Raw genomic sequence first — 57,671 nt, 5'->3', positions numbered from 1 at the left:
GTTGTCGATGAAATCAACGACCCATTCGCCAGCGACCTTGCGCGGCTCAATTCGCAAAACAGGACGCTTTGCATCGCAGTATTTGCCCGCGTTTGCGATGAGGTTGATAAAGACCTGCGTCAGACGATCCAGATCGGTGTAGAGCGGAATGGTCTCTTCGCCATCGCGCCGTTTCACCGTGATCGCCGTGGGGCTATGCGCCGTCGCCGAAACCGCACGATCAATGACTGTCTTAAGGTTGCCTTGCGCCATGTTCAGCGTCACCTGACCGTTTTCCAACACGCTGAGGTCCAACAAATCGTCGAGCAAGCGGGTCAACCGCATCGCCTCATCATGGATGATGCCCGAATATTTCGACAGTTCATCGTCTGACATTCCGCCTTCGCGCAGGATTTCAGAGAAGGATCGGATTGAGGTCATCGGCGTCCGCAGTTCGTGGCTGATCTGAGACAGGAAGGCGTCCTTCTGGATCGACAACTGGGTGAGTTTTTCGTTGGCATCGCGCAGCTGGCGGGCGGTGCGTTCTTGCTCTGCCGACTTTTGCTCCAATCGGTTGGAGTATTCCATGATCTGCGCGGCCTCGTCCGCCACGGCGATCAGGTCCTCAACGGAAACGGACGCACCTTGGATGAATTGACCAACCATCGCGTGGGCTGTTGCGGCCCCCACCGACCCTGCCAATTCCCGCTCTAGGTTTTGGACGAATTCTGGCGTCACCTCGGGCAGATAGCCCGCCTTCCCCTGCCGCTGCGCCTCTTGCTGGAACAGAACCTGCGCTTCGTTCGAACCAAGGATACGCTGCGCCATAATCAACAAATCTTCGGCCTCAGCAGTTGAGGTCGTCCACGCCCGCGCCCCTTCGGAGTGTTCAAAGATGTTGACGAATTGCGCACCCTGCAACCGTTCCAGCGGCTGCGGGAAGGTCAGGACAGAGCCAAAGAAAAACGCGACAGAATTGAGCAGCATCGACCACATCAGCGCATGGATCAACGGGTCGATTTCCGTGATCCCAAAGAGCGCCTGCGGACGGAGCGCCGCAATCCCGAACGGCCCGTGATCAATGACCGTTTGCGGCAGAATACCATCAGGCCCAAAGGACGGCAGGAACAGCGACCATGCCCAGATGACAAAGCCGACGGTGATGCCTGCCACAGCACCCCAACGGGTCGCACCACGCCAGAAAATCCCGCCGATCATCGCGGGGAGAACCTGCACGACGCCTGCGAATGAGATCAGACCGATGGCGGCGAGTGCTTCACCGCCACCCGAAAGGCGGAAGTAAATGTAACCGAGCAGCAGAACACCCGCGATGGACAGGCGGCGCGCGCCGATCACCAACTGACGGATATCGCCAGAGACCACCGCCCCCGGCCCTTTGGACGAAAGCCAGAGCGGCGTCACGATGTGGTTCGAAATCATGGTCGCCAGCGCAATCGTTGCCACGATCACCATTGAGGTCGCGGACGAGAACCCGCCAAGGAACGAGAAGATCGCCAACCCGTCTAACCCTTGGCTCAGCGGGATGGTCAGAACGAACAAGTCGGGGTTGGAGCCTTCGGGCAGGATTTTCAGACCCACCACCGCAATCGGCACGACGAAAAGGCTCATCGTCAGGAGGTAAAGCGGAAAGGCCCAGCTCGCGGTGACCAGGTTCTTTTCATCGGCGTTTTCGACGACTAGAACCTGAAACATACGCGGCAGGGTCAGAAATGCAGCGCCCGATAGGAACGTCAGCCCCACCCAGCGGCCGCTGGATTGCTGCCATTGCGCGATGTCAGATGTGTCGATCAGGTCAATCATCGGGCCAAAGCCGCCCGCGACGCCCCAGACCACAAAGACCCCAACCGCAACCAAGGCGCAGAGTTTCACCACCGCCTCAACCGCGATCGCCATAACGATCCCGTGGTGACGTTCGTTCGCATCAAGGTTTCGCGTGCCAAAGATGATTGTAAACACGGCAAGGCCCAAGGCGACCCATAGGGCGGAACGGGTCAGGTCTTCGCTCAACCAGCTGTCGCCTGCCGCATCGGCGAAGACCGCGAACGACAGCGTGACAGACTGGAGTTGCAGCGCGAGGTAGGGCGTGGCGGCCACCACCATCAACAGCGTCACCATCACGCCCAGCGCGGTCGATTTTCCGAACCGCGATGACACGAGGTCTGCGATCGATGTGATCCGCTGGCTGCGCCCGATCCGCACCAATTTTCGCAGAACCCACCACCAGCCGATCATCACAACCGTCGGACCGAGGTAGATCGTCAGATACTCTAGCCCCGACCGCGCCGCATAGCCCACCGCGCCGTAAAACGTCCAAGCCGTGCAATAGATCGACAGAGAGAGCGTGTAGATCCACGGTGACCGCAGCCACGCGCCCGACCCCTTTTCCGCGCTTCGTTCGGCAGCAAAAGCGATGACGAAAAGGAACGCGACATAGGCGAGCGCCACAGCCAGCAGGAGGTTAAACGACACCATCACCGATCATCGCTCCGATCAGTGGCCAGAAAACGAGCGATCCCTGCCGAAATGCCCAGAGCGCAGAACCAGACGGTAAAGAGATAGATCAGCGCATCCGCCGTGCCGAGTTCGCCATTTCGGTCCCACAATAGCGGAATACAGAAAAGAATCCCGATTAGAACAGGCAGCACACGCGCCACGTCACGCATACGGCGGCGGCGATATCCTGCGCGTTCGAGAAAGGTATTTTTGGTAGGCCGCGCCATCGCGCTTAGTCACGCACCAAGGCGCGCACGCTTTCCAGAACTTCAGCGTTCGAAAACGGTTTGGTCATGAATTGCGTCACACCGAGCCGTTCAGCCATCTCGCGGTCTCGGGTTTGGCCCCGCGCGGTCAGCATCAGAACGGGCAAGTCTGTGGTTTCGGGGGACTCGCGCAGGTCGCGCAGAATATCAAAGCCGCTTTTGCCAGGCAGCATAACGTCCAAAATGATCAGATCGGGCGGCGTCGCAGTGATCCGTTCGTTTGCGGTTTCACCATCAGAATGGGTATGCACGGTCCACCCGTCTCGCGACAGGATAAAGCTGATCGCTTCAATGATGTTCGGTTCATCTTCGATGACCAAAACCCGTTTTGCCATTCCTCAGCCCCTCCCAAGACGTCGGTTTCCGCCTGACTATCACCGTATTAGGCGCCACTGTCAAAGCTGTGATTGTTAAACCGCATCCTCGTTCAAGATCGACGGTTCGCGGCGGGCGCGGCAACCACTGCGGGGACAAATTCGGCAGGATGTGCCGACAGGATCGGCAGGACCGCCCGAGGGTGTCACCGACCGCACCAGCATTACGGCCTCCATCGTTGCGGGCGCGTCAAAGCTCGCGGCGCCTGCGGGGGACGCAATCGCATAGCAACGGAACCGCCCGCCGCCCTCAACCGGCAACTGCACATCACGGCGAATGGGCTGCATCGGTTGGCTGAAGGCACGGAACAGCGGCCAGAGCGGACAGGCTGCCGCTGCACGCGGCAAGCCGAAACCAGAGACCTGACGCTGCAATGTAATCGCCCCCGCCGCATCGCAGATCACGAGGCCAAAGGCGGGATGGCCGCTTTCGGACGGCAAAGTCGCGAGCCGTCGCATCGCCGCCGCCAAAGGCACGCCAAAACGACCCGCCAACAGCGCAGGATCATGACCGACCTCAATCGCTGCCGCCGAGAACTCTTTGAGGGGCATTGTTTCAGCATCGGCGAGGTAGCGCGTCCTATAATCCGCTAACAGGGCCGACGCCGCCTTGGACCGTAGCATCGGCGCACGTTGGGGCGCCCCATCGCCCTCAAGATACGGCAAGTGGAACCCCTGCGCATCCAGGTAGGTTTCTAATTCTTCTTGAGGGGACAGCGACGCGGTGCCCTCTTCGCTCGGCGCATCGAGGTAGGACACAAGCGCCCGCGAGGCTTCGGCCAAGCGCTGACTGTCCTCATATATATTACGGTGGAACCGACGTTCCCAATCGCGGTCGATGTCATCGTCACTAACAAGGATCGACGCCGCAGATCGGATCGAGGTCACCGACGAAATCACCTCGTGCAAGGATGTCGCCAGCTGAGGGTCGTGGGCCAGTCGGTCGGTCAACACTTTGACCCGCGCCTCTAGTTCATCGATCCGCTTATCCTGACGCACAACGAGCGAGGCCCAACCGATGAAACGGCCCGCGAAATCCTCTGTCCGCGACACCTCTGCCCCAGCAGCCCGATCCCGCGCAGCAGAAGCGCGCAACTGATCCAAGAGCGCCGTTTCCGCCCCTTCGGTCAGCGCAGATGGGTCTACTTGCATCGCCCGCGCGAGGTCATTCAGCAGTTTTCCCGCGATTCTGCGACGGTTATGTTCGATCAAATTCAGGTAGGAGGCCGATATTCCGACCGCATTAGCCAGATCAGTTTGTCGTATACCAAGGTCGACACGCCGTTCGCGAATTCTGGACCCTGTTAACTGGCGCTGCACCATCGTGATTCCTTCAACGTTTTCAGTCTGTTTCCGCACCTGCGAGAAAACGATTTTACAACGTATACCATGGCATTGTGATTTTCTTTACAAAAAAATCATTATATCCAAGTGACTTGTTGCCCGATTTTCGAAACTCCCTTGATAATGAACTTGCATGTAAAAATGCCTTTCGCATCGGGAAGGAGGAGCCCGGCGCGGATTTTCACAATAGGGAGGATAATAATGTCCAATAAATTCTCGCGTCGTGGCGTGCTGAAGTCTGGCGCTATCGCCGGCTCTGGCCTGCTTCTGCCGACTTACCTACGCGCTGAAAGCCACAGCGGCTTTACCAATGCCCCAACAGGCAGCGAAGTCGTGTTTGGTTTCAACGTTCCGCAAACTGGCCCCTACTCTGAGGAAGGTCTCGACGAACTGCGCGCATTCCAGCTTGCTGTTGAGCACCTGAACGGCGAAGGCGACGGCGGTATGCTGAACACCTTCTCGTCCAAAGCACTCGATGGCGCTGGCATCTTGGGTAAGAAAGTGACCTTCGTCACTGGTGACACCCAGACCAAATCTGACGTTGCACGTGCATCCGCACAGTCGATGATCCAGAAAGACGGCGCAGTGATGATCACTGGCGGTTCGTCCTCGGGCGTGGCTGTTGCTGTTCAGGGTCTGTGTCAAGAAGCTGGCGTGATCTTCATGGCCGCTCTGACCCACTCGAACGACACAACCGGTAAAGACCGCAAAGCAAACGGTTTCCGTCACTTCTTTAACGCCTACATGTCGGGTGCTGCTCTGGCACCGGTTCTGGGCAACGTCTATGGCACCGAGCGTCGCGCGTATCACCTGACCGCTGACTACACTTGGGGCTGGACACAGGAAGAGTCGATCGCGGCATCCACCGAAGCTCTCGGTTGGCAGACCGTTGAGAAGGTTCGCACACCAGTTGGCGCAGGCGACTTCTCGTCCTACATCGCACCAGTTCTGAACTCGGGCGCAGATGTTTTGATCCTGAACCACTACGGCGGGGACATGGTGAACTCGCTGTCGCAAGCAGTTCAGTTCGGTCTTCGTGATAAGATGGTGAACGGCAAGCAGTTCGAAATCGTTGTTCCGCTCTACTCGGAACTGATGGCGGCTGGTGCTGGTTCGAACATCCAAGGCGTATACGGTTCGATGAACTGGAACTGGCAGCTGCAAGACGCTGGCACCCAGGCCTTCGTAAAATCGTTCGGCGAAAAATATGGCCGTCCGCCTTCAAACGCTGCACACACCTCGTATGTTCAGACCCTGCTCTATGCAGATGCTGTAACCCGCGCAGGCACCTTCAACCCATGTGGCGTTGTCGAAGCTCTCGAAGATTTCGAATTCGACGGCATGGGCAACGGTCCGGTTCTGTACCGCGGTGCAGACCACCAGTGCTTCAAAGACGTTCTGGTTATGAAGGGCGCAGAGAACCCGACCAACGAATACGACACGCTGGAAATCGTTGAAACGACCCCGCGTGCTCAGGTCGAATACGCACCGGATCACCCGATGTTCGCCGGTGGCGACCTCGGTCAGTGTAACCCGGGCGCTTAATCACCACTCACATAGGCCGGTCGCGCACAATGCGCGGCCGGTTCGCCCCCGTCAACGCACGGGGGTTCAGCCACTCCCAAGACAGGGCGGGGACAATGGACGCTATTATCCTGCAGTTTTTCAATGGCCTTGAAAAAGGCTCGGCCTACGCGCTGATCGCGTTGGGCCTTACTCTCATCTTCGGCACATTGGGTGTTGTGAACTTTGCGCACGGTGCGCTGTTCATGATCGGCGCCTTCTGCGCTGTGACCTTGCGCAAGGTTTTCGAAATTTCGAAAGTCTCGCTCGATCCGACCAAGACCGACTTCTTGGGCAAACCTCTCGAGGTTAAGACACCCTATGTCGAGGCATGGTTCGGTGAAACCATCGGGTCTGCGATGATCAACTATTCCGTGCCGCTGGCCATCCTACTGACCATCCCCGTGATGCTCTTTGTCGGTTGGGCGATGGAGCGCGGACTGATCAAACACTTCTACAAACGCCCTCATGCGGACCAGATCCTTGTGACCTTTGGTCTGGCGATCGTGCTGCAAGAGATCGTGAAGTATTTCTTTGGCGCGAACCCAATCCAGATGATGGCACCGTCCGACTATTCGGGCACCGTGAACATCGGAGCGATGTTGGGCATGGATATTTTCTATCCTGTGTGGCGTTTGGTTTACTTCTTCTTCTCGGCTGTGATCATCGGCGGCGTCTTTGCCTTCCTTCAGTTCACCACCTTCGGGATGGTAGTTCGCGCAGGTATGGCTGACCGTGAAACGGTGGGCCTTCTGGGGATCGACATCGACAAACGCTTTACCCTGATGTTCGGCCTTGCTGCTGGCGTCGCGGGTCTGGCGGGCGTGATGTATACGCCGATCCTGTCGCCGAACTACCACATGGGTATGGACTTCCTCGTGCTGTCCTTTGTTGTGGTGGTCGTAGGTGGCATGGGTTCGCTTCCGGGCGCTGTGGCCGCGGGCTTCCTCTTGGGCATTCTGCAGTCCTTTGCATCGCTCAACGAAGTCAAAGCGATCATCCCCGGCATCGACCAGATTATCATCTACCTCGTCGCCATCGTCATTCTACTTACCCGTCCGCGTGGCCTCATGGGTCGCAAGGGCGTGATGGAGGACTAATCCATGTTCGGCTTGAACCAAAAAGACACCAAATTCCTGCTGATCGTGGTCGCGCTGACCTTGCTGACGCCGTTCCTTTTGAACCCTTTCCCCACGGATAGCGCGATGGCGCAGTTCAACGCGGGTTATCCTGCGCTGATGCAGCGCTTTGCGATCTACGGCCTGATGGCAATCGGATTTAACATCCTGTTCGGTCTGACAGGCTACCTGTCGTTCGGTCACGCAGCTTTTCTGGGCGTGGGGTCCTACTCTGCGGTCTGGATGTTCAAACTCCTGTCGATGAACATCCTGCCTGCAATCATCCTCGCGATGATCGTATCGGGCCTCTTTGCTCTAGCTATCGGTTACATCAGCTTGCGTCGCTCGGGCATCTACTTCTCGATCCTGACGCTTGCGTTTGCAGAGATGAGCTACCGTCTGGCCTATTCGGTTCTGACACCGATCACCAACGGCGAAACGGGCCTTCAGCTAAACCTGAACGACCCCCGAATCCTCGACGGTGCGGCGGATACGAGCTCTCTGCCTGTGCCAGGTCTGTTCGGCATGAAGATGAACAGCACCTACACGCTGGACATCGGCGCATGGAGCTTTGACTTCAACGTGGGCTTCTACGTCTGCGCGGTCATCGCGATCCTTGGCTTCTACATGTCGCTGCGGATTTTCCGTTCGCCGTTCGGCATGATGCTGCGTGCGGTCAAATCGAACCAGCAGCGTATGAACTACACGGGCCTGAACTCGCGTCCCTACACGCTGGCAGCTTTCGTGATCTCTGGCATCTATGCTGGTCTGGCTGGCGCATTGCTGGCTGCGATGGACCCGCTGGCTGGTGCAGAGCGTATGCAGTGGACTGCGTCCGGCGAGGTTGTTCTTATGACCATCCTCGGCGGTGCGGGCACCCTGATGGGTCCTGTGCTGGGCGCTGGCTTCATCAAATACTGCGAAAACATCTTCTCAAAGATCAACGAAACCATCCTGCACAGCTGGTTCAGCTTCTTGCCTGACAGCCTCGAGTCGGTCGTCGTTTGGTTCTTTGCCCGCTTTGTGGGTGAAGGCTGGCACCTGACCTTGGGCGTGCTGTTCATGCTGATCGTTATCTTCTTGCCGGGCGGCCTCGTTGAGGGTGGCCAGCGGATTGCCTCTTGGTGGAAAAACCGCGGCAAAGACGAAGATTCCTCTAACCAGCCTGCCGAATAAGGAGAGAAACCAATGGGTATTCTTGAAGTCAAAGGCGTCAACAAACGCTTCGGCGGGTTGCAGGCACTGGGTGATGTGAACCTGTCCGTTAAGGAAAACACGGTTCACGCCATCATCGGTCCGAACGGCGCTGGTAAATCGACCCTGCTCAACTGTCTGGTTGGCAAACTGATCCCCGACTCTGGTTCGGTCATGTTTGACGGCCAGTCGGTGCTGGGCCGCAAACCGCACGAGATCAACCAGATGGGCATTTCCCGCGTGTTCCAAACACCGGAAATCTTTAGCGACCTGTCGGTGATCGAAAACGTGATGATCCCCTGCTTTGCAAAGCGTGACGGGGCGTTCCGTATGCATGCCATCGAAACCGTCGAGTCCGAGAAGGACATCGTCGAGATGGCAGAGCAGATGCTCTTGGATGTGAACATGCAAGACAAACGCAACATGCATTCGGGCAGCCTATCGCGCGGTGACAAACGTCGTTTGGAAATGGCGATGTGTCTGGTGCAGAACCCGAAGCTCTTGCTGCTCGACGAACCGACCGCAGGGATGGCGCGTGCTGATACCAACAACACCATCGATCTTCTGAAAGAGATCAAGGCGAAGCGCGACATCACCATGGCGATCATCGAACATGACATGCACGTTGTGTTCTCGCTTGCGGAACGGATCACGGTTCTCGCTCAGGGCACGCCCCTGATCGAAGAAACGCCAGAAAACATCAAAGGCCACCCCAAAGTGCGTGAAGCGTACTTGGGCGAAGCACAGGTCTAAGGGGGCTGATCATGAACAAACCGTTCGACAAAAACGTCAACAACGCCGCCACCCATGCCAAATACCTCAGCGTATGGGACATTCAGGCCTACTACGGCGAAAGCTATATCGTGCAAGGCGTCAGCTTTGACATCCACGAGGGCGAAATCCTCGCGCTCTTGGGCCGTAACGGTGCGGGCAAAACATCGACCTTGCGGGCCATTGCACGCATGGACGATCCTGCGCTGAAACACGGTGAAATCTGGCTCGACCACCAGCCGCTGCACCTGATGAAATCGCATCAGGCTGCTGCTGCGGGTATCGGCCTCGTGCCCGAAGATCGTTGCATCATCCCCGGTCTGACGGTCGAAGAGAACCTGAAGCTCGCCCAGATCGCACCGCCAATCGGCTGGTCGCTGGAACGCATCTACGAACTGTTCCCGCGCCTCAAAGAGCGCCGCACCCAAGAGGGCATAACGCTTTCGGGCGGTGAACAGCAGATGCTCGCGATTGCGCGCGCCTTGGCCCGTGACATCAAAGTTCTGCTTCTCGACGAACCCTATGAGGGCCTCGCCCCTGTGATCGTCCAAGAGATCGCAAAGACGCTCAAAATCATCCGTGACCAAGGCATCACCACGATCATCGTGGAACAGAACGCTGTCGCCGCTCTGAAATTGGCGGATCGCGCGGTGATCCTCGATACGGGCACGGTGGTGTTTGATGGCTCGGCTCAAGAGGTCCTCGAAGACGAGGCCTTGCGGTCCAAGTATCTGGCGATCTGATACGTTATTGCGCAAACCTCAAAGGTTGCGACATTTTCTTGCAGGCCCGACCCGATGGTTGGGCCTGTTTGCCGTTTATTACCCCCGAAAGGCTACGCCTAACGCTTTCCAGCCTCTATTCATTGGCGTATAAGCCAGAACCAACCGCACTTTTTCAGGGCGGACGCAACGTAATGGCAAGGGCCGAGAAAAGATGAGCAAAGAACGCAGCCACGACGGCGATGTGGATTTTATCCGCGCATTGGCAGAACTCCTCCGCGAAAATGACCTCACCGAATTGGAAGTCGTCCGCGAATATGGCGACAACGACAGCCTGAACGTTCGGGTAAGCCGTCAGCAGCAAATCGTTCAGACGATGGCAATGCCTGCTGCGCCTGCTGCTGCCGCTGCACCTGCTGCTGCACCCGCCGCTGCTGCGCCTGTTGCTGCCGCCAATGACGATCCTGCATCGCACCCGGGCACTGTGACTTCGCCGATGGTTGGTACCGCTTACCTCGCTGCTGAACCTGGTGCTGCACCCTTCGTCACCGTCGGTCAGACCGTGAACGAAGGCGACACACTTCTGATCATCGAAGCGATGAAAACAATGAACCAGATCCCGTCGCCAAAATCCGGCAAGATCAAGACGATCATTGTTGCTGACGGTTCGCCGGTCGATTTCGGTGCTCCGCTCGTTATTATCGAATAAGGCTGCGCCCCATGTTCGATAAAATCCTCATTGCGAACCGTGGCGAGATTGCCCTTCGGGTCGTGCGCGCCTGCCGCGAGATGGGTATCAAGTCGGTTGCGGTCCACTCGACCGCTGACGCCGATGCGATGCACGTCCGTATGGCAGACGAGGCGATCTGTATTGGACCGCCCTCTTCCACCGCATCCTACCTGAACTTCCCCGCGATCATCTCCGCTTGTGAAATCTCGGGCGCTCAGGCGATCCACCCAGGCTATGGCTTCCTCTCGGAAAACGCGGCCTTTGTTCAGATCGTCGAAGATCACGGCCTGACCTTTATCGGTCCCTCGGCGGAACACATCCGCATGATGGGCGATAAGATCACCGCAAAAGAAACCGCTGAAAAGCTGGGCATCCCAGTTGTTCCGGGCTCTGCCGGTGGCGTGCCTGACATCGCTGCTGCGAAAAAAGCGGCGGCTGACATGGGCTACCCTGTCATCATCAAAGCGACCGCTGGTGGCGGTGGCCGCGGGATGAAAGTGGCAAAGGACGAGAAAGAGCTAGAAACCGCCTTCTCGACCGCACGTTCTGAAGCGAAAGCCGCATTTGGCAACGCCGAAGTCTACATGGAAAAATACCTCCAGAAGCCGCGCCACATTGAGGTGCAGGTCTTTGGCGACGGCATGGGCGGTGGCGTTCACCTTGGTGAGCGTGATTGTTCGCTCCAGCGTCGTCACCAGAAGGTCTTTGAAGAGGCCCCTGGCCCTTGCATCACCGCAGAAGAACGCGCCCGTATCGGTGGCATCTGTGCTGAGGCAATCGGCAAAATGGGCTATTCGGGCGCTGGCACGATTGAATTCCTCTATGAGGACGGAGAGTTCTATTTCATCGAAATGAACACCCGCCTTCAGGTGGAGCACCCCGTGACCGAAGGCATCTTTGGCGTCGACCTCGTGCGTGAACAGATCCGCGTTGCTGCAAAGCAAGGCCTGTCGTTCACCCAAGACGACCTCAAAATCAACGGCCACGCGATTGAGGTTCGGATCAACGCTGAAAAGCTTCCGAACTTTAGCCCCTGCCCCGGTAAGATCACGCAGTATCACGCACCGGGTGGTCTGGGCGTTCGGATGGATTCCGCGCTCTATGACGGCTATTCGATCCCGCCCTATTACGACAGCTTGATCGGCAAACTGATCGTGCATGGTCGCGACCGTCCCGAAGCCTTGGCCCGTCTGAACCGTGCCTTGGGCGAACTGATCGTTGATGGCGTCGATACCACCATCCCGCTGTTCCACGCACTCCTTGCGGAACCGGATGTGCAGTCAGGGAATTACAACATCCACTGGCTGGAAAAATGGCTCGAAGCCAACACCTGATTTAAAAGGGCGCGCTACCACAGCGCGCCCTTTTTCTATGCCGCAACTGTGCCTATGGTGCGCATTATGCGTGACGAAGCCCCTGCCCTGACACCCGAACTCTTGCTCAACGCCTATGCGTCGGGCGTGTTCCCCATGTCAGAGTCCCGCGATGATCCAGAGGTGTTCTGGGTCGATCCACGCTTTCGCGGCATCATCCCGATCGACGGTTTCCACATCTCGCGCAGCCTCGCCAAACGGATGCTGCGGGGCGGGTTCACGGTCAGCTTTGACACAGCGTTTGAACAGGTCGTAGAGGGCTGCGCCGACCGCGATGAGACATGGATCAGCGATACCATCTTTGCGCTCTACACCGCGCTCTATGAGGCTGGCTTTGCCCATTCGGTCGAGGTCTGGGAAGGTGACACCCTGATCGGTGGCAGCTACGGCGTGGCCTTGGGTGGCGCCTATTTCGGTGAGAGCATGTTTTCGCGCCGCACCGATGCATCCAAGATCGCGCTGGCATGGCTGATCGACCGACTGCGACTCGACGGGTTCACCCTGTTCGACACGCAATTCCTGACGCCGCATTTGGCATCCTTGGGCGGGATCGAAATCCCACGTGGTGAATACCGGAAACGGTTGAAAGCGGCACTGGCCGAGCCCGCAAAGTTCAATGCTGAAGCCCCGATAGAGCCTGCTTATTCAGTGATACAGCGCAGCACCCAAACGTCGTAGCGCGGGTGGTCCATCGCATTGAGCGCGGGGGCCGAGGCAATCATCCAGCCCGAAAAGACGGGCGTCGCGTTGTCGCGATACATCACGGTCACTTCGGCATAGGCGTCGCCCGACGGGTTGTCGGTGGGATAGCGACATTCGCCCAATGTTACTGTGAGGTGGCCCAAGGTTGTCGCTTCGCCAGAGGCCAGAACCAGATCGCTCACCACGCCTGTGATTTTGTCCAAGACGCGCAATTCGCCTTTCGGCGCAACGCTGACTTCTTGGGCCGCAACGGGCGCCGCACAGAGCGCGAGGGCAAACACCAGCGCGCGCATCAGTTCGTGCTTCCGCTATCGCCAGAGCCAGAAACGAACTTCAGCAAGAGGTTCATCAGGCTGACCGAGCCTTGGGTGTCGAGGATTTCTTCGCCCGGCTGGTAGTTGTCGAACGACGCACCCGGCAGAATCTCAACGAAGTTACCGCCAAGCAGACCCTCGGACGCAATCACAGCCGTGCTGTCATTCGGAACAGGCACGCCATCGCGCATCGACAGAACGGTCGTGGCGCGGAACAATTCGGTGTCGAGCTTGATATCGCTGACGGTGCCGACCTTCACGCCAACCATGCGCACATCTGTGCCAACGCTAACGCCCTCAATCGAACGGAAACTGGCGTTCAGCGCGTAATCCGATCCACCCGACGCGAAATCAGTGAACTTGGACGCATAGCCCAAAAAGCCGACCGCCACGGCAAGAACCGCGGCGCCGACAAGTGTTTCTGTGGTGTGATTAGCCATGAGGCGAGCTCCTTATTCGGGCTGCCATGCCTCGTAATCGGCACGCTCTGCCGGCTGTGCGCGGCGGATCGAACCAGCCGGAGCGTAGGCCATCGCGGTGCCTGTCAGGTTTTCCTGATGCGGCTTTTCCCACGGCTTGTGGTTCAACGGAACCTCGCTCGGCGGGGTGTCGAATGTGCGGTGTAGCCAGCCGTGCCAGTCAGGATCGATGCGCGAGGCTTCGATCTCTCCATTGAAGATCACCCAACGGCGGGAATCATCACGGGTCTTGTAGAAAATATTTCCCTGCGAATCTTCGCCAACTTTGACGCCTTTGCGCCAAGTAAACAGTTGGGTGCCAATGGTTTGTCCGTCCCACCAAGTCAGCAGGCGTTTGATGATGTTCAGAAGGCCCATGGACCGCTCCCTTAAATCGACACTTGGGTTATGTCGCAACGGGCACCAAAGGTCCAGTGCCCGCCGCGCCGCAAAGGGGATTTTAGCCTGCGAGTGCAGTCACTTCGATCTCGATCCGGTATTTCGGGTCGATCAGGTTGCATTCGACCATGGTCGCTGCGGGTGGGTTTGCGCCGAATACCTCGCGCAGGGTCGGCCAGCAGGGTTCGAACTCTGCCGCGTCGGGGAGGTAGTAGGTCACGCGAACGGTCTTGGTCAGATCGCTGCCAGCTTCTTTGAGAGCGTTCGAAATGGTGGTCAGCGCGGCCTTGCACTGTTCAACCACATCATCGCCCTGCCCAACGGTGCCAGCAACGTGGACAAACCCACCAGCCACAACAGCGCGGCAGTAGCCGATTTTTTCCTCAAACGGGCTACCCGTGAAAATGCGTTTCATCGTCATTTGGATGATCCTTTATTGGCGTTGCCGTTGCGTTAGAACCAAACGCAGGGCGTTTCAATATGGATTGTGAGCAACGAAAAAGGCCGCCCAATTTGGACGGCCTTATTTCAGAATATCGTTGCCTTAGCTAGCGCTGGCTTTTTCGCTCTTTGCGTCATCTTCAAAGATCATCAGCGGTTTGGCATCAGGGCCAACTGCCTCTTCGTTGACGACGACTTCGGTGACGTTTTCCATGCCCGGCAGGTCGAACATCGTGTCGAGCAGGATGTCTTCCATGATCGAACGCAGACCACGTGCGCCTGTCTTGCGATCGATGGCCTTTTTCGCGATGGCGCGCAGGGCATCATCGGTAAAGGTCAGGTCAACGCCCTCAATCTCGAACAGCTTCTGGTATTGTTTGACCAGAGCGTTCTTTGGTTGAGTCAGGATGATGATCAGCGCGTCCTCGTCCAGATCGGTGAGGGTTGCGATCACGGGCAGACGGCCCACGAATTCAGGGATCAGGCCGAATTTCAGCAGATCTTCGGGTTCGAGTTCTTTGAAGATCTCGCCAACGCCACGGTCGTCGTTCTCTTTGACAGCAGCACCAAAGCCGATGCCAGAACCCTTACCGCGCTGCGCGATAATCTTATCAAGGCCCGCGAAGGCACCACCACAGATGAACAGAATGTTCGTGGTGTCGACTTGCAGGAATTCCTGTTGCGGATGCTTACGGCCACCCTGCGGCGGAACTGACGCAACGGTGCCTTCCATGATCTTCAGCAGAGCCTGCTGCACGCCCTCGCCCGATACGTCACGGGTGATGGACGGGTTGTCAGACTTGCGGGTGATCTTATCGACCTCGTCGATATAAACGATGCCGCGCTGTGCCCGCTCAACGTTGTATTCCGACGCCTGAAGCAGTTTCAGGATGATGTTCTCAACGTCCTCACCCACATAACCCGCTTCGGTCAGGGTGGTGGCGTCCGCCATGGTGAACGGCACATCAAGGATACGCGCCAGCGTTTGGGCAAGCAGTGTTTTACCGCAACCCGTCGGGCCGATCAGCATGATGTTCGATTTCGCCAGTTCGATCTCACCAGCTTTGCCAGAGTGATGCAGGCGTTTGTAGTGGTTATGCACCGCAACCGAGAGCACGCGCTTTGCGTGTTCCTGACCGATCACATAGTCGTCCAGAACCTTGCAGATATCGCGCGGTGTGGGCACGCCTTCGGTGGTTTTGAGGCCCGACGACTTTGTCTCTTCGCGGATGATATCCATGCAGAGTTCGACGCATTCATCACAAATGAACACGGTCGGTCCTGCGATCAGCTTGCGCACCTCATGCTGACTCTTACCGCAGAAGCTGCAGTAGAGGGTGTTTTTGCTGTCGCTGCCTGTCGTATTCGCCATACTGGTTCCCCTGGGCGTCTGTCGTCGTTGTAAACGGTCCGGTGCCTTTGAAGTCCGAGACTATGGCAGGCCGGACCGGTCCACAACGCCAAAAAGTAATAACAAAGGGCGGATTATTCCGCCGCTTCGCCGCGGTTCTGCAGGATCTCGTCGATGTGACCCCAGTCTTTTGCTTCTTGCGGCGACATAAAGTTGTCGCGCTCCAGCGCCTTCTCAACAACCTCAAGCGGCTGTCCAGTGTGGTGGACGTAGAGTTGATACAGCTGGTTGCGGATTTTCTGGGTTTCTTGGGCGTGGATCATGATGTCCGTTGCCTGACCCTGATAACCGCCAGAAGGCTGGTGCACCATGATACGTGCGTTTGGCAGGGCAAAGCGCATACCTTTTTCGCCCGCCATCGACAGGACCGACCCCATCGACGCAGCCTGACCCACGACGAGGGTCGAAACCTTCGGACGGATGTACTGCATGGTGTCGTAGATCGACAGACCAGCGGTCACAACACCACCGGGGCTGTTGATATACATGCTGATTTCTTTTTTCGGGTTTTCCGATTCAAGGAACAGAAGCTGCGCAACGATCAGCTGCGCCATGCCGTCATGCACCGGACCGTTCACGAAAATGATGCGTTCCTTCAGGAGGCGCGAGAAAATATCGTAAGCGCGTTCGCCACGCGCGGTTTGTTCGACAACCATGGGCACAAGGTTGGCATAGGTCTCGATCGGGTCTCTCATCATCACTGCCTCGAATTGGGGACGCGCACGTCGATAACACGGGTTTTCCAAACAGAGTCTTAGTGGTCAGTTAGGGGGGCTTCAAGCCCAGCTGCCCGCTTTGCTCACTTTGGTCCTGCTTCCTATGGTGGGAAAAGATCAATGAAACACAAATACAGGGGCCAAAGGGCCCCTGCTGTTGTCAAAAAATGTCGTGATGGGTTTGCGGACCTAGCGTTCGCGCAGTGCCTCTGACCCGCGATAAAGCGGTTTCGTGAGATATTGTAGCACGGTTTTCCCACCAGTGTGCAATTCGACCGTCGCCTGCATGCCGGGACGAATCTCAATCTCGCGTTGGCGATCGGTCAAATCAGAGAGATCGACACGCAACGTCACCTTGTAGTGCGGCGGAATATCGGGACGACGGTCGTCCTTGAACGTGTCCGCCGAAATAAAATCGACCGTCGCGTTCAGGGTGCCGTAGATCGTGTAATCATAGGCCGAGAGTTTGATATTCGCATCTTGCCCTGTGCGGACGTTCGCAATGTCCTCGGGTTTGACATGGGCCTCAACGAACAACTCGTCGTCCAATGGGATGATCTGGAAAATCTCTTCCCCCGGACGGACAACGCCGCCAATGGTCGTGACGGCAAGGTTGTTCACCACACCACGCATCGGCGCGACGATGACCGTGCGGTTCAGCTGGTCCTGCGCCATGCGCAACTCTTGGGTCAGGGTGCCGATGATTTGCAGCACTTCTGAGTATTCATTCGCCCTTTCTAGCTCGGCTCCCGTCACAATGTCATTGTAGCGGTTCTGGGCATCCGAATGGGCTTTACGGGCGTTCGTCACTTCGAACAGCGCGACGATCTCGCGGCGATACATATCCTCCATCGAAGCCAATTCGCGCTCTGTCTCACGCAAGACCGCCTGCGCCCCGCTGATACGGCTCTGATAGTCCGCCTGACGCGCCTGCAGAAGCGCGCGTTCAGACGCAACGGTCGTCGGGCTGTGCTGTGCGAAAATCGGTGCCACCTCGAAATCGGTTTGGCCTGCCATCTCTGCCTCTAGGCGGGTACGGCGGATACTTGCGGCCACGAGTTGATCGGCAAGGTCATCCACAGCCGCCTGAAACTGCGTCCCTCGCAGCCGCGCGAGCACCTGACCCGGTTCAACAACGGAGCCTTCGCTGACCAAAAGCTCAGCGAGGATACCGCCTTCGAGGTTCTGAACGATCTGCGGACGGGCAGCGGAAATGATCTGACCATCGGCCCGAACGATTTCATCAACCCACGCAAACTTTGCCCAGATCAGGAACACCAGAACGGTCGCCACAACAAGCCAGATGATACGGCTAGAGGAACCGAGACCTTTTTCGAATTCTGCGTCTACCGTTGCCATTAGCCTGCTACCTTTTTGTTGCGCAGATGGGCCATGACTTCGTCACGCGGACCATCGACGGCCAAACGGCCATTTTGCAGAATAACGGTGCGCCCCGTCAGTTGCAGGATCGGCACGCGGTGCGTCGCGATGATCGCTGTGCGCTGACCCAGCCAATGGTCGAGACGAGACACCAGTGTCGCCTCAAGCGTTTGGTCGAGCGCTGCGGTCGGTTCATCCAGCAAACAGACCTTGGGATCCTGAAGCCACAACCGCGCCCAGCCAATCGACTGACGCTGACCAACGGACAAGCCCTGCCCCGCGTCCGAAATCGGCATATCGAGGCCTTTGGGATGCGAACGCACAAACGGACCAAGCCCCGCGAAATCGAGCGATTTCAGCAAACGTTCGTCATCGCGTTCGAGCATCGTCATATTGAGGTTGTCGCGCAGGGTGCCTGCGAACAGACGCACCTCTTGACCGAGGTAGCCAACATTCCGACGCAGGTCGCGCGGCATGATCTGGCCCATATCAACACCGTCGAGCATCACGCGACCACCCGTTGGCGGATAGAGACCCGACAGGATTTTGAGCAGCGTGGATTTCCCCGACCCGTTCGCACCGAGGATCGCAACCCGTTGTCCTGCTTCGATTTTAAGCGACGAAATATCAACCACGCGGTCGCTGTCTTCGTCGTATTTGAACATCAGATCGCGCAGTTCGAACGCACCATCGACGGTATCGCGGCGCAGGTAGCTGCGGGTTTCATCCATGTCTTGCGGTGCGTCAGCGACCTTGTCCAAGGCATCCAGTGCGGCCTTCACATTCGACCAGCGTGCCATTGTCGCCGCCAATTGCGTCAACGGGCCGAGCGTGCGGGAGGTCAGAATACCCACGGCGATAATCGTGCCGACGGTATATTCGCCCGAGAACACCATGAACGTGCCCGTCACAACTGCCGCAACATAGGTCGCCTGCTGGACGCCTTGGCTCCAGAAGGTGAGGGTCGAGGCCAGTTTGCGCTGTTCTGATGTGGCCAGAGAGTTCAGCGCCGACAATTCCGTCCACTGACGGCGGAACCGATCCTCGCCACGGGTGGCTTTGATCGTGTCGGATTCATAGACGATTTCGTGCAGAAGGCGGTTTGCCTTTGTGCTCGCCCCTTGGGTCTGGCGGGTCAGCGCGATCATCTTGCGCTGCAAGACAAAGCTCGGCGCGACCATGAGGACACCGCCCGCAAAGAGCACCCAAACCACGTTACCGCCGATCGACGCCACAAGCGCGAGGAACAGCACGATAAACGGCAAATCGGTCAGCGTGCCGATGGTCGAGGCGGTAAAGAATTCACGGATCGACCCAAATTCACGCACAGCGGAAAACGTCTGCGATGGGGAATTCGCGGCACCCGCTTTCATGCCCAGCACCTTATCAACGAGGAGCTGTTGCACTTTCATTTCGATCTGACGCCCTGCCCCGTCCATCAGACGGGCACGCGCGATACGTAAGAACGCTTCCAAGATCATCGCGAGGCCAGCGCCAATCGCCAGAACCCAAAGGGTCGCGGTGGATTGGTGCGGGATCACGCGGTCATAGACCTGCAAGGAAAACAGCGCGATCGCCACGGCCAAGAGGTTCGCAACGAACGACCCTACGGCCACTTCGGCCACGTGCCGGCGGAAGCGTTTCAATTCGCCCCAGAACCAGTGGGCCTTTTTGTCTTTCTCCGCATGGCGACGGGTCAGTTCACTCACCGCAACATCGGCACGCACAATCGTGCCTGTGAAAACGGGCATGAAATCAGACAGAGGCACCTCTGCGCGGTTTCCGTCGCAGGTGGTGTCATAGATAAAGAACGTGTTGCCCTGCTGTTCGAGCACGAGAACCATCTGGCCCGAGGTCATCTCGGCCAGCGCGGGCCAGAGCGTATTAACGGGCGTTGCGATCTTTTTGACCTTCGCCACCAGACCAGAATCCGACAGCGCACCTGCGATCCCAGCCGAAGTGATCGCATCGCCATCAGCGGAGACGATTTTTTCCAGAAGGTCCGCGCGGATCACATCGACGCCCAAAAGCCCCGCGTAGGTCGCGGCCAGATCGGCGCGAGCGCGAGCTTTGGGGGTAAAGCGGTCTTCGTAATGGGGTTCAGGCGCGGCAGCGGGTTGCTCTGCCTGCGTTTTGTCGGCCGTGGTTAGGCGGGTCACCTTACCGCCACGGGTGGCATTGATATCAAAGGCCAATACTGGGCCGGTCATATCCGTTCTCCGTCAACAAGAGTGCCGTGGATCGCTGCAATTCGAAGTTCCACTTTGGCAATGTCATATTGAATGACCACGGCGGCACGTTCTGTGCGCACCTTGGTCTCGAAGACGCCCACCACGTCATTCACGGTTCGCTGCCCTTCGCGAAGTTGGGCGGCGAAAATGTCATAGTTTGCAGCCGCTTGGGCCGCGAGAGTTTGTGCCTGCGCCATTTGACGTTGCAGGCTGCCCAGCTCGGCTTCCAATGCGCGCAGATCGCGGTTGGTATCCTCGCGGGTTTGACCGACACGCGCACGCGCGGCGGCTTCTTGGGCTTCGACGGCACGCATTGCTGCGCCATTGCCGAAGCCAAGGCCATTGGGAATGCCCACCCCAATGCCGAAATCTGATCCGTTGCTATTCACGGTGCCCGTTGCCGTCACACCCGGCAGGAACCCTGCGCGTTCAGCGCGTGCTGCGGCGATGCCGCGCTGCGCCTCTGCCTCGGCCTTGAGCACGCTCAAGGGCAACGCATTCGCGGCAGACGATTGGATCGCGGTCAGGCCATGCACGGTGTCCAGCGGACGGGCCGCCATCGCGTTCAACTCTGCCATCGCGGCCAAGGATGCCTCTTGGTCAGACAAGAGGTCCGACCTCATCTGTGCGAGCTTTTGTTCCACGATCTGCAGGTCTGCGCGGTTCGACACGCCACCCCGCACTCGTTCGCTCATCACATAGGCGAAATGGTTCATCCGCTCCAAAGCGGCAGCGTTCACGCCCGCGCGGGCCTGCATCGCCTCTGCGGTGATGTAGAGTTCGAGGGCATCCAGAACGCGACGGTTGGTATCTTGGGCCAAGGCAACGGCGGCCACCTCAACATCGGCGGCAGCGTAGTCGCGTTCCGCCTTACGGCGCCCGTTGTCAAAAAGGGTCTGTTCCACGACGAGGCTCGCCACCACGGACCCCAGCGAGGTCAGGCTCACATTCGGGCCGAGTGACGGGAGCCAATTCGACGATGCGGCCTCTGCCCGCAGACGTGCGGCCCGCAGATCGGCCTCAGCCGCGCGAGAGTTTGCGTCGAGGACAGCACTCGCCACTTCGGCGTAAGGACCATCTGGCAAAATGGAACGGCGGTTCAGGAGGCCTGCGATAATCTCGGATTCCGTGCCGTTTTCCATTTGCGGGCTCAGCACGGATTGCGGTTGGGTATCTTCGGCTGGCGAGAGGAAATTAAACGCATTGCGTGTAACGCCAATACCGCCCTCACCCGACCCCATGCATCCCGACAGGGCAGAGCCGAGCGCGAGCGCACCCAAAGCTTTGCCTATCGACCGCATGTTACCCACAACTACCTCAATTCTTCTGTCTTAACCTCATGGATCGGGCCACCCGTGGGGCAGCCCGTATCGGGATTAGATGATGACGTTGACGCCATCCTCGATGTAGAGCGTGTGGTTGCCGCCCAGCGTGTAGACGTGGAAGTCCGTGCCATCGACCGTCTCAACACCGCCTGCAACCGCGCCATTGATTGTGACCGTGTCGTCGGAACCGCCATGAATGGTCAATTCGTTCGAGCCTTTGGTCAGGTCTTCAATGTCGGATGCGGTCAGGGTCAGATCGCCATCTTCTGCAAAGCTGAGGTCAATCGCGCCAAAGTCGAAGTTATCGAGCAGCGGGTTCGCGATATCGACAACACCGCTGGATGCCTCATCGAGAACAACCAAGGTCGATGTTTCGTTACCAGCGTCATCCGTTGCAGACACAACGAGGTTCGTTTCATCCGCAATCGGCGTATCGAAATCGAGCCAGCCCGACATCGTCTGCGACGGCGTGAAGGTCAGCGGAGCCGCATGTTGACCGTCGGTCACATCGTAAAGTTCGATGTTCGCTGCATCGTCCGACACGATGATCGCCTCGATGCCTTGGCCGCTGACGATCTTGTGGTTCACGGTCGCGGCATCTGGACCGATGGTGTCGATTTCAACCACTTGAGTGGTTTCGCGGACGTTGCCAACCGCGTCGGTCGCCTTGATCGTGACATCCGCCGCATAGTCGCCCGAGCGGATTTCGTCTGCGTCAAAGGTCACTTCCCACGAACCGTCACGGCCTACGTTGGCCACACGGGTCATGCCGTCAAAGGTGACAAGAACCGTCGAACCCACCTCAACCGTGCCCGTCAGGGTGATCCCATCCTGAAGCTCGTAAGCGTTGGCAACGTTGTCGGTTTCGGTCGCATCGGCGGTCAGCGTATTCACAATGGTATCAACGCGCACGGTGTCCGAGATGGTGCTGACGTTGCCCGCAGGGTCGGTCGCACGGGCCACGATTGGCGCGGTGTATTCGCCGCTCGGAATTTCGCCAGCGGTGAACTCGACGTTCCACTGACCGTCAGACCCCGCATAAACGGTTTTCGTCACAGCGCTGCTGCCCGATCCAAAGGTCACGACGACCTTGGATAGAGGCTCTACCGTGCCGTTGACGTTGAACCCGTCAGAGGCTTCGTCGCCGCTGATCATGTCGTCGCCTTCGAACTGGATCGCAGCGAAGGCGTGGTTCACGACCTGAGTGTCGATATGGACAGTGTCCGATACGGTTTTGGAGTTGCCAGCCGCATCAGTGATCGACGCAGTGATATCGGCGTCATAGGTGCCTGTCGGGATTTCGGACGCAAGGAACTTGGACGACCATGTGCCTGCCGAATTGGCGACAACAGTGTGCGTTGCGCTGCCAAAGGTGACAGTGACCGGCAGTCCAGGTGTCGCGGTACCTGTGATGACAACACCGTCAGCCACTTCGACCGCATTCACAACGTCGTCGATTTCAATCGGCGCCGAGGACAGCGTCAGATCGCCAGCCACGGTATCAACGCGAACGCTTTGCGAGATTTGGCTGGTGTTGCCCGCCGCGTCAGTCGCAGTGATCACGAGTGCGGTATTGTATTCGCCTACAGCCAGCGTTCCCGCAGGATAGGTCACAGTCCAGCTGCCGTTTGCCGCAACGGTCGCAGGCAGAGTCACACCACCGAGGCTCACCGAAACGGTAGAGCCCGCTTCGACCATGCCGCTCGCGGTGATCGCTTGGCCTTGTTCAGAGAGGTTAACCACACCGTCGCCGCCCACTTGACCGTTCGTATGGGTCAATGTGTTGACGAAGGGGTCGAACGTCACGGAACCCGTGGTGGTTTCCACGTTGCCCGACCCATCCGTTGCAACGGCTTTCACCGTGAGGGTCGTCTCGATAGTCGGAAGCTCGGTGGCGATCCACGATGCGGACCATGATCCGTCGTTGCCCGCAGTCACGGTGCGGGTAAAGCCATTGAGCGTTACGGCGACAGAGGACCCAGCCTCTGCCGTACCAGTGAGCGTGATGCCGTCTGAGGCTTCTGCTCCGTTTGCAATCCCGTCGCCCTCAACTGCGCCAGAATTGATCGCGAGTCCCATCTCTGTATCGACATGGAACGAACCTGTGGTGGTTGCGGTGTTGCCCGCAAGATCGGTCGCAACAGCGGTAACCGTTGCGTCATAGGTGCCCTCGGGCAGATCGGTGGACGAGAACGTCGCCGACCACGAACCATCTTCGCCAGCCACGACCGTGTGGGTGACAGTGCCGATGGTTACGGCCACGCTTGCGTTGGCCTGTGCCATGCCAGTGACGGACACACCCGCCGCATGTTCGGATGCGTTCACCGTTCCATCGCCGCCGATGAGCGAGGTCGACATAGAGACTGACGTCTCAGTGTCGATCGCGACAGAGCCGCTGATGTCAGAAGTGTTGCCATAGGCGTCGGTCACCGAAACGGTCACGTCGAGGTTATATTCGCCCGTCTCAACCGCACCATCAGGCAATGTCAGGGACCATGTGCCGCCCGTTACAGTCGCCTCGTAGGCCATTCCGCCCACGGTCACCATGACGGTCGAACCCGTTTCAACAGTGCCCGAAAGCGTCACGCCGCCAGCGAGTTCTTGAGCGTTGATCAACAGATCGCCGCCGTTCGCACCTTCGTTCAAGGTTACTGTCGCGACGGTATCAACGACGATTTCAGCTGTGGTGGTCGATGTTTCTCCGCCGCTGGTGATCGTGACGGTCGCAGTTTCGGTATATTCGCCGCCTGGCAGATCACCAGGTTGGAACACAACTTCCCATGTGCCGTCTTCGCCAACGGTGGTGGTTTCGGTCACGCCACCTACGGTCACGGTCACTTCACCACCTGGGGTGCCTGTGCCGCCCAGTTCGATGCCGTTGTCATAATCGTTGCTGTTCACGACGGTATCTTCGGCTGCAGCGCCCGTTTGCGCAGTCACATAGACACCCGAGCCACCGCCCGAACCGCCGCCCGTCAGACCCGTGACAATCGCCGCGCCACCGATAGCCGCAGCGCCGACACCCGCGCCCGCACCAATACCACCAATCCCAGCCAAAAGCGGGGCAGCGAGCATGCCAACCTGATCGTCCTCAACAGGATAGACTTCGTTATATCCAGCGAGCTGAACCTCGGAGCCACGGAGGAAATAGAGATCGTCGTCAGGGCTCCATTTTCCAAAGGCTTCCGCCTCGGAGTAGTTCGCGTAGTAGAAACCATCGCTCACTTCGGCCAGTTCGACCTGTGCCAGAACACCGCCAGATGACAGGTAGAGGTCGTTTTCGGGGATACCTTCGGGGGTAAAGAACCCTTCGATCATGATCACACGACCATCGATCAAAACAACCTGAAGCGCCTGCCCCTGCCGAGAATACGACTGAACCTGCGCCCTCGAAAGGTTAAGGGAAATATCTTCATCTACGGAAACGATGATCGAAGCGGCTGCGCCATCACCTGCAACATTTCCGTGCTCAATTTGGCCCGCGGAATCGCGGACTACGAACTCAATCGCCGACATAAAATACTACTCCGCCTCGGATTTCCGGCTCACGTTAGATGGAGTCCGGTTATTCTTTTGATATGAAGCTATCCGAATGGATCATCAATTACTAGTGAAAAAATTTCACTATTCCCCAATTTCTACCATACGCCCCTAGTCTTAGGGGTAGGTTCGGGCGATGGCGACGTTCAACGCGCCGCCCAGCAGGACCAAATAAGCCGATAAATAAAACCACATCAGGAGCGCTACGACCGCACCGAGCGACCCATAGACCTGATTATAATTTCCGAAATTTGCGATGTAGGCCGAAAAGGCTATCGACACCAAATACCACAGGCAAACCGCGACAAAGGCCCCCACGGTCACCCAGCGGGATCGCGGAGAGGCATGAGGTCCGTAGCGATACAAAATCCCCAAAGCCGCTAAGAGGACAAAGAGCGCCACAGCCCAGCGGATCAATTCGATCAATCCGCTCCATTCATTGGCGAGCGGGACAAAGGCAATCGCGATGGGGGCCGCAACAACGACGATCAGCGCGATCAGCGCCACACCAATCATCGCCACCGTCATCACAAATGCGGTCACAGCGTGCCGAACCCCTGACCGCGTTTGCCCCGAATAGATCGCGTTCAATCCCCGCAGCATCGCGCCAACACCCGCCCGCGCCGACCAGAGCGCGATGGCAAGTGACACAAACGACGCCCACCCCAGCGTCGTAGCCCCTGCCCCAAGCAACCGATCAATCTGTGCCTCAAACAAGGTGAACACATCCGCAGGGATCACGTCCCGCAACAGGTCGAGCTGTTCGGCGATCACGACAGGGTCCGCTACGATGCCAAACATTGCGATCGACGCCGCAAAGGCAGGAAAGATCGAAAACATCCCATAAAACGCCACGCCCGCAGAGATCAGGTCGAGGTCGTTTTTCCCCAGCACATCGTGGAAGGATCGCCAGATCAGAACAATGCGCGAGAGGGACAGGTCAGCCATAGGGCTAAAATGGGCCGCGGGTTGGGGCTTTGCAACCGATTAGCTGCTCTGCGACAACCCGCCCAAGGTGTTCAGCAGAAACTGGTTGAAGACAGGCGAACAGGCCGCCCCCATAGCGCGTGCGTTGCGGCCCACGGTGCCTTCGGCAATCACAGGCGGGAACAAACCGCGCTGGTCGAGGTCGACGATATTTTCGCGGACGCGGTTGATCAGTCGTGTCCGCACTTCGGCGGGGAACGCCCCGTCGATCACCACGGCCTCAAAGTCGATCACTGCGCAAACGGTCAGTGCCGCCCGCGCAAGGTGCCGCGCGGTGTAGTCGATCCAGTTATCGAGAACTTCGGGGAAATCATGCCAGTCCTGAGGCGAGGCCCAGATCCGTGCGGGTTCAATCCCCTTACGCGCCAAATCCGCCTCAAGACGGTAGAGCGACGCCACATCGATCAACTGCTTATCTTCGCCCGTGGACAAACGGATCGGCAGCGACCCGAAGGCCCCCGCATTGCCGCGTGCGCCCTCAAACACCGCATGGTTCAGAACCACGCCACCGCCGATAAACGACCCAACAAAGAAGTAAGCAAAGTCACGATAAGTCCGACCGAGGCCGTAAACATGTTCCGCCCGACAAGCCGCAGTGGCGTCGTTTTCGATGAACACAGGCAGATTGGTGAACTGAGCAATCTCAGCCGCGAAATCCAGATCACGCCACGCGGCAATGTCGTTTGGCGGCGCACCGATGGTTTCGGACCAATTCCAAATCTCGAACGGCATTGCGATGCCGATACCCGAAATGCGATCTGCCGCCTGATCGCCCAGCGCCTCGCGGAACGAGGCCAGCCCTGATTTCAGGAAACCAACAATCGCGTCGGGCATGGGGTAACGATAGGTCGTCTGAAGCAACTGCCGTGTGTTGCCGAGAAAGTCGGTCAAAACGAGGTCAGCACTACGGCGGCCGATCTTCATACCGATCGAATAGAGACCGTCGGGGTTCAGCCCCATCGGAATGGACGGCTTGCCCACGCGGCCACGCTGCGGCGCACCCCGTTCGAGGAGGCCGTCAGATTCAAGGCTGCGCAGGATCACCGACACCGTTTGCGGCGACAGCCCTGCGCGGCGGGCAATCTCTACCCCCGGCATGGCGCCGCTGCGCTGGATCATAGAAAGAACGAGACGCTCGTTATAGTCGCGCAGCCCAGACTGATTGGACCCGCGGAACACCTGCGGATCACCAGTGGATTGGTCCTGACTTTCGTCTTGGCTGCGGTCGTCGAGTTTCATGTGCTCTTTCAAAGTGGATTAGGGTTCGATGACCCCTTTTCGTAGGATCACATTCGCATAAAGCGCGGGCTCGCTCGTGGCAACAATTGTATGTGCCTGTCGAATACGCGGATATAGATCGTCGCCAGACATCGCACGCACGGCTACATCGGGGACCATAGAGGCAATCACGGCGTCAATCTCATGGTGGATCGGCGCGAATTGGGCGGGATCATTGAACTGAGCCGAACGGAAAATCGCATCGGGGACAGCGCGGTCAATCGGCATCACTGCCAGAATCGCCTTGAGCACGGGGACCAATTCCAGCCCATCCGCACGCACGACACGGCGACCATGTTCCAGCGCAGGATAGTTTCCATCCACAATCGCGATTTCGTCACCATGACCCATGGATCGCAACGTATAAAGCAAGTCCGGCCCTAATAGCGCAGGGATACCGATAAGCATTTTAATGTCCTTTTAGACCTCTTCCTGACTCCTGAAAGTGCCGATCACATTTGGAACTGTCAATAAGTAAATAAGATTGATTTATTTATTGACGAACGCCGACGAATCGAGTTGTCTATGGGCAATCCCAGAGCGGAGGTGCGATGGGATAGAGCGGATCAAACACGGTCCGTATCTGGAATTCTTGGGAGGAAACCATGAAAAAACTTCTCGCCGGTTCGGCACTTGCTCTTGTTGCTATGTCTGGTGCGGCTATGGCCGAAAGCCATTCCGCAGGCACCCTGTGCCTCATCACGAAAAACAACACCAACCCGTTCTTCGTGAAAATGCGCGAAGGCGCTGAAGCACGCGCTAACGAGCTGGGCATGAACCTGATGGCGTTCGCTGGTGTAACCGATGGCGACGCTGCTCCGCAGATCTCCGCAATCGAAAACTGTGTTGCTGCTGGCGCAAAAGGCATCCTGATCACCGCATCGAACGACTCGGTTACTCCGGCTCTGATCGACGCACGCGCTGCTGGCGTTCTGGTTATCGCACTCGATACCCCGCTCGCTGATCCGGAAGCACAGGACATGACCTTTGCAACCGACAACTTCGAAGCTGGCATCTTGATCGGTAAATGGGCTGCTGCAACCCTCGGTGACGACGCTGCGAACGCAAAAATCGCAATGCTCGACATCAACAAAGACAACATCTCTGTTGACGTTGCACGTGACACCGGCTTCCTCGTTGGCTTCGGCATCGAAGTTCCTGACCTGACTGTCATGGGTTCGGAAACCGACCCGCGCGTTATCGGTCACGAAACTTCGAACGCTTCGGTTGAAGGCGGCGTAACCGCGATGGAAAACCTCCTCGCTCGTGACCCCGACATCAACGTTGTCTACACCATCAACGAACCTGCTGCTGAAGGCGCATACCAGGCACTGGTTAACGCTGGCAAAGAAGAAGGCGTTCTGATCGTTTCCGTTGACGGCGGCTGCCCAGGCGTTGAAAACGTGAAATCTGGCGTCATCGGCGCAACCTCGCAGCAGTACCCGCTGCTGATGGCATCCAAAGGCGTTGAAGCTGTTGCAGCATACATCGCTGACGGTTCGAAGCCGTCCGCGTCCGAAGGTCTGACCTTCTTCAATACAGGCGTAAACCTGATCACCGACAAGCCGGCAGAGGGCGTACCGTCCCTGACCAGCGCTGAAGGCCTTGAAATCTGCTGGGGCTAAGTTCCACAGTATGACTACACTGGTAAAGGGCGGCAGCGCGCCGCCCTTTATCTATCCACCGTCACGCGTTTCGTACGCAAGGGAGGGCACCGGACGAAATGAGCACCCAAACAGAATCCAAAAAACCAATTAACGAATTCGAAGTAGGCCTAGACAAAGCCGATAAGGCCGTCGCCTCCTTCGCGCAGGACGATAAGACACTTACGCACGTCCTCCGCAAATTCCTGCGGGATTACCCCACCACTATTCCGGCACTTGTCCTGATCGTCAGCATTTTGTTCTTTGGCGCATTCGCCAATAACTTCATGACGCCGGGCACACTGTCGTTGGTTCTCAAGCAGGTGACTGTGACGGGTATCGTTGCCGTTGCTCAAACGCTGATCATTCTGACCGCAGGTATCGACCTCTCGGTTGGTGCGATCCTCGTGCTCTCGTCTATCATCATGGGCAAACTGTCCGTTGACTTCGGCCTGCCGCCATTCCTCGCCATTTCGATTGGCCTGTTCTTTGGCGGTCTGATGGGGTGGTTCAACGGTATCCTCGTGACCGTGATCAAACTGCCGCCGTTCATCGTGACGCTCGGCACGCTGTCGATCTTTACCGCGCTCAAGCTCTGGTATTCGGCATCGCAGTCAATCCGCGGCTCTGACATCCGCGAAACTGCGCCGTCACTCCTATTCTTTGGCGAACGGATATCCTTTGCCGGGTTCCAAATCACCTATGGCGTTGTCGCGCTCTTGGTACTGGCTGGCCTCGTTTATTACATGCTCAACCACACCGCTTGGGGCCGTCACGTGATGGCAATCGGCGATGACCCAGATGCTGCGATGCTCTCTGGTATCCGCATCAACCGCACCTTGGTTTCGGTCTACGCCTTTGCTGGTCTGATCTGCGCCTTTGGTGGCTGGGCTGCTGCGGGCCGCGTTGGGTCGATCTCTCCCATCGGCTTTGACGACGTGAACCTGCAATCCATCACCGCGGTTGTGATCGGCGGCACCTCTCTGTTCGGTGGTCGCGGTTCGGTGATCGGCTCGGTTCTGGGTGCGATTATCGTGGGCGTCTTTACCACTGGCCTCTCGCTGGGTGGCGTGGACGACTACTGGCAACAATTTGCAGCGGGCTGCCTTGTTCTTGTGGCGGTCGCTCTTGACCAATGGCTGCGGAGGGCCACGAAATGACGAACGTGCAACCTATCCTATCCGCACGCGGGCTGATGAAACGCTATGGTCAGGTTGTGGCCATGAACGGCGCAGACTTCGACCTGTATCCCGGCGAAATCACTGCTGTGATCGGCGACAACGGCGCGGGCAAATCCACCTTGATCAAAGCTTTGTCGGGGGCAGTTGTTCCCGACCACGGCCAGATCTTCTTGGAAGGCAAAGAGGTCCACTTCAAACGGCCAGACGATGCGCGCAATGCGGGGATCGAAACCGTTTACCAGAACCTCGCGCTGTCCCCTGCTCTGTCGATCGCCGACAACATGTTCTTGGGCCGTGAGTGGCGCAAACCGGGCCTGTTGGGCAAAGTGTTCCGCAAAATGGACCACGCTCGTATGCAGGACTTCGCGCGCGATAAGCTGAACGATCTGGGCCTGATGACCATTCAGAACATCAACCAAGCGGTTGAGACCCTCTCTGGTGGTCAGCGTCAGGGTGTTGCTGTAGCACGCGCTGCGGCGTTCGGATCCAAGGTGATCATCCTCGACGAACCGACAGCTGCGCTTGGCGTAAAAGAAAGCCGTCGCGTTCTCGAACTGATCCAAGACGTGCGCTCGCGTGGTATTCCGATCATCCTGATCAGCCACAACATGCCCCACGTGTTCGAGCTTGCTGATCGCATCCACGTTCACCGCCTTGGTCAACGTTTGTGCGTGATCGACCCGAAAAAACACACCATGTCGGACGCCGTTGCCTATATGACTGGCGCAAAAGAACCGGATACGGAATTGGAACTGGCGTAAATGGCCAACTTCACCGACCTGACGAACAAAGTAAATGTGGTCCTCGATGCTATCGAGGGCCATATTGCCTCAAAGCCCCGCCTGATCGTCGCCATCACAGGCGCCCCTGCCAGCGGGAAATCCACCCTCTCCGAAGAGCTCTTGCGTCGTCTGAAGATCAAAAAGATCGATGCACAGATCGTTCCGATGGACGGGTTCCACCTCGACAACCGTATCTTGGACGAGATGAACATGCGGCCCCGCAAGGGTGCGCCCGAAACGTTTGACGCTCACGGGTTTATCCAGCTTATCCGCACCATCCGCGAGGGTCGCCCCGCCTATTACCCTGTCTTCGACCGTCCTCGTGACATCGCCATCGCAGGCGCTGGTCTGGTCAGCCCAGAGTGCCAAGTCATCATCGTCGAAGGCAACTACCTGATGTTTGATGAGGACCCGTGGCGCGAACTTGCCCCGATGTGGGATCTCACCATCCGTTGGGATGTGCCTCTGCCTGAACTGCGGGCGCGTTTGATCCAACGTTGGCTGTCGCTCAACCATTCGCGCACCAATGCCGTGCGCCGCGCCGAAGGGAACGACATCCCGAACGCCGAACGCGTGCTCGCCCATGCGTTACCCTGCGACATCACCCTGCCTGCATTAGGCGCGCTGTAGCGTTTCGGGTTGCTCCTGCCTACCAGCAGAATATTCTGTGTCCCATAGTCGCCCACCTACGCGGGGGGCCACATTTGTTTCCGAAGGACACTGTTATAATGACCAAGATCACCGTCCCGACCCAGCCAATTGAGGGCCAAAAACCGGGGACGAGCGGGCTTCGCAAGAAAACGCGCACCTTTATGGAGCCGCATTTTCTTGAAAACTACGTGCAGGCGATTTTTGATGGGATCGGCGGCGTTGCGGGGAAAACCCTGCTCGCTGGTGGGGACGGTCGCTATTTCAATGACCGCGCGATCCAAGTCATCCTGCGTATGGCCGCCGCCAATGGCGCTTCGAAGTGCGTCGTTGGGCAAAACGGGATTTGTTCGACCCCTGCCGCGTCGAACCTCATTCGCAAATACCAGATGGACGGCGGGTTGATCCTCTCGGCCTCGCATAACCCTGGTGGCGTGGATTATGACTTCGGGCTGAAGTTCAACGGCGCAAACGGTGGCCCTGCGTCAGAGGCCGTCACCGACCGCATCTATGCCATTACGCAAACCATCCGCGAATACCACATCCTAGAGGCCCAAGACGTGGACCTCAGCCGCATCGGCACCTCCACCCTCGGCGATATGCAGGTTGAGGTGATCGACCCTGTGGCTGATTATGCTGACCTGATGCAGAGCCTCTTTGACTTCAATGCGATCCGCGCGATGTTCCAGTCGGGCTTCACCATGCGGTTCGACGCGATGCACGCGGTCACAGGCCCCTACGCAAAGGCGTTGATCGAAGGACAACTGGGTGCTGCCGCAGGAACGGTCGTGAACGGCACCCCCCTGCCCGACTTTGGCGGCGGACACCCCGACCCGAACCCGATCTGGGCGCACGAGCTGATGGCGCTCATGACGAGTCCCGATGCCCCCGATTTCGGCGCGGCCTCTGACGGCGACGGCGACCGCAATATGATCGTGGGCAAGGGTCTGTTTGTCTCGCCCTCCGATAGCCTCGCTATTCTCGCGGCAAACGCGCACCTCGCCCCGGCCTATAAGGACGGAATCGCAGGGATTGCCCGTTCGATGCCAACGTCTGCCGCTGCGGATCGGGTCGCAGAACGGCTAGGCATTGAGAGTTTCGAGACACCGACAGGCTGGAAGTTCTTTGGCAACCTTCTGGACGCGGGCCGCGTCACCATTTGCGGTGAGGAAAGCGCAGGCACGGGATCGGACCACGTGCGTGAAAAGGACGGCCTCTGGGCGGTGCTCTTGTGGCTCAATATCATGGCGGTCACGGGCAAACCCGCGACGCAAATCCTACGCGATCACTGGGCCGATTATGGCCGCAACTACTACAGCCGTCATGACTATGAAGATGTCGATGTCGACAGCGCCAATGCGGTGATGGACGGACTGCGGGCAAAGTTCGCCACCCTCATCGGCCAGCAATTCGGCCCGCTGACGGTGAGCAGCGCGGATGAGTTCGCCTATGACGATCCCGTTGACGGCAGCCGCAGCGAACAGCAGGGCATACGCATCGGCTTTTCGTCTGGTGGGCGCGTTGTGTTCCGTTTGTCGGGCACGGGCACAGTGGGCGCGACCCTGCGGGTCTACCTCGAAGAGCTAGAGACCGACCCGACGAAATTGGACCAAGACCCCCAAGAGGCATTGGCCCATATCATCGCAGCCGCAGAGGCGATGGCAGGCATCACCACCCATACGGGCCGTGATACCCCGAATGTAATTACTTAACCAAACGCAGCGCGGGCTGTTCGATCACCTCGCGCGACACAACTTCACCTTTGAACGCGAGCACGGGATGACGCTGCGCATCCCCGATCGCGCTCACGTTCACCAAGGCTTGGCTAAACGGCTTTTTGCCTGTGTTCGGACGAAAATCGTAGTTCATCACACGGATCGACGGGCGCGGTGTGCGACCGATCTTTAATTGGAAGAAATGAAACCCAACCTTACCCAGTGATACCTTTAATGACTTTTTGCGCATGACACGCTCCAATAGGTAGCAGACATGCCAAAGGTATTAAATTTTATTCGAACGTATATTCTTATTGTCTGATCAGCCCTGAAATACCCGCATTTGTGACTTTTGGAACAACAGATTTCGCGGAAAAGTCGGGGCCGATAATCCATCCGAAACCCATAGGTTGCATCAGAACCGCCCCTTGGCGTGGGGTGAGGCCCATGTCAGCCAAATTGCAGCCGTCCATGTGAACTGCGGCCCGCCCGCAGGGGCACCGTCGAGTGGGCTGAAATATTCCCAGAACCCATGTTCCGCGATGAGCTTTTGCGTCTGTTTGCGCAGCCGTTCGGCGTGGACCGTATGCCCCGTTTCCGCGAGCCCGATCCCGATCAGCGCGTTCACCATCCCCCACACAGGCCCGCGCCAATAGCGAAGGTGGTTAAAATGCGGGTCCTCGGGATCGTTCGACGGAATACCAAAGCCCACCTGCCCGATGATCCGATCATAATGCGCAAGCATCCGATCATCTTTGATCCCCGCAAACCAACAGAGGAACGACGCGCTCGACAGCGAATTGGTAAACGTGCCCGTCCGCACATCGACTGAATCGTAGTGACCGCGATCAGGGTTCCAATGACGCTCCACCCCTTGCTTGAGTGTCTTGATCCAGCCTTCGATCTCCTCGACGCCGTGATCCAGTTCGACCGCGATATGCAACAGATCGCGGCAGGCCCGCAGGAAAAGGAAGGTCATTCCGACATCGGCCACGCGAAATGGGCCGTGGTCGCGGATGTGGTCCTCATCATACCCACAATCGCGGTTGAATTGGACCAGCGCGAGGTAGCGGTCGTAGTCCTCTTTCTTGGGCCGCATGGCGGGGTCGACGTGATCAATGTCGCGCCGATGGTATTCGCCGACGTTCGACCCATCCACATTGGCCAGCGCCGTGTCCCAATCCACCGCATTATCGCGTCCAGATTCCCAAGGATGCGTGATCACCACCATCCCCTCGTGCAGACGATATTTGACGAACCACCGATGCCACGACACCAGCCGGCCATACATCAGCTCCATATGCACGCGGCCATAGTGTTTGTCGGCCTCATAGACCGCACGCACCATCGTCGCCGCAATCGGGGGCTGGGTGATGCCAGAGGTATGCGGCACCCGTTCGACGTTCCAAATATCAGGGCCAGGGAAATAACCGATGGCCTGTTTGTGGAACACGATATGCGGGACCATCCCGTTGTCCCATTGGCCCGTGAACAAGGTCTCGATCTCGGCCCACGCGCGACGCGGATCATGGGTGGAAAACCCCCACGCGGCAAAGGCACTGTCCCAGTTCCATTGATAAGGATACAGCCCCTTGGTCGGGACGGTGTATAAACCGCGGTCGTTTTCCTGAAGGATCTTGCGGGCTTTTTTATCGATTTTATCGTAATTCATCCGTGGTCCTTTCCCCTGTCCCGACCGTATGCGCCTCGGACCTGTGGGTTTAGTCGCCAGCCCCGAACGCGGCGACGTTTGGGCCAAAACCTGCGCAGTGCCCTTTTATTAGGCAGCTTTGCCCATCGGGGTAGCAAGGGTGGGACCAATCACCGCACAAGGATAGGTTGCCAAACGGGTCGTCAGGCAGTGACACTCGACCTCGAAAAGGCCTATCTCACTGACCCTTCGTAAAATATTTTAAATTTCACATATAATTTACGACTTATGCGTCAGAACTGTTGACAAGAGGGTTGCGAGGCCGCATATACATTTCTAAATTCAAATGTATGCAGATATATACCGACCTGTGATACATCTGAGCGAAACAACCGATTGTGCCCCACCCCGCGGGCGACCGAGGAGACCAGACATGACCGATTACCCTGTAAATATGGATGTAAAACCAGAAGTTACCGCGTTTTTCGACCCTGCGACTTGGACCATTTCCTATGTGGTCAAAGACCCAGCATCGAACAAATGCGCGATTGTCGATTCTGTCATGGACATCGATTACGCCGCTGGCCGTATCACCTATGAATCGGCAGATGCGCTGATCAAACACGTCGAAGACAACGGTCTAGAACTGGAATGGCTGCTCGAAACCCACGTCCACGCTGACCACCTCTCGGCTGCGCCATATATCCAGAACAAACTGGGCGGCAAAATCGGCATCGGCAAGAATATCACCATCGTTCAGGACGTGTTCGGCAAGGTGTTCAACGAAGGCACCGAATTCCAGCGTGATGGTTCGCAGTTCGATGCTCTGCTCGAAGATGGCGACATCCTCGAAATCGGTGAGCTAAAGCTGACCGTGATGCACACTCCGGGTCACACCCCCGCTTGCATGACCTACGTCACTGGCAACGCGGCCTTTGTGGGCGACACCCTGTTCATGCCAGACGGCGGTTCTGCTCGTGCGGACTTCCCGGGTGGTGACGCAGGCACGCTCTATGACTCGATCCAAAAGGTTCTCGCGCTGCCTGACGACATGCGTCTGTTCATGTGCCACGACTACGGCCCGAACGGTCGCGACATCGAGTGGGAAACCACCGTAGGCGCAGAGAAAGAGCACAACATCCACGTCGGCGCTGGCAAAACCAAAGAAGACTTTGTCAAATTCCGCACCGAGCGTGACGCGCAGCTCGACATGCCACGCCTGATCATTCCGTCGCTGCAAGTTAACATGCGCGCAGGCGAAATCCCGACCGACAAAGACGGTCGCCCAATGCTCAAAGTACCAGTGAACGGCCTCTAAGGGCCGTTCCTTTTTATAATAAAAACGAGGGGAGACATCATGGACATCAAGGATATCAACAAACGCATCAGCGTGAGCCCACAGATCACTGCAGCCGACGTTAAGGCGATTGCAGACGCGGGCTTTCGTGCCATCATCTGTAACCGTCCCGACGGCGAAGGTGCTGACCAACCAACCTTTGAAGAGATCGACACCGCGGCTAAGGCTGCTGGTCTCGAAACGCTCTACCTGCCGATCGTATCGGGCAAGGTTGAGGACGCGGATGCCGCGAAATTCGGTGACGCCCTTGATGCGCTCCCTGGTCCCGTTTTGGCCTACTGCCGCACAGGCACCCGTTCCGCGACCCTCTGGTCGCTGAGCCAAGCGAAATCCCTGCCCGTCTCTGACATCCTCGCAGCAACGAAATCCGCTGGCTACGACATGGGCGGCGTTGTGCGTCGTATCGCAAACGGCGGCAAAACCCCGACCGACAACACCGACGCATCGTTTGACGTTGTGATCGTCGGCGGTGGCGCAGGCGGTATCGCAGTGGCCTCGTCGCTGAAGGCTCGCAAACCTGACCTCGACATCGCGGTGATCGACCCTGCCGACATCCACTACTACCAGCCCGGCTGGACGATGGTTGGCGCGGGCGTCTTCCACCCCCAAGAAACTGCAAAAACCATGGGCAGCCTCATTCCCAAAGGCGTCCACTGGATCAAATCGGCGGTTGCTGCTTTTGAACCCAAAGACAACGCTGTCATCCTCGATGGCTGTCGCGTGGTTGGCTACAAACGCCTGATCGTTGCACCGGGCATCAAACTCGACTGGAACCGCATTGAAGGCCTCGTGGATACGCTCGGCAAAAACGGCGTGACCTCGAACTACCGCTATGACCTCGCCCCTTACACTTGGAAACTCGTGCAAGAGCTGAAAGAGGGCAAAGCGCTCTTCACCCAGCCGCCGATGCCGATCAAATGCGCAGGTGCTCCGCAAAAAGCGATGTATCTCTCGGGCGACCACTGGTTCAAAAATGGTGCTCTGAAAAACATCGACATCCAGTTCATGAATGCTGGTGGCGTGCTCTTTGGCGTCAAAGACTACGTGCCTGCACTGGAAAAATACGTTGAGAAATACGACGCATCGCTGAACTTCTTCCACAACCTGATCTCGATCGACGGCCCCGCGAAGAAGGCGACCTTTGCCGTCGCGAAACCCGAAACCGAAGCCACCACTGTCACCGTCGATTTCGACATGATCCACGTGGTTCCGCCGCAGGTCGCACCAGACTTCATCCGCGTATCGCCGCTGGCTGACGCCGCAGGTTGGGTTGATGTGGACCAGTCCACGCTGCGCCACAAAACCTACGACAACATCTGGTCGCTGGGCGATGTGATGAACGCTCCGAACGCGAAAACCGCTGCTGCGGCACGTGTTCAGGCGCCTGTTGTGGCTGAAAACGTCTGCGCAGACATCGACGGCAAATCGGCTGTCGCACAGTATAACGGCTACGGCTCCTGCCCGCTCACCGTCGAACGCGGCAAGATCGTTCTGGCTGAATTCGGTTACGGCGGTGCGCTGCTGCCGTCCTTCCCGAAGTGGATCAACGATGGCACCAAACCGTCGAAGCTGGCGTGGTGGCTCAAAGAAACCGCGCTTCCGCCGATCTACTGGAAGGCCATGCTGCGTGGCCGTGAATGGATGATCAAACCTGAAAAGGTAACCGCGAAATAACGACCTTCCTGTTCCGGTGTCCATGCCGGAGCAGAAACTGGCGGGGCCTTCGCCGGCTCCGCCGTTCTTTTTCTCTCCTCCGCCAAGGTGTTGCCCATGGCCCTCTCGCCACTCACAAAATATCTCCCGGTCCTTCAATGGGGCCGCACCTATAACAAAGAAGCCTTCCAGAACGACCTCGTCGCCGCTGTGATCGTGACGATCATGTTGGTGCCACAGTCGCTGGCTTACGCGCTCCTCGCAGGTCTGCCCGCTGAGGCGGGTATCTACGCGTCGATCGTGCCGATCATGCTCTACTCCGTCTTTGGCACCTCGCGCGCGCTGGCCGTTGGTCCTGTGGCCGTTGTGTCGCTGATGACCGCCGCCGCGATTGGCAAGGTCGCCCAATCGGGTGACATCGGATACGCCACTGCCGCGCTGACGTTGGCGTTCCTTTCGGGCGTCATGCTCTTGGGCCTTGGCCTGCTGCGGTTGGGCTGGATCGCGAACTTCCTATCCCACCCTGTGATCGCGGGCTTTATCACCGCCTCGGGCGTCCTCATCGCATCGAGCCAGATCGGCCATATCCTCGGCATCTCGATCTCGGGCCACTCGCTGCCGCATATGTTCGAAAGCCTGTTTGAGAACTTCACCAAACTGAACTTTATCACGCTCTTTATCGGCGTTGCGGCCACCGCGTTCCTGTTCTGGGTGCGCAAGGGCCTCAAACCGCTCCTTCTGTCCAAAGGCGTGCCGCCGAAACTCGCGGACGTACTGACCAAGGCTGGCCCCGTTGCTGCCGTCGTCGTCACCACCGCTTTCGTTGCGCTGTTCCGTCTGGATAACTGGGGCGTCAAAGTGGTCGGCGAAGTCCCGCAGAGCCTGCCACCCTTCACCATGCCCGACCTCTCGTTCGATCTGATCGGCAAACTCTTTGTCCCTGCCCTCCTGATCTCGATCATCGGCTTTGTTGAATCGATCTCGGTCGCGCAAACCCTTGCCGCAAAGAAACGTCAGCGCATCACCCCTGACCAAGAGCTGATCGGTCTGGGCGCTGCAAACATCGGTGCGGCTTTTACAGGCGGCTATCCGGTCACGGGTGGCTTTGCCCGTTCGGTTGTGAACTTTGACGCAGGTGCAGAAACCCCTGCGGCTGGTGCCTTCACCGCTATTGGCCTCGCCATTGCCGCGCTCGCCCTCACCCCGCTTCTCTACTTCCTCCCCAAGGCAACGCTGGCCGCAACAATCATCGTCGCTGTCTTGTCGCTCGTTGACTTCTCGATCCTGAAACGGTCGTGGGGCTATTCCAAACCCGACTTCTTTGCGGTGGCTGCAACCATCCTGATGACCTGGGCCTTTGGTGTGGAAACGGGCGTGTCGTCAGGTGTTGGCCTCTCGGTCCTTCTGTATCTCTTTAAAACATCGCGCCCGCACATCGCCGAAGTGGGCCTGATGGAAGGCACCGAACACTTCCGCAACATCAAACGCCATCAAGTGAAAACCGATGACCGTCTGGTGATGATGCGCGTCGATGAAAGCCTCTACTTCGCCAACGCACGCTTCCTCGAAGATTACATCTACGACCGTGTGCAGGCTGATTGTGGCATCGAACATGTGGTGCTGATGATGTCGGCGGTGAACGCCATCGACTTCTCCGCCCTCGAAAGCCTCGAGGCCATCAACGCCCGCCTCAAAGATATGGGCATCAAACTGCACATGTCCGAAGTCAAAGGCCCCGTGATGGACCGCCTCCAGACCGCGCATTTCCTGCACGACATGACGGGCGAGGTGTTCCTCTCGCAATACGAGGCGATGGCCAAGCTCACAGGCATGACTGCCGCCAAAGCAGCCGAATAACCAAAAAGGGCGCGACCATCCGGTTCGCGCCCTTTTTCTATGGTCTCCAACATGGTCTACGATTTCGTTAACCAATGTATGAAGCTGAGGCTTATCAGTATCTTAGGTGATTTTGGTGGTACCCGCGGCCGGACTCGAACCGGCACGGCACTAAGGCCAAGAGATTTTAAGTCTCCGATGTCTACCATTCCACCACGCGGGCACGAGGGTGTTTTGCCCTGCCCCGCGCCGATGGGCAAGGGGCGAAAGGCGCAAAAGCCGCTTTGACGGAATTATCCGCCCGTGGCGACAGGACCGACGCCTTCTTCTTTGACGGCCTGCATCGCAACATAGGTCGATGTATTCGCCAAATACGGCAGGGTCGAGATTTTCTCTGCCAGAACAAGCCGATACGCGGACATCGACGCCGTGCGAACCTTGAGCAGGTAGTCGAACTGACCCGCAATCAGGTGACACTGTTCAATCTCTGGCACGCGAATGACGGCAGCGTTGAACTCGGCCAAGGCCGACTCGCGAGTGTCGGTCAGTTTCACCTCGACAAAGGCCACGTGATCGCGCCCCAAACGGATCGGGTCAAAGAGCGCGCGATAGCCACGGATCAGCCCTGTTTCCTCAAGCCGCTTCAAACGCGCTTGGGTCGGGGATTTCGACAGGCCGATCCGACGCGACAGCTCGGTCACACTGATCCGCCCCTCAATCGCGACGATATCCAAAATCTTACGGTCGAATGCGTCCAGATCAGAACTATGGTGGATCATCTTGGCCTCTCTCACAGCAATATCGCCTCAAACTCGGCGATTTTGACAGTGAATGCGCCGCGAAAGGCGAACCTTCAAGGTAAATTTACGGCAAACAGGCCTAACGTGCGGTAAATCTGGAAATTTAGCGCAAACATGCGCCGCAGCCGTTCGCAACGGCATCAAGAATTCCGTAAATGTCCTGCATTTTGGGCAAAATCAGGCCATCTAACGAAAAAGGACCGCACCCTGCGGCGCGGTCCTCAAATCTAACAATCGATCAGCGATTACGCTGCCGCGCCACGGATCACTTTCGCAAACGGGCCGAACATGGATTCGTTCGCGCAGATCAGGTTGCCATCCTCAAGGATGTTACCGTCTTCGTGAATCGGCTCCAGTAGAGCACCTGCTTCGCGCACGATAACGAGGCCAGCAGCGATATCCCACGGCTTCAAACGGCGTTCCCAGAAGCCGTCGAACCGGCCAGCCGCGACATAGGCAAGGTCTAGAGACGCAGCGCCCAGACGACGCACACCCGAGGTCGCGGGCAGCAATTGACCGAGGTCACGCAGAGTCTGCGGCAGATCCGTGCTACCAGCAAACGGGAGGCCCGTTGCAAAGATACCGTCGATCAAACGGTGACGACCCGACACACGAATACGTGTCTCGTTCATCCATGCGCCCGACCCTTTTTCGGCATAGAACATCTCGTCTTTGACGGGGTCATAAACCACGCCCGCAACGATTTGGCCCTTATGTTCAAGGGCAATCGACACAGCCCAGTGACCCAGACCGTGTAAAAAGTTGGTGGTGCCATCAAGCGGATCAACGATCCAGCGACGGGTCGGATCTTCGCCTTCGATCTCTTTGGACTCTTCACCGAGGAAGCCGTAGGTCGGACGGGCTTCCATCAGTTCGGTGCGGATGATTTCCTCGGCATTGCGGTCGGCGCGAGTGACAAAGTCACCAGGCCCTTTGGTGCTGACCTGTAGCTGTTCAACTTCGGTAAAGTCTTTGAGCAAGGCGCGCCCAGCTTTACGGGCGGTCTTCATCATCACGTTCAGGTTTGCACTACCAGCCATCGGGGCCTCCGTTCACGGTCCAAGCAGCGCGTATAGGCAAATCCGATCAATCGGGCAAGGCCGCGAATGGCACTCTTTCGGGAAAAACGCACCGTTAACGATTTGTTTGGTTTTGATTGGCAACATGGGCTCAAAGGCAGGAAGAGGCCCATGATCGCGCAGAGTTTTGATAAGATCCGCTATCAAACCCGTTTTGCCATTCACGTGGCCACGCGGGATATAGCTAAACGCCTCGCCTCTGCGGCGATGATGTTGGTTATTTTGTGGTGGGTCGGCTACGGCACCCTGGCCCTGATCATGTCTGGCATTCTCGTCGCTTACGAGGTCGCGGCACATTGGCTTGCCCAGAAATTGCCCGAAAGGGACGAGGATATCACCGCCACCTATGTGTTCACCGTCTGGTTGGTGAACTGTAGCTCCGTCCTCTTTTATCTCGCGCCTGCGTTCCTTTTGGCAGCAGAGCCGTCCTCAGCCATGCTCCTCGCGGGGTTCTTGTGGCTCTTTGGGGTCTTTGTTCACATCACCAACACCTTCGCCGCCCTCCCGTTTTATAACTGGAGCCTGATGGCACCCTCCTTTGGCTCTGCCTTCGCGGTGTTCTGGCTCGCCAGCGAAAACGCGTTCCTCCCGTCGAGCGAAGGGGAATGGATCATCACCACGGGCATGATGGTCGTCTATATCTTCAACACTTTCGAAACCCTGCACAAACAAAAGGACACCCAGCGCGCCCTCAACGCCGCCCGCGAAGAGGCCAACGCCCGCTTGCGTGCCCTCGAACATCTGTCCCGCCATGACCCACTCACGGGCCTATTGAACCGTCGAGCGTTTGATGAAGAACTTGAACAACTCATTGCCCAGCGCCGTTTGGGCAGCGAATTGGGCGTGTTCCTCATCGACCTCGACGGGTTCAAGCCGATCAATGACACCTACAGCCATGAAGCGGGCGATCAGGTGCTTCAAGCCGTGGCGAGCCGCCTCTCCAAACTGGTGGGCGACACGGGCATCGTGGCCCGTCTGGGTGGCGACGAGTTTGCCATCGCATTTCGAACGATCACATCGGAAAAGGCCGCGCTGCGATTGGCCGACTATATTGCCCGCGCGATCCAAGCGCCTGTCGAATGGCACGAAAAGGAACTTCATATCTCGGCCTCGGTCGGCATTGGCCTCACACGGCACGCGGGCACCACGGTCGAAGGGCTATGTGGTGCAGCCGATCAGGCCATGTATCGCGCGAAAAACAGCTCTGGCATCTCAGCCGCGATTTACCGTGCCGACGATTTCGAACGTCGCCTGTCGCTTGAGGACCGCCGCGAAATCCTCGCCGCGATGCACAGCCGCGAAATCCGCCCCTATTACCAACCCAAGGTCGACCTCGCCACGGGCCGCAGCATCGGGTTCGAGGCCCTCGCCCGCTGGATTCACCCGACCAAAGGTCCCCTGCCCCCGAACCACTTTATCCCGCAGATCAACGAACTTGGCCTGCACGGTGATTTCCTGTCGCATATGGCGGGCTGCGTGCTCCACGACATCGAACAGCTTTTGGCCGAAGGCCTCGACCCAGGCGAAGTGTCGATCAACGTTCCCGAGGTCGCTCTTGCCACGCAATCTGGCCGCGCTGACCTCAACGACCTGCTCAGCCGGCATCCGAACGCCCGCCGCCATATCACGCTCGAAATCACCGAGGACGTGTTCATCGCCCGCTCTGCCGACACCATTCAGGCCAGCATCGCCCATTTCCGATCCGAAGGACTGCGCGTGTCGCTCGACGATTTTGGCACTGGCTTTGCGTCGTTCCAACACCTGCGCCAACTCGAATTCGATGAGCTAAAGATCGACATGAGCTTTGTCGCCGACCTTGGCCGCGATCCCACCGCCGAAGTGCTGATCCGTGGCTTTTTGGAAATCGCTGACGGTCTGGGCGTCTCTGTCATCGCGGAAGGCGTCGAAACCGAAGCCCAAGTCGATCACCTCCGCCGTCTGGGCTGCCGCCTCGGTCAGGGCTATCTCTTTGGCAAGGCGATGCCGATTGATGAAACCCGCATCCGCCTCTTTGCCGAGTCCAGTCGCGACCTTAGCCCCGTTGAAGTTTCACCGCCTCTTGCCGAGCCAGCCGAATAAAATGCGCAAGGTAGGGCCGCGTGTTCTCGGACTCGCGGGTCGCCGCAAACATTCGCCGTGTCATCCCGATCTTACCGTCCTTGCCCAATGGCCGCGTGACGTAATCGGACGATTGCCGCACCTGACGCACGACCCAGTCGGGCAGCACCGAAACCCCACGGTTGGATGCCACGAGCATCAGGATCACCGCCGTCAATTCGACCTGCCGCACCGCCGCTGGTTCGACCCGTGCGGGTGACAACAGCATCTTAAAGATGTCCAACCGCGACCGATCGACGGGATAGGTGATCAGCGTCTGCCCTTCAAAATCCTGCGCCTCGATCACTGCCTTTTGCGCAAGGGGATGATGGGACGAGGCAACAAACACAGGATCGTAGTCAAACAGCGGGTTAAAATCGACTTCCGACTGATCCTCAGGGTCCGAGGACACCACCAAATCGACCTCTTCGCGACGCAACGCGCTCATCGCATCAAACGAAAGGCTCGACCGGATATCGACGTCCACATCGGGCCAGACCTTGCGGAACTGTTCCAACACAGGGAGCAGCCATTCGAAACAAGCGTGACACTCCAGCGCGATATGCAGCCTGCCTGCGCGGCCGTCTTGCAGGCCTTCGAATTCGACCTCCAGATCGGCGAGGATCGGCAAAATCTGTTCCGCCGCCGCCAAAAGCCGCAAACCCGATGCCGACAAACGCAGAGGTTTCGCCCGACGCACGAAGAGTTCGACGCCGGCCTGATCTTCGATCCCTTTGATTTGATGGCTCAGGGCCGATTGCGTGATGTTCAACAAATCCGCCGCACGGGCCAGCCCGCCCGTGTCATGGATCGCCTTAATCGTGCGAAGATGCCGTATCTCAATGTGCATCATGAACGAACCTCATGATCGTCGTGAAAGTTATGAATTTGTCTCACATCATTTATTTTGCGACAAGGGGGCATCAACAAATAGGTGAATCATGTCGCGCCCCAATGTCTCGTTCGAATTCTTTCCACCCAAATCGCTGGACCAGTCGTTCCGGCTCTGGAACTGCGCGACGACCCTTGCTCCGATGAACCCGACCTTTGTGTCGGTGACCTACGGTGCAGGCGGCACTACACGCCAGCTCACCCACGAAGCCGTTGGCGCCATTCACAAAAACATCGGTCTGACCGTGGCAGCGCACCTCACCTGTGTTGAGGCAACCCGCGCTGAAACGCTCGAAATCGCGAATGCATATGCTGAGGTCGGCGTGACCGAAATCGTGGCCCTTCGTGGTGATGCACCCAAAGGCGCAGAGAAATTCCGCCCAACCGCTGATGGCTTCCAGTCGTCCATCGAACTGATCGAAGCGCTAGCGGATACGGGCAAATTCAAAATCCGCGTTGGTGCTTACCCTGAAAAGCACCCAGAATCAGGCGACTCTGCCGCTGACATCGAATGGCTGAAGCGCAAGATCGATGCGGGTGCGACCAGCGCGATCACTCAGTTCTTCTTTGAGGCAGAGACGTTCTTCCGCTTCCGTGACGCTTGCGAAAAAGCGGGCATCGACGCGCCGATCATTCCGGGCATCCTGCCGATTGAGAACTGGAACGGCGCGCGCAAGTTCGCCCAAATGTGCGGCACCTCGATCCCACAGATCGTTGCGGACGCTTTTGACAACGCGGCCAAAACTGGTTCGACCGACCTCTTGGCGACCGCTCTGGCAACTGAACTATGCGACGACCTGATCCGTGGCGGCGTGAACGACCTGCACTTCTACACGCTGAACAAACCGGACCTGACCCGCGACGTTTGCCATGCTTTGGGTGTGACCCCTCAGGTCAAACTCGAAAACGTGGCCTGATCCCATCCATCAGGCCTCGGGCCCGCTCTGTTTCGGAGCGGGCTTTTTCATTTCCAGCCCACGATCCGCGACGGTGTCATGCAACCGTTCGGACGGATCACGCCCAACCTTGCGGCGGTGACGCGACCAAAACAGTTTACCCCATTGCGCCCATGTGCCAACGGATGGCGCGGTCACATCGCAGGGGAACCGATCCCGCCAGCCGTCGGGCAAGGGCAGCCCCTGCCCTTCGAGCCGATCCAGCAACCAAACGAGCGGGATATTAGACAGGGGCCGCACATCCATGCGCCCACCCAATTGTCCACCAACATCGCCATGCGTGCCCTTAAACCAAACTTGTTCGATCTGCCCGTTCCAACGGTTTTGCGGCGCCCATATCTCTGGCAAGAACGCATCGCGGGTTTCATCCAAGGCCAGCGCATGAAAGGCAGAGCGAACACAAGGCTCCAACCCGTCCGAATGGAAACTGTGCCGCTTTTCCTCAAACTTCCACAGGATCGGCAGGCGAAGCCCCAGTGATTTCACCGTATCCCAAACGCCGATCGCCGCCACATCGGCAGTGCGATCACAGTAGAGTTCCTTGAACCGGCGGGCAAAAGGGCTGCGCGCACCGTGGGTGTAATAGCGGTAGGCCAGTTTGACATGCCGTTCGGTCGCGTCGTGGTGTTTGACGATCCCCACCCGCTGGATCACCCCCGCAAGCGACCGCACGGCAAAGGCCCCGCGTGAATAACCGATCAGGATAATCCGATCCCCAGGGTGCCAGCGCGAACATAAGACCCCATAGGCCCGTTCGATTTGCCGATTGATCCCGCGCCCTGCGATCACGCCAAAGGTTTCCGTCCAATCGCGCCACTGAATCCCCGCCTCATAATAGACGGTCATATTGGCCTTATGCCCCGCCTCGCGGAGCAGTTTGAACGTCAGACCCGCGTTGGTTTCAAAACCCTCGGCCAAGCTCGACATCGTCCCGTCGAGGATCACAACATGGGTCGCCTGTCCACGCTTGCGCCCACCGCCCTCTTCGCTGCGGGGACGACGGTTAAGGAGACCTAAAACCCAATCACGAATGGCCACTTTGTCCCCTTTGGTGAACAGGTTATGCCGTTACGCCTCAGCCTAACGCACAACCCAACAGTGTCCAGCCTAGTGATAGGGCGCGCACAAATCCTTTACCGTAATGGGATCGGACAGGCCGTAGCCGTTGAACCGCGTGGTGACGCCCGTGACATAGGCGCCCATCGACCGAAACACGATCCAATCGCCCTCGGCCAGACCCTCGGGCAAAGTCAACGGATCGCGCAATTGGTCAAGGCTATCGCAGGTCGGCCCAAAGGCCCGCACGCCCTGCCGCGCGGTATCACGCCAATCGCCCTCAGCGCTCATGACGGCCAAGGCAGGCGCGGGCATCGACACCATTTCAGACAGACCCCCGTAAATCCCATCGGTGAGGTAAACGCTCTGCCCACGAATGGATTTCACCTGCACCGCATAGGCGAAACTATCCGCCACGAGGCCCCGCCCCGGTTCACAGATCAACGTCGGACGCACAGCAAAAGCCGACATCGCTTCGCGGATCGCGGCAAAGAACGGCTCTAGCGGTTTTGGGGAGCCATCGCGCGACGCAGGAAACCCGCCGCCGACGTTCAAGCGGTCCAGCGTCACGCCCGCCCGCTCTGCAATCTGGGCGGCCGCGTGGATGTAGGTCACATAGGCCGCTGGGTCCGTGCATTGCGTGCCGACGTGGAAAGTCAGCGCCAATGGCCGATCCGAGGTCGCGACGTGGCGCAACAAATCGACCGCGAGATCGACCTCTGCGCCGAATTTCGCGCCGAAATCATAGGCCGCGCCTGCGACAGGCAGTTTGAACCGCACGGCGACTTCGGCGGTGGACGATACGCCCGCCGCGACCAGCTTTTCATATTCTGACAGCGCATCCACTGACCACGACACAACGCCTGCCGCGATGCCTGCAGCAATTTCGGCCTTGCTCCGCACGGGGTTGTTGTAATGCATCGGCGCATCAGGGCAGATCCGACGGATCAGCGCGATTTCATCGGGTGACGCCACATCGAATCCGTCCAAGCCCCCTGCACACAGACGCCGCAGCACGTCTTCGGTCGGGTTCGCCTTGACCGCATAGGTTACAAGACCCGGAAACCCGCGCCGAAATTCGGCCAGCCGAGCATCCAGACGGTCGGGCGCAAAGAAATGCACGGGCGTGGTGTCGGACCGTGCCGACAGCACATCCGCAATGGTTTGGGCCTCTACGGGCTGTTGATACATCTGCCTCTCCTGTTCGCTTTCCTCCAGTGTTCGCGAAAATTCAGACGATGTGTCGTGGCAGATTGAACAAAATGACTCTGCTTTTCGGCAAAATGACGGTATTATCGACGATATGACAGAATTGGACAGCACAGACCGCGCCGTGATCGCGGAACTCACCCGAAACGCCCGCTTGCCCGTCGCTAAGATCGCGCAGACGCTCGGACTGGCACGCACGACCGTTCAGGCCCGCATTGATCGGCTGGAACGGACGGGCGTGATTGCGGGCTATAGTTTGCGTCTGTCAGATCAGGTCCAACGCAGCACCATTCGCGCGACCGTGCTGATCCACATCCGCCCCTCGGCGCAGGCAGCGGTGTTGGTGCAGTTGAAACGGATGTCCTCGGTTGAGGTGGTGCATACGACCTCTGGTAGGTTCGACCTCTGCGCCCAATTGCGCACGGGATCGACGCTCGAACTAGATCAAACGCTCGACAAAATCGGAGAGATTGACGGCGTTCAGGCGATGGAGAGCCTTATCCACCTCTCAACCCGCATCAACCGCGCAGTTTAGCGCCCTTCGCCCTTTCCCTTTCGGCCCCTTTTGGCTAATCCACAGGGCAAGACCAGAAGGGATCATAAAGATGGCGATGGAAAAGACCTTTGACGCGGCCGAAGCCGAGGCCCGCATTTACAAAAAGTGGGAAGACGCAGGCGCATTTGCGGCTGGCGCGAACAAATCGCGCGACGAAACCTTTACCATCATGATCCCGCCGCCGAACGTGACGGGCGCACTGCACGTGGGCCACGCGTTCAACAACACGCTTCAGGATATTCTGATCCGTTGGCACCGTATGCGCGGCTTTGACACGCTCTGGCAGCCGGGTCAGGACCACGCAGGGATCGCGACCCAGCTTCAGGTCGAAAAGATGCTCGCTGCAACGGGTCAACCGGGTCGTCGCGATCTGGGCCGTGAGGCATTCCTCGACAAGGTTTGGGAATGGAAAGGCCAATACGGCAACACCATCATCAGCCAGCTGAAACGTCTGGGTTCGTCCTGCGACTGGTCGCGCAACGCGTTCACCATGTCGGGCGCTCCGAATGCCCCTGCTGGCGAAGAGGGCAACTTCCACGACGCCGTAATCAAAGTCTTTGTCGAAATGTACAACAAGGGTTTCATCTACCGCGGCAAGCGTCTGGTGAACTGGGACCCGCATTTTGAGACCGCGATTTCCGACCTCGAAGTTGAGAACATCGAAACCGACGGCCATATGTGGCACTTCAAATACCCGCTGGCGGGTGGCGAGACCTACACCTACGTCGAAAAAGACGAGGACGGGAATGTCACCTTTAGTGAGGAACGCGATTACATCTCTATCGCGACGACCCGCCCTGAAACCATGCTGGGTGACGGCGCGGTTGCGGTTCACCCTGATGACGAACGCTATGCGCCGATCGTCGGCAAGCTCTGCGAAATCCCTGTTGGTCCGAAAGAACAGCGCCGCCTGATCCCGATCATCACCGACGAATACCCTGATATGGCCTTTGGCTCGGGTGCGGTGAAAATCACGGGCGCACACGACTTTAACGACCACGAAGTCGCAAAGCGTGGCAACATCCCGCAATACCGCCTTATGGACACCCGTGGCGCAATGCGTGCCGATGGTGCGCCTTACGCCGAGGAAGCCGCGAAAGCCGCCGAATACGCAGCGGGCAAAGCATTTACCGTTCAGGAAATCGACGCGATCAACCTCGTGCCCGAAGAATACCGTGGCCTCGACCGTTTTGAGGCCCGCGAAAAGGTCGTTGCTGCGATCACCGCAGAGGGCCTCGCCGTGATGACCGTTGCGACGGACCCGCGTCTGGGCAAGGCCGCGCTGAAGGCAGATGCAGAGGGCGCAGATGCGCTGGTTCCGCTGGTCGAAGCAAAGCCGATCATGCAGCCGTTCGGCGACCGCTCGAAAGTCGTCATCGAGCCGATGCTGACCGACCAATGGTTCGTTGAAACCTCGAAAATCGTTGGCCCTGCGCTGGATGCCGTCCGCAATGGCGACATCAAGATCATGCCAGAGTCGGGCGAAAAGACCTATTACCACTGGCTCGAGAACATCGAACCGTGGTGTATCTCGCGCCAACTGTGGTGGGGCCACCAAATCCCTGTGTGGTATGACGCAGAAGGCAACGCCTATTGCGCCCCGACAGAGGCAGAGGCCGTTGCGCAATCGGGTGGCAAATCGCTCACCCGTGACCCCGACGTTCTCGACACATGGTTCTCGTCGGGTCTGTGGCCCATCGGGACGCTGGGCTGGCCGAACTGGGACGAGAGCACCTCGAAATACTTCTCGACCGATGTGTTGGTGACGGGTCAGGACATCCTGTTCTTCTGGGTTGCCCGCATGATCATGATGCAGCTCGCTGTTGTTGACGAAATCCCGTTCCACACCGTCTACCTGCACCAGCTCGTCCGCGACGAGAAGGGCAAGAAGATGTCGAAAACCACGGGCAACGTGATCGACCCGCTGGTGATCATTGATGAATACGGCGCCGACGCGCTGCGGTTCACCAATGCGTCGATGGCAGCGATTGGTGGCGTTCTGAAACTGTCCGAAGACCGCATCAAAGGCTACCGCAACTTTGGCACCAAACTGTGGAACGCGTCCCGTTTTGCAGAGATGAACGGTGCGGTGCATGGCGCGACTGAAATCCCGACCGCAACGGCGACCGTGAACAAGTGGATCATCGGTGAAACCGCTCGCGTCCGCGAAGAGGTCGACGCCGCGATTGAGGCGTATCGCTTTAACGATGCAGCAAACGCGCTCTACGGCTTTGTCTGGGGCAAGGTCTGCGACTGGTATGTCGAATTCTCGAAGCCGCTGATCATGGACGGCGACGACGCGGTCAAAGCCGAGACGCAAAAGGTCATGGGCTGGGTCATCGACCAGTGTCTGATCCTGCTGCACCCCTTCATGCCCTTCATCACCGAAGAGCTTTGGGGCACGCTGGCCGACAACCGTTCGAAAATGCTCGTCCACGCCGACTGGCCGACCTACACGGCCGCCGATCTGGTGGACGATGCGGCAGACGCAGAGTTGAACTGGGCGATTTCGTTGATCGAAGGCATCCGTTCGGCACGTGCACAGATGAACGTGCCTGTGGGTCTGTATGTCCCCGTGGTTATGCAAGAGGCCGACGCGGGCGCCAAGGCCGCTCTGGCGAACAACCAGACGCTCATCACCCGTCTGGCCCGCATCGGTGACATCACCGAATCCGCAGAAGCCCCCAAAGGGTCGATCACCATCACCACCAAGGGCGCGACCTTTGCGCTGCCTCTGGCGGACATCATCGACGTGGCCGCTGAAAAGGCCCGTGTGGAAAAGGTCTTGGGCAAATTGCAAAAGGAACTCGGGGGTCTGCGTGGCCGCCTGAACAACCCGAAATTTGCAGAAAGCGCCCCAGAAGAAGTGATCGAAGAAACCCGCGCCAACCTCGCCCTGCGCGAAGAAGAAGAGGCCCAGTTGAAGGCCGCTCTGGCACGTTTGGCCGAAATCGGCTGATCGGGTTGATCAATGGTAAAGAAGGGGCGGTCCATCGGGCCGCCCTTTTTCTATGCGGTTCTCATCTTGATGCCGCGACAAACAGTCTGCCCGCGCATAACCCCGTGGACGCGGTGCGAAAATTCACCCTAAACTCTGCCAAACGCCGCCAGTTCGCGGCCCCGATCAAGGAGAGGTCGGGCACGTAGGGGAGAGAGTTATGACCGCCATTCCGTCCATTTATGACGCGGGCCTAGACCGCAATGCCGCCAACCACGCAGCGCTCACCCCGCTGTCGTTCATTGCCCGCACCGTATCTGTGTATCCCGATTATCTGGCCGTGGTACACGGGGACCGTCGTCTGACATGGCGCGAAACCTATGCCCGCATGTGCCGCATCGGATCGGCATTGAACAAACGCGGGATTGGCAAAGGCGACACCGTGTCGATCATCGCGGCCAACACCCCAGAGATGTTCGAATCCCACTTTGCCGTCCCGATGTCGGGCGCTGTTCTGAACACGATCAACACGCGGCTTGAGGCAGAAACCATCGGCTTTATCCTGTCGCACGCGGAATCCAAGGTCGTCATGGTCGACCCAGAGTTCGCAGAAGTCGTCGACCGCGCGATCAAGATCAGTGGCCGCGATATGCTGGTCATCGACCTTGAGGACGCGATGTATGACGGTCCCGTCCACAAGATCGGCAGCATGACCTACGACGACCTTCTGGCCGAAGGCGACGAGGATTTTGACTGGCAGATGCCTGCCGACGAATGGGATGCGATTTCGCTGAACTACACCTCGGGCACAACGGGCAACCCCAAGGGCGTTGTCTATCACCATCGTGGTGCCGCGCTGAACGCGATGGGCAATATCCTGACATGGGGGATGCCGAACCATTCGCGCTACCTCTGGACGCTGCCGATGTTCCACTGCAACGGCTGGTGCTTCCCTTGGACCATCGCCGCGATGGCGGGCGTTTGCGTCTGTCTACGGGCCGTGCGGGTCGAACCGATCTTCCAACTGATCCGCGACGAAAAGGTCACCCACTTCTGCGGCGCACCTATCGTTCTGAATATGTTGGCGAGCGCCCCAGACGAGCTGAAAGACTTTACCCACGAGGTCAAAGTCATGACCGCAGCCGCCCCGCCCCCCGCCTCTGTCATCGCAAAGATGGAAGCAATGGGCGTGCAGGTCACCCACGCCTACGGCCTGACCGAATGTTACGGCCCCTCTGTGTCTTGCGCATGGAAAGAGGAATGGAACGAGGAAACGCCGAACGATCAGGCGAAACTGAAATCGCGTCAGGGCGTGCGGTATCACGTGCTCGACGGTTTGATGGTGGCCGATGCCGAAACGATGGAGCCGACACCCAAAGACGGCAAAACCATCGGTGAGATTTTCATGCGCGGCAATATCGTGATGAAAGGCTACCTCAAGAACCCGACCGCCACCGCCGAGGCATTTCGTGGCGGCTGGTTCGCAACGGGCGATTTGGCCGTGATGCACCCCGATGGGTATCTAGAGATCAAGGACCGCTCTAAGGACATCATCATCTCGGGTGGCGAGAATATCTCTTCGATCGAGATCGAAGATGTCCTCTACCGTCACCCCGCCGTGTCCGAGGCCGCAGTGGTTGCAAAACCTGACGAAAAATGGGGCGAAACGCCCTGTGCCTTTGTTGACCTGCGGGCAGGTGCGACGGTCACCGCCGAAGAACTGATCGCCTTCTGCCGTGAAAACATGGCGCACTTTAAGGCGCCCAAAACGCTGATTTTTGGGCCGTTGCCAAAGACCTCAACAGGTAAAGTGCAGAAATACGTGCTGCGCAACCGCGCCGCCCAAGAGGGTTAGGCGCGCGTAACCTTGGCCTCGCCGGCGGTCATCTCACCGTCGGCGCGGTCGAACCGAAGGTAAGCGATCCCTTTGCCGCCCGACACGGTGTGCAACACGCCCGCCTCTTTGTCGCCCGCCATGATCGGCGTGCCCGCCTCTGCCGCACCATCGACCAGCACCTGCACAAGGCCCTTTTTCAACTCGGTCTTGTGCTTCATCCGTGCGGTGACCTCTTGGCCGACATAGCAGCCCTTTTTGAAATCGACGCCGTGCAGACGGTCAAAGCCCTGTTCGAGGATGTAACTGTCTGGGCCAAGCTCCACACCCGTTTCAGGGATCAGATGTTCGATGCGTAGCGCGGCCCAATCGGTGCCATCATCGCCCCCTTCAGCCCCATAAAGCCGCCAGCCCAGCGCCGCGTCACGTGGATCGGTCAGGGCACCCTCTGGCGCATCGCCCGTGCCGCGTTTGACCTTGAGGTCGGTCGCTGCAATCTGCACATCGGCCCGCAGACGATACATCGTCAGACGTTGCATCAGTCCCGCCGCGAAAGGCGTCGCCACGTCGATCAGGATGCGATCCGCCTGCCCGACCAAAAAGAAATCCGCCAGATATTTCCCCTGCGGCGTCAACAGCGCCGCATAGGCAATCCCCTCGGTCGGGGTGCGGAGGTCATTTGTCGTCAGCCCATGCAGGAATTTCACACGGTCGCTGCCAGTCACGGCCAGAATGGTTCTGTCGGTCATCGGTTTTCCCTAAGTCGCTAGGGGTGGATATAGGGCTCAGTCTTCGGTTTTGAACTGCAGACGGTAGAGATCGGCGTAAATTCCGCCACGCGCCAACAATTCGTCGTGGGTGCCTTGGTCCATCACGCGGCCACGATCCATCACGACGATGCTGTCAGCATTGCGGACGGTGGACAGACGGTGCGCGATGACCAGCGTGGTGCGGCCTTCGGACAGGGTCTCTAGCGCGCTTTGAACGATCTGTTCGCTCTTGGTATCGAGCGCCGAGGTCGCCTCGTCCAACAAGAGGATCGGCGTATTCCGCACCAGCGCCCGTGCAATTGCGACCCGTTGACGTTGCCCGCCCGACAGGTTCGATCCACGCGGCCCCGCAGGGCTGTTCAGCCCGTCCGACAAACGCGGCAAGAAATCCGACACATGGGCGGCGGTCAGCGCGCGCTCAATACTCGCCTCGTCCAGATCGCGGCCCAAAAGGATGTTATCGCGCAGGGTTTCATCAAACAGCGCAGCGTCCTGACTAACGACAGAGAAGAGCCCCCGCAGATCAGCCAGCCCCATCGCGCGGTTATCAACCCCACCAATCGTGACAAGGCCCGAGGCTGGATCAACCAGTCGGGTCAGCACGTTAAAGACCGTCGATTTACCCGCACCAGACGACCCGACCAGAGCCGTCGTTTTGCCCGCCGCAGCGGTGAAGGACGCACCCTGAAGGACGGGCAGATCACCATAGGCGAGGTGGACATCGTTCAGGCGGATTTCTGGGGCACCGACAGGCGCCGCAGCAACGGTCGCAGGCGAGGAAATCGCTGGCGTGATGTTCAGAATTTCGCGGACACGGTTGGCGCTGACGGCAGCGGATTGCACCGCCCCCGACAGTTGCCCCAAACGGCGCAGCGGATCAAAGACCAGCGCCATCGCGGTGAAAAACGCCATGAATTCGCCCACGGTTTTGTCGCCCGCAATGATCTGCGAGCCGCCATACATGAGCACCACAAAGAACCCGACGCCCGTCATCAAATCGATGATGCCGGGGATCATCGCCATGCCGAATGTCGCCTTCACCTCGGCCCGCACGCGGCCCTTGGTCAGTTTGGTGTAGCGGCCCTGCTGGTAGTCTTCGAGGGTGTTGAGCTTGATCGGGTTGATGCCGTGGAACACCTCGTCGAGCTGTGTCGACATCTTTGTCGCCAGTTCCCGTGCGGCTTGGGTCTTGCGGCGGATATAACCCTGCACAGCGAGCGACGGCAGAACCAGAACAGGCAGACCAATCAGCGCCGCCAGCGTCCATTTCCAATCAAGCGACAGCGCCACCCCAAAGAGCCAGATCACCGACACACCATCCCGCACCACGTTGGTGATGATGTTCGTCCAGACGGTGCCAATATTGGCCACATCGCCCTGAACTCGTTCGATCAAACTCCCCGGAGGGTTCGACTGGTGAAACGACATTTCGAGCCGCATCAGATGCGCCAGCAGATCGCCCCGCATCCAGCCCGAGATCTTTTCGATCACCGATTTCATCACGACCTTCTGCCCGACCGAGGTCACGGCCCGCACGGTGAAAATCACGAAAATCGCGATACCGACCGACCACAGCGCAGAGGATTCACCTGCCACCAGCACATTGTCGAACATCGGTTTCATAACCAGAGACAACACGCCGACCATAGAGCCTTCGATCACCATCAACAGCGCAGCCCCAAGCAGGCTCCCCGATTGACGGCGGAGGTAGTTTTCCCAGAACCAGCGCAGAAGGCTGCCAACGGGTAGTTTCGTGTCTGACACTGTTATCCCTTTCGGTCTCTTGTATTCGGGATACCGATAAACCGTTCGTATGGAAAGACTTCGCCGATTGACGCGGCGGGAAGCCGCGTTAGTGTCACGGTGATTTTTGAATAGGTGATCAGAATGTCTCTTTCCAACGGCCGCCCCTACCTTGCGATCCCTGGACCTTCGGTTCTGCCGGATCGTGTGGTGCAAGCGATGATGCGGCCCTCGCCCAATATCTATCAGGGCGAACTGGTTGATATGACGGCCACCATTATCCCTGACCTCAAATCGGTTGCGCGCACCACGGGCCATGTGGCGATCTACATCGCCAACGGTCACGGTGTATGGGAGGCAGCACTGTCGAACGTCCTGTCACGGGGCGACAAGATCCTCGTTCTGGTCACGGGGCGGTTTGGGCATGGCTGGGCCGAAATGGCGCGGGGTCTGCACCTCGACCTAGAGGTGATGGATTTCGGGCAGCAGGCCTCTATCGACCTGAACCAAGTCGAAACCCGCCTGAAGGCCGACACCGACCACAGCATTAAGGCCGTTCTGGCGGTGCATGTGGACACCTCAACCTCGATCAAGAACGACATTGCGGGCGTCCGTCAGGCGATGGACGCCGCGGGGCACCCTGCTGTTTTGATGGCGGATTGCATCGCGTCTATGGGCTGTGATCGGTTCGAGATGGACGCTTGGGGCGCCGATGTCACCATCGCGGCGAGCCAGAAGGGTCTGATGACCCCTGCGGGTTTGGGCTTTGTCTGGTTCAACGACCGCGCGGCTGCGGCCCGTGAAAGCGCTGATCTAGCGACACGCTACTGGGACTGGAAACCGCGCGTCTCGCCAGAGATGTTCTATCAACACTTTGCAGGCACCCCACCGACACATCATCTCTTTGGGCTGCGTGCTGCCTTGGACTTGATCAACGAAGAAGGCATCGAACAGGTCTGGGCGCGTCACGAAACGCTTGCCCGCGCGGTTTGGGCTGCGGTCGAGGCATGGGGTCAGGGCGGTGAAATGCGGCTCAACATGGCGGACCCTGCGGGGCGCGGCCATTCGGTGACGTCGATCTACCTCGGTGGCAATGACGCCGACCGTCTGCGCCACTGGTGCGAAGAACATGCGGGCGTGACGCTGGGCATTGGCCTTGGGCGTGAACCGACCTCTGCGTGGTTCCGTATCGGCCACATGGGTCACGTGAACGCGCACATGGTGCTAGGTACGCTGTCGGTGATTGATGCGGGCCTCAAGGCGCTGCAAATCCCGCATGGGAACGGCGCGCTTTCTGCAGCAACATCGGTGGTCGCGGGGGTTTAACCCCGCGCTTCGGCCAAGGCATCTGGCAGGGCCGCGGCCAAAAGGTCGAGGTCACTCTCCGTGCCGCAGCTAGACGCTTTGGTTCAGCGGGCCAGCCTCATGCTACTCAGCACCACCTCATTGCTCGGCTTCGTGCGCGCTGCGATGGGCGTCACCCTGTTACCCGCCTTGGCCGTACCCAACGATGGCACCTTGGTCACGTTGCCGTGTCAGTCCAAGCGCTACGTGCGACGCCTCAACCTCATCACCCGTGCGGGCGTCACCCTCGCGCCTGCGGCAATCGCGTTGATCGATGCGGTGAAGGCCGAGGCAGAGGCTTGGGAAGCGCCCAATAGGTGAATCAAGCCAATTCAAGCCGAAGCCAAATGCGACCAGCATTTGAGCTGCGTGAGTTAGGTACGTATTAGGATTTAGTCAAGACGCCAATCCACCGGTCTGATGACACCCGTCTGATAAAAATGCTTAACGTGTGTGACGTACGCCATGAAGTCGCTGTTCTCAGTGGAGAGGCGGTTAACCATTTCCCAGCCGATCGTCTCACGCTCTTTCGCTGGAATCAGCTCTTGGCTTTCTGCCGGATTTTCAGTGTCTAACTGAATCACGCCAATGCCGTGTGCGGCCGAGAGCATACGAAGCTCTCTGAGGGTCTTGTCACCCTCGATCTCCGCGGCAACCAAGTAGCCGAAGTTGGCCCAAGAAGAATTGGATACAGTTTGAAAAAAGCACTCCCGCACGTTTGAGCTGTTCACCAATAGCTTCACCTCAAACGCCCAAAGCTTGGTTCGCTTGTCAAAGTGCTTCGCCACGCGCTCCTGCACCT

General features: G+C 58.3%; 49 protein-coding genes, 1 tRNA gene and 1 pseudogene (1 of these 51 running past the window's edge). 23 read left to right on the top strand and 28 right to left on the bottom strand.

Annotation, left to right across the window (positions count from 1 at the left end; all coding sequences use genetic code 11):
• The 4 genes from AC1QQ2_RS09910 to AC1QQ2_RS09895 all read right to left on the bottom strand — a co-directional run.
• On the bottom strand, nucleotides 1–2,472 hold the 5' portion of the coding sequence (locus AC1QQ2_RS09910; RefSeq protein WP_479712999.1) for an ATP-binding protein. Its footprint begins 216 nt before the window's first position; the window shows 2,472 of its 2,688 coding nt (coding positions 1–2,472); the start codon lies at nucleotides 2,470–2,472; the stop codon falls past the left edge of the window.
• Complete coding sequence (locus AC1QQ2_RS09905) at nucleotides 2,472–2,720, bottom strand: hypothetical protein (RefSeq protein WP_105235604.1); 249 nt, start codon at nucleotides 2,718–2,720, stop codon at nucleotides 2,472–2,474. Before AC1QQ2_RS09905 ends, AC1QQ2_RS09910 begins: the two co-directional genes overlap by 1 nt.
• Before the next feature lie 5 nt (nucleotides 2,721–2,725).
• Nucleotides 2,726–3,094, bottom strand: coding sequence for a response regulator transcription factor (locus AC1QQ2_RS09900; protein WP_067548200.1), 369 nt, complete (start codon nucleotides 3,092–3,094; stop codon nucleotides 2,726–2,728).
• Between the two features lie 75 nt (nucleotides 3,095–3,169).
• Nucleotides 3,170–4,492: a short-chain fatty acyl-CoA regulator family protein gene (locus AC1QQ2_RS09895; RefSeq protein WP_478242135.1), complete on the bottom strand. Its 1,323-nt coding sequence runs from the start codon at nucleotides 4,490–4,492 to the stop codon at nucleotides 3,170–3,172.
• A gap of 186 nt (nucleotides 4,493–4,678) precedes the next feature.
• On the opposite strand from AC1QQ2_RS09895, the gene AC1QQ2_RS09890 reads away from it, so the two are divergent.
• From AC1QQ2_RS09890 to aat, 8 genes are all read left to right on the top strand, one after another.
• The gene (locus AC1QQ2_RS09890) at nucleotides 4,679–6,022 is read left to right on the top strand and encodes a substrate-binding protein (protein WP_249943533.1); all 1,344 of its coding nucleotides are present in this window, start codon (nucleotides 4,679–4,681) and stop codon (nucleotides 6,020–6,022) included.
• A 95-nt stretch (nucleotides 6,023–6,117) separates the two neighbouring features.
• Nucleotides 6,118–7,140, top strand: a complete 1,023-nt coding sequence (locus AC1QQ2_RS09885) for a branched-chain amino acid ABC transporter permease (RefSeq protein ID WP_479712993.1) — start codon at nucleotides 6,118–6,120, stop codon at nucleotides 7,138–7,140.
• A gap of 3 nt (nucleotides 7,141–7,143) precedes the next feature.
• On the top strand, nucleotides 7,144–8,334 hold the full coding sequence (locus tag AC1QQ2_RS09880) for a branched-chain amino acid ABC transporter permease (RefSeq protein WP_105235608.1): 1,191 nt from the start codon (nucleotides 7,144–7,146) through the stop codon (nucleotides 8,332–8,334).
• 12 nt (nucleotides 8,335–8,346) lie between these two features.
• Nucleotides 8,347–9,105, top strand: coding sequence for an ABC transporter ATP-binding protein (locus AC1QQ2_RS09875; protein WP_479712992.1), 759 nt, complete (start codon nucleotides 8,347–8,349; stop codon nucleotides 9,103–9,105).
• An 11-nt stretch (nucleotides 9,106–9,116) separates the two neighbouring features.
• Nucleotides 9,117–9,866 carry an ABC transporter ATP-binding protein gene (locus AC1QQ2_RS09870; RefSeq protein ID WP_067548220.1) on the top strand — a complete coding sequence of 250 codons (750 nt, stop codon included), beginning with the start codon at nucleotides 9,117–9,119 and terminating at the stop codon, nucleotides 9,864–9,866.
• Nucleotides 9,867–10,059: 193 nt separating this feature from the next.
• Entirely contained in the window at nucleotides 10,060–10,554 is a 495-nt protein-coding gene (gene accB / locus AC1QQ2_RS09865) for an acetyl-CoA carboxylase biotin carboxyl carrier protein (protein ID WP_067548223.1), read from the top strand.
• 11 nt (nucleotides 10,555–10,565) lie between these two features.
• Nucleotides 10,566–11,909, top strand: coding sequence for an acetyl-CoA carboxylase biotin carboxylase subunit (gene accC, locus AC1QQ2_RS09860; protein WP_105235610.1), 1,344 nt, complete (start codon nucleotides 10,566–10,568; stop codon nucleotides 11,907–11,909).
• Between the two features lie 66 nt (nucleotides 11,910–11,975).
• On the top strand, nucleotides 11,976–12,626 hold the full coding sequence (gene aat, locus AC1QQ2_RS09855) for a leucyl/phenylalanyl-tRNA--protein transferase (protein ID WP_479712991.1): 651 nt from the start codon (nucleotides 11,976–11,978) through the stop codon (nucleotides 12,624–12,626).
• Here aat and AC1QQ2_RS09850 read toward each other — a convergent pair.
• The 13 genes from AC1QQ2_RS09850 to AC1QQ2_RS09790 all read right to left on the bottom strand — a co-directional run bounded on the left by AC1QQ2_RS09850 (nucleotide 12,590) and on the right by AC1QQ2_RS09790 (nucleotide 27,538).
• Nucleotides 12,590–12,943: a DUF2155 domain-containing protein gene (locus AC1QQ2_RS09850; protein ID WP_479712990.1), complete on the bottom strand. Its 354-nt coding sequence runs from the start codon at nucleotides 12,941–12,943 to the stop codon at nucleotides 12,590–12,592. The two genes, aat and AC1QQ2_RS09850, sit on opposite strands and share 37 nt — an antisense overlap.
• Nucleotides 12,943–13,404: an outer membrane lipid asymmetry maintenance protein MlaD gene (mlaD, locus tag AC1QQ2_RS09845; protein ID WP_105235613.1), complete on the bottom strand. Its 462-nt coding sequence runs from the start codon at nucleotides 13,402–13,404 to the stop codon at nucleotides 12,943–12,945. Before mlaD ends, AC1QQ2_RS09850 begins: the two co-directional genes overlap by 1 nt.
• A gap of 12 nt (nucleotides 13,405–13,416) precedes the next feature.
• Nucleotides 13,417–13,800 carry an NADH:ubiquinone oxidoreductase subunit NDUFA12 gene (locus tag AC1QQ2_RS09840; protein WP_105235614.1) on the bottom strand — a complete coding sequence of 128 codons (384 nt, stop codon included), beginning with the start codon at nucleotides 13,798–13,800 and terminating at the stop codon, nucleotides 13,417–13,419.
• Nucleotides 13,801–13,882: 82 nt separating this feature from the next.
• Nucleotides 13,883–14,242, bottom strand: a complete 360-nt coding sequence (locus tag AC1QQ2_RS09835) for a RidA family protein (RefSeq protein ID WP_249945770.1) — start codon at nucleotides 14,240–14,242, stop codon at nucleotides 13,883–13,885.
• Nucleotides 14,243–14,365: 123 nt separating this feature from the next.
• Entirely contained in the window at nucleotides 14,366–15,634 is a 1,269-nt protein-coding gene (gene clpX, locus AC1QQ2_RS09830; protein WP_479712989.1) for an ATP-dependent Clp protease ATP-binding subunit ClpX, read from the bottom strand.
• Nucleotides 15,635–15,747: 113 nt separating this feature from the next.
• Nucleotides 15,748–16,368 carry an ATP-dependent Clp protease proteolytic subunit gene (locus tag AC1QQ2_RS09825; RefSeq protein ID WP_067548249.1) on the bottom strand — a complete coding sequence of 207 codons (621 nt, stop codon included), beginning with the start codon at nucleotides 16,366–16,368 and terminating at the stop codon, nucleotides 15,748–15,750.
• 210 nt (nucleotides 16,369–16,578) lie between these two features.
• Entirely contained in the window at nucleotides 16,579–17,748 is a 1,170-nt protein-coding gene (locus AC1QQ2_RS09820) for a beta-barrel domain-containing protein (protein ID WP_438986971.1), read from the bottom strand.
• Nucleotides 17,748–19,979 carry an ATP-binding cassette domain-containing protein gene (locus AC1QQ2_RS09815; protein ID WP_479712988.1) on the bottom strand — a complete coding sequence of 744 codons (2,232 nt, stop codon included), beginning with the start codon at nucleotides 19,977–19,979 and terminating at the stop codon, nucleotides 17,748–17,750. Before AC1QQ2_RS09815 ends, AC1QQ2_RS09820 begins: the two co-directional genes overlap by 1 nt.
• Nucleotides 19,976–21,301 carry a TolC family protein gene (locus AC1QQ2_RS09810; protein ID WP_479712987.1) on the bottom strand — a complete coding sequence of 442 codons (1,326 nt, stop codon included), beginning with the start codon at nucleotides 21,299–21,301 and terminating at the stop codon, nucleotides 19,976–19,978. The genes AC1QQ2_RS09815 and AC1QQ2_RS09810 overlap by 4 nt, the downstream gene beginning before the upstream one ends.
• A 75-nt stretch (nucleotides 21,302–21,376) precedes the next feature.
• The gene (locus tag AC1QQ2_RS09805) at nucleotides 21,377–24,841 is read right to left on the bottom strand and encodes an Ig-like domain-containing protein (protein WP_479712986.1); all 3,465 of its coding nucleotides are present in this window, start codon (nucleotides 24,839–24,841) and stop codon (nucleotides 21,377–21,379) included.
• Between the two features lie 141 nt (nucleotides 24,842–24,982).
• Entirely contained in the window at nucleotides 24,983–25,813 is an 831-nt protein-coding gene (locus AC1QQ2_RS09800) for a YihY/virulence factor BrkB family protein (protein ID WP_479712985.1), read from the bottom strand.
• Between the two features lie 39 nt (nucleotides 25,814–25,852).
• On the bottom strand, nucleotides 25,853–27,091 hold the full coding sequence (locus AC1QQ2_RS09795; protein ID WP_479712984.1) for an ROK family transcriptional regulator: 1,239 nt from the start codon (nucleotides 27,089–27,091) through the stop codon (nucleotides 25,853–25,855).
• Between the two features lie 18 nt (nucleotides 27,092–27,109).
• Entirely contained in the window at nucleotides 27,110–27,538 is a 429-nt protein-coding gene (locus tag AC1QQ2_RS09790) for an RbsD/FucU family protein (RefSeq protein ID WP_479712983.1), read from the bottom strand.
• Nucleotides 27,539–27,735: 197 nt separating this feature from the next.
• Between AC1QQ2_RS09790 and AC1QQ2_RS09785 the strand changes: the two genes are divergently transcribed.
• The 5 genes from AC1QQ2_RS09785 to AC1QQ2_RS09765 all read left to right on the top strand — a co-directional run bounded on the left by AC1QQ2_RS09785 (nucleotide 27,736) and on the right by AC1QQ2_RS09765 (nucleotide 33,096).
• A complete protein-coding gene (locus AC1QQ2_RS09785; RefSeq protein WP_479712982.1) occupies nucleotides 27,736–28,755 on the top strand; it encodes a substrate-binding domain-containing protein in 1,020 nt (339 codons plus the stop codon).
• A gap of 98 nt (nucleotides 28,756–28,853) precedes the next feature.
• Complete coding sequence (locus AC1QQ2_RS09780) at nucleotides 28,854–29,933, top strand: ABC transporter permease (RefSeq protein WP_479712981.1); 1,080 nt, start codon at nucleotides 28,854–28,856, stop codon at nucleotides 29,931–29,933.
• Nucleotides 29,930–30,715 (top strand): ATP-binding cassette domain-containing protein, encoded by a 786-nt coding sequence (locus tag AC1QQ2_RS09775; RefSeq protein WP_105236382.1) that lies wholly within the window; start codon nucleotides 29,930–29,932, stop codon nucleotides 30,713–30,715. The genes AC1QQ2_RS09780 and AC1QQ2_RS09775 overlap by 4 nt, the downstream gene beginning before the upstream one ends.
• A complete protein-coding gene (locus AC1QQ2_RS09770) occupies nucleotides 30,716–31,366 on the top strand; it encodes a nucleoside/nucleotide kinase family protein (RefSeq protein ID WP_479712980.1) in 651 nt (216 codons plus the stop codon).
• A 98-nt stretch (nucleotides 31,367–31,464) separates the two neighbouring features.
• A complete protein-coding gene (locus tag AC1QQ2_RS09765) occupies nucleotides 31,465–33,096 on the top strand; it encodes an alpha-D-glucose phosphate-specific phosphoglucomutase (RefSeq protein WP_479712979.1) in 1,632 nt (543 codons plus the stop codon).
• On the opposite strand, the gene AC1QQ2_RS09760 is transcribed toward AC1QQ2_RS09765, so the two are convergent.
• Both AC1QQ2_RS09760 and AC1QQ2_RS09755 read right to left on the bottom strand, forming a co-directional pair.
• Nucleotides 33,089–33,349 (bottom strand): hypothetical protein, encoded by a 261-nt coding sequence (locus AC1QQ2_RS09760; RefSeq protein ID WP_105235627.1) that lies wholly within the window; start codon nucleotides 33,347–33,349, stop codon nucleotides 33,089–33,091. The two genes, AC1QQ2_RS09765 and AC1QQ2_RS09760, sit on opposite strands and share 8 nt — an antisense overlap.
• 165 nt (nucleotides 33,350–33,514) lie before the next feature.
• The gene (locus tag AC1QQ2_RS09755) at nucleotides 33,515–34,771 is read right to left on the bottom strand and encodes an MGH1-like glycoside hydrolase domain-containing protein (RefSeq protein WP_479712978.1); all 1,257 of its coding nucleotides are present in this window, start codon (nucleotides 34,769–34,771) and stop codon (nucleotides 33,515–33,517) included.
• A gap of 412 nt (nucleotides 34,772–35,183) precedes the next feature.
• On the opposite strand from AC1QQ2_RS09755, the gene AC1QQ2_RS09750 reads away from it, so the two are divergent.
• The 3 genes from AC1QQ2_RS09750 to AC1QQ2_RS09740 all read left to right on the top strand — a co-directional run bounded on the left by AC1QQ2_RS09750 (nucleotide 35,184) and on the right by AC1QQ2_RS09740 (nucleotide 39,617).
• Entirely contained in the window at nucleotides 35,184–36,068 is an 885-nt protein-coding gene (locus AC1QQ2_RS09750; protein ID WP_105235629.1) for an MBL fold metallo-hydrolase, read from the top strand.
• A gap of 39 nt (nucleotides 36,069–36,107) precedes the next feature.
• Nucleotides 36,108–37,781 carry a bifunctional protein tyrosine phosphatase family protein/NAD(P)/FAD-dependent oxidoreductase gene (locus AC1QQ2_RS09745; protein WP_479712977.1) on the top strand — a complete coding sequence of 558 codons (1,674 nt, stop codon included), beginning with the start codon at nucleotides 36,108–36,110 and terminating at the stop codon, nucleotides 37,779–37,781.
• A gap of 96 nt (nucleotides 37,782–37,877) precedes the next feature.
• The gene (locus AC1QQ2_RS09740) at nucleotides 37,878–39,617 is read left to right on the top strand and encodes a SulP family inorganic anion transporter (protein ID WP_105235631.1); all 1,740 of its coding nucleotides are present in this window, start codon (nucleotides 37,878–37,880) and stop codon (nucleotides 39,615–39,617) included.
• Between the two features lie 116 nt (nucleotides 39,618–39,733).
• On the opposite strand, the gene AC1QQ2_RS09735 is transcribed toward AC1QQ2_RS09740, so the two are convergent.
• From AC1QQ2_RS09735 to AC1QQ2_RS09725, 3 genes are all read right to left on the bottom strand, one after another.
• A tRNA-Leu gene (locus AC1QQ2_RS09735) sits at nucleotides 39,734–39,819 on the bottom strand.
• Nucleotides 39,820–39,889: 70 nt separating this feature from the next.
• Entirely contained in the window at nucleotides 39,890–40,375 is a 486-nt protein-coding gene (locus AC1QQ2_RS09730; protein WP_067549763.1) for an Lrp/AsnC family transcriptional regulator, read from the bottom strand.
• Between the two features lie 266 nt (nucleotides 40,376–40,641).
• Nucleotides 40,642–41,436, bottom strand: a complete 795-nt coding sequence (locus AC1QQ2_RS09725) for an inositol monophosphatase family protein (protein ID WP_105235632.1) — start codon at nucleotides 41,434–41,436, stop codon at nucleotides 40,642–40,644.
• Between the two features lie 150 nt (nucleotides 41,437–41,586).
• On the opposite strand from AC1QQ2_RS09725, the gene AC1QQ2_RS09720 reads away from it, so the two are divergent.
• Nucleotides 41,587–43,554, top strand: coding sequence for a putative bifunctional diguanylate cyclase/phosphodiesterase (locus AC1QQ2_RS09720; RefSeq protein ID WP_479712976.1), 1,968 nt, complete (start codon nucleotides 41,587–41,589; stop codon nucleotides 43,552–43,554).
• On the opposite strand, the gene AC1QQ2_RS09715 is transcribed toward AC1QQ2_RS09720, so the two are convergent.
• Nucleotides 43,508–44,422, bottom strand: coding sequence for a LysR family transcriptional regulator (locus AC1QQ2_RS09715; RefSeq protein ID WP_479712998.1), 915 nt, complete (start codon nucleotides 44,420–44,422; stop codon nucleotides 43,508–43,510). The two genes, AC1QQ2_RS09720 and AC1QQ2_RS09715, sit on opposite strands and share 47 nt — an antisense overlap.
• Nucleotides 44,423–44,513: 91 nt before the next feature.
• Here AC1QQ2_RS09715 and metF point away from each other — a divergent pair, with 91 nt between their 5' ends.
• The gene (gene metF, locus AC1QQ2_RS09710; protein ID WP_479712975.1) at nucleotides 44,514–45,380 is read left to right on the top strand and encodes a methylenetetrahydrofolate reductase [NAD(P)H]; all 867 of its coding nucleotides are present in this window, start codon (nucleotides 44,514–44,516) and stop codon (nucleotides 45,378–45,380) included.
• Between the two features lie 9 nt (nucleotides 45,381–45,389).
• On the opposite strand, the gene AC1QQ2_RS09705 is transcribed toward metF, so the two are convergent.
• Complete coding sequence (locus AC1QQ2_RS09705; RefSeq protein ID WP_479712974.1) at nucleotides 45,390–46,457, bottom strand: DUF2235 domain-containing protein; 1,068 nt, start codon at nucleotides 46,455–46,457, stop codon at nucleotides 45,390–45,392.
• 69 nt (nucleotides 46,458–46,526) lie between these two features.
• Complete coding sequence (locus AC1QQ2_RS09700; protein ID WP_479712973.1) at nucleotides 46,527–47,666, bottom strand: type III PLP-dependent enzyme domain-containing protein; 1,140 nt, start codon at nucleotides 47,664–47,666, stop codon at nucleotides 46,527–46,529.
• A gap of 112 nt (nucleotides 47,667–47,778) precedes the next feature.
• Between AC1QQ2_RS09700 and AC1QQ2_RS09695 the strand changes: the two genes are divergently transcribed.
• From AC1QQ2_RS09695 to AC1QQ2_RS09685, 3 genes are all read left to right on the top strand, one after another.
• Nucleotides 47,779–48,219, top strand: a complete 441-nt coding sequence (locus AC1QQ2_RS09695) for an Lrp/AsnC family transcriptional regulator (protein WP_067550516.1) — start codon at nucleotides 47,779–47,781, stop codon at nucleotides 48,217–48,219.
• Between the two features lie 70 nt (nucleotides 48,220–48,289).
• Nucleotides 48,290–51,199, top strand: coding sequence for a valine--tRNA ligase (locus tag AC1QQ2_RS09690; protein WP_479712972.1), 2,910 nt, complete (start codon nucleotides 48,290–48,292; stop codon nucleotides 51,197–51,199).
• 199 nt (nucleotides 51,200–51,398) lie between these two features.
• Entirely contained in the window at nucleotides 51,399–53,033 is a 1,635-nt protein-coding gene (locus AC1QQ2_RS09685) for an acyl-CoA synthetase (RefSeq protein WP_105235638.1), read from the top strand.
• On the opposite strand, the gene ygfZ is transcribed toward AC1QQ2_RS09685, so the two are convergent.
• Nucleotides 53,030–53,761 (bottom strand): CAF17-like 4Fe-4S cluster assembly/insertion protein YgfZ, encoded by a 732-nt coding sequence (gene ygfZ, locus AC1QQ2_RS09680; RefSeq protein ID WP_479712971.1) that lies wholly within the window; start codon nucleotides 53,759–53,761, stop codon nucleotides 53,030–53,032. The genes AC1QQ2_RS09685 and ygfZ overlap by 4 nt on opposite strands.
• 36 nt (nucleotides 53,762–53,797) lie before the next feature.
• On the bottom strand, nucleotides 53,798–55,546 hold the full coding sequence (locus AC1QQ2_RS09675; RefSeq protein WP_479712970.1) for an ABC transporter ATP-binding protein: 1,749 nt from the start codon (nucleotides 55,544–55,546) through the stop codon (nucleotides 53,798–53,800).
• Between the two features lie 123 nt (nucleotides 55,547–55,669).
• Between AC1QQ2_RS09675 and AC1QQ2_RS09670 the strand changes: the two genes are divergently transcribed.
• Together AC1QQ2_RS09670 and AC1QQ2_RS09665 are read left to right on the top strand one after the other, a co-directional pair.
• The gene (locus AC1QQ2_RS09670; protein WP_479712969.1) at nucleotides 55,670–56,851 is read left to right on the top strand and encodes a pyridoxal-phosphate-dependent aminotransferase family protein; all 1,182 of its coding nucleotides are present in this window, start codon (nucleotides 55,670–55,672) and stop codon (nucleotides 56,849–56,851) included.
• A 60-nt stretch (nucleotides 56,852–56,911) separates the two neighbouring features.
• A complete protein-coding gene (locus AC1QQ2_RS09665) occupies nucleotides 56,912–57,190 on the top strand; it encodes a LysR substrate-binding domain-containing protein (RefSeq protein WP_479712968.1) in 279 nt (92 codons plus the stop codon).
• Nucleotides 57,191–57,261: 71 nt separating this feature from the next.
• Here AC1QQ2_RS09665 and AC1QQ2_RS09660 read toward each other — a convergent pair.
• A pseudogene (locus tag AC1QQ2_RS09660) lies at nucleotides 57,262–57,671 on the bottom strand (HrgA protein); the annotation flags it as partial.

The organism is Aestuarium sp., from assembly GCF_023253315.1.
In the GTDB taxonomy this organism is placed as follows: domain Bacteria; phylum Pseudomonadota; class Alphaproteobacteria; order Rhodobacterales; family Rhodobacteraceae; genus Marivivens; species Marivivens donghaensis.
This window is presented reverse-complemented; position numbering and strand designations above follow the sequence as displayed.

Bases quoted from the DNA above. Each gene is read 5' to 3' on its own strand.
- AC1QQ2_RS09905 (WP_105235604.1), bottom strand. From the start codon at position 2,720: ATGGCGCGGCCTACCAAAAATACCTTTCTCGAACGCGCAGGATATCGC.
- AC1QQ2_RS09900 (WP_067548200.1), bottom strand. From the start codon at position 3,094: ATGGCAAAACGGGTTTTGGTCATCGAAGATGAACCGAACATCATTGAA.
- AC1QQ2_RS09890 (WP_249943533.1), top strand. From the start codon at position 4,679: ATGTCCAATAAATTCTCGCGTCGTGGCGTGCTGAAGTCTGGCGCTATC.
- AC1QQ2_RS09885 (WP_479712993.1), top strand. From the start codon at position 6,118: ATGGACGCTATTATCCTGCAGTTTTTCAATGGCCTTGAAAAAGGCTCG.
- AC1QQ2_RS09880 (WP_105235608.1), top strand. From the start codon at position 7,144: ATGTTCGGCTTGAACCAAAAAGACACCAAATTCCTGCTGATCGTGGTC.
- AC1QQ2_RS09875 (WP_479712992.1), top strand. From the start codon at position 8,347: ATGGGTATTCTTGAAGTCAAAGGCGTCAACAAACGCTTCGGCGGGTTG.
- AC1QQ2_RS09870 (WP_067548220.1), top strand. From the start codon at position 9,117: ATGAACAAACCGTTCGACAAAAACGTCAACAACGCCGCCACCCATGCC.
- accB (WP_067548223.1), top strand. From the start codon at position 10,060: ATGAGCAAAGAACGCAGCCACGACGGCGATGTGGATTTTATCCGCGCA.
- accC (WP_105235610.1), top strand. From the start codon at position 10,566: ATGTTCGATAAAATCCTCATTGCGAACCGTGGCGAGATTGCCCTTCGG.
- aat (WP_479712991.1), top strand. From the start codon at position 11,976: ATGCGTGACGAAGCCCCTGCCCTGACACCCGAACTCTTGCTCAACGCC.
- AC1QQ2_RS09850 (WP_479712990.1), bottom strand. From the start codon at position 12,943: ATGCGCGCGCTGGTGTTTGCCCTCGCGCTCTGTGCGGCGCCCGTTGCG.
- mlaD (WP_105235613.1), bottom strand. From the start codon at position 13,404: ATGGCTAATCACACCACAGAAACACTTGTCGGCGCCGCGGTTCTTGCC.
- AC1QQ2_RS09840 (WP_105235614.1), bottom strand. From the start codon at position 13,800: ATGGGCCTTCTGAACATCATCAAACGCCTGCTGACTTGGTGGGACGGA.
- AC1QQ2_RS09835 (WP_249945770.1), bottom strand. From the start codon at position 14,242: ATGACGATGAAACGCATTTTCACGGGTAGCCCGTTTGAGGAAAAAATC.
- clpX (WP_479712989.1), bottom strand. From the start codon at position 15,634: ATGGCGAATACGACAGGCAGCGACAGCAAAAACACCCTCTACTGCAGC.
- AC1QQ2_RS09825 (WP_067548249.1), bottom strand. From the start codon at position 16,368: ATGAGAGACCCGATCGAGACCTATGCCAACCTTGTGCCCATGGTTGTC.
- AC1QQ2_RS09820 (WP_438986971.1), bottom strand. From the start codon at position 17,748: ATGGCAACGGTAGACGCAGAATTCGAAAAAGGTCTCGGTTCCTCTAGC.
- AC1QQ2_RS09815 (WP_479712988.1), bottom strand. From the start codon at position 19,979: ATGACCGGCCCAGTATTGGCCTTTGATATCAATGCCACCCGTGGCGGT.
- AC1QQ2_RS09810 (WP_479712987.1), bottom strand. From the start codon at position 21,301: ATGCGGTCGATAGGCAAAGCTTTGGGTGCGCTCGCGCTCGGCTCTGCC.
- AC1QQ2_RS09805 (WP_479712986.1), bottom strand. From the start codon at position 24,841: ATGTCGGCGATTGAGTTCGTAGTCCGCGATTCCGCGGGCCAAATTGAG.
- AC1QQ2_RS09800 (WP_479712985.1), bottom strand. From the start codon at position 25,813: ATGGCTGACCTGTCCCTCTCGCGCATTGTTCTGATCTGGCGATCCTTC.
- AC1QQ2_RS09795 (WP_479712984.1), bottom strand. From the start codon at position 27,091: ATGAAACTCGACGACCGCAGCCAAGACGAAAGTCAGGACCAATCCACT.
- AC1QQ2_RS09790 (WP_479712983.1), bottom strand. From the start codon at position 27,538: ATGCTTATCGGTATCCCTGCGCTATTAGGGCCGGACTTGCTTTATACG.
- AC1QQ2_RS09785 (WP_479712982.1), top strand. From the start codon at position 27,736: ATGAAAAAACTTCTCGCCGGTTCGGCACTTGCTCTTGTTGCTATGTCT.
- AC1QQ2_RS09780 (WP_479712981.1), top strand. From the start codon at position 28,854: ATGAGCACCCAAACAGAATCCAAAAAACCAATTAACGAATTCGAAGTA.
- AC1QQ2_RS09775 (WP_105236382.1), top strand. From the start codon at position 29,930: ATGACGAACGTGCAACCTATCCTATCCGCACGCGGGCTGATGAAACGC.
- AC1QQ2_RS09770 (WP_479712980.1), top strand. From the start codon at position 30,716: ATGGCCAACTTCACCGACCTGACGAACAAAGTAAATGTGGTCCTCGAT.
- AC1QQ2_RS09765 (WP_479712979.1), top strand. From the start codon at position 31,465: ATGACCAAGATCACCGTCCCGACCCAGCCAATTGAGGGCCAAAAACCG.
- AC1QQ2_RS09760 (WP_105235627.1), bottom strand. From the start codon at position 33,349: ATGCGCAAAAAGTCATTAAAGGTATCACTGGGTAAGGTTGGGTTTCAT.
- AC1QQ2_RS09755 (WP_479712978.1), bottom strand. From the start codon at position 34,771: ATGAATTACGATAAAATCGATAAAAAAGCCCGCAAGATCCTTCAGGAA.
- AC1QQ2_RS09750 (WP_105235629.1), top strand. From the start codon at position 35,184: ATGACCGATTACCCTGTAAATATGGATGTAAAACCAGAAGTTACCGCG.
- AC1QQ2_RS09745 (WP_479712977.1), top strand. From the start codon at position 36,108: ATGGACATCAAGGATATCAACAAACGCATCAGCGTGAGCCCACAGATC.
- AC1QQ2_RS09740 (WP_105235631.1), top strand. From the start codon at position 37,878: ATGGCCCTCTCGCCACTCACAAAATATCTCCCGGTCCTTCAATGGGGC.
- AC1QQ2_RS09730 (WP_067549763.1), bottom strand. From the start codon at position 40,375: ATGATCCACCATAGTTCTGATCTGGACGCATTCGACCGTAAGATTTTG.
- AC1QQ2_RS09725 (WP_105235632.1), bottom strand. From the start codon at position 41,436: ATGGCTGGTAGTGCAAACCTGAACGTGATGATGAAGACCGCCCGTAAA.
- AC1QQ2_RS09720 (WP_479712976.1), top strand. From the start codon at position 41,587: ATGATCGCGCAGAGTTTTGATAAGATCCGCTATCAAACCCGTTTTGCC.
- AC1QQ2_RS09715 (WP_479712998.1), bottom strand. From the start codon at position 44,422: ATGCACATTGAGATACGGCATCTTCGCACGATTAAGGCGATCCATGAC.
- metF (WP_479712975.1), top strand. From the start codon at position 44,514: ATGTCGCGCCCCAATGTCTCGTTCGAATTCTTTCCACCCAAATCGCTG.
- AC1QQ2_RS09700 (WP_479712973.1), bottom strand. From the start codon at position 47,666: ATGTATCAACAGCCCGTAGAGGCCCAAACCATTGCGGATGTGCTGTCG.
- AC1QQ2_RS09695 (WP_067550516.1), top strand. From the start codon at position 47,779: ATGACAGAATTGGACAGCACAGACCGCGCCGTGATCGCGGAACTCACC.
- AC1QQ2_RS09690 (WP_479712972.1), top strand. From the start codon at position 48,290: ATGGCGATGGAAAAGACCTTTGACGCGGCCGAAGCCGAGGCCCGCATT.
- AC1QQ2_RS09685 (WP_105235638.1), top strand. From the start codon at position 51,399: ATGACCGCCATTCCGTCCATTTATGACGCGGGCCTAGACCGCAATGCC.
- ygfZ (WP_479712971.1), bottom strand. From the start codon at position 53,761: ATGACCGACAGAACCATTCTGGCCGTGACTGGCAGCGACCGTGTGAAA.
- AC1QQ2_RS09670 (WP_479712969.1), top strand. From the start codon at position 55,670: ATGTCTCTTTCCAACGGCCGCCCCTACCTTGCGATCCCTGGACCTTCG.